This window comes from Sphingomonas ginkgonis, assembly GCF_003970925.1.
GTDB lineage: Bacteria > Pseudomonadota > Alphaproteobacteria > Sphingomonadales > Sphingomonadaceae > Sphingomicrobium > Sphingomicrobium ginkgonis.
The window spans coordinates 1-54,245 of sequence record NZ_RWJF01000001.1; the positions used below are offsets into that span (position 1 = coordinate 1).

62 protein-coding genes and 1 pseudogene (1 of these 63 running past the window's edge) are annotated in these 54,245 nt (G+C 69.9%); 39 read left to right on the forward strand and 24 right to left on the reverse strand.

Annotation, left to right across the window (positions count from 1 at the left end):
* The 9 genes from HMF7854_RS00005 to HMF7854_RS00045 all read left to right on the forward strand — a co-directional run.
* The coding region (locus tag HMF7854_RS00005; protein ID WP_148104682.1) for a cellulase family glycosylhydrolase at window positions 1-2,157 on the forward strand (2,157 nt) is incomplete at its 5' end.
* A gap of 70 nt (window positions 2,158-2,227) precedes the next feature.
* Entirely contained in the window at window positions 2,228-3,970 is a 1,743-nt protein-coding gene (locus HMF7854_RS00010; protein ID WP_239016768.1) for a type I secretion system permease/ATPase, read from the forward strand.
* On the forward strand, window positions 3,967-5,337 hold the full coding sequence (locus HMF7854_RS00015) for an HlyD family type I secretion periplasmic adaptor subunit (protein WP_126717236.1): 1,371 nt from the start codon (window positions 3,967-3,969) through the stop codon (window positions 5,335-5,337). Before HMF7854_RS00010 ends, HMF7854_RS00015 begins: the two co-directional genes overlap by 4 nt.
* 85 nt (window positions 5,338-5,422) lie before the next feature.
* On the forward strand, window positions 5,423-6,094 hold the full coding sequence (locus tag HMF7854_RS00020; RefSeq protein WP_239016769.1) for a lytic transglycosylase domain-containing protein: 672 nt from the start codon (window positions 5,423-5,425) through the stop codon (window positions 6,092-6,094).
* Window positions 6,095-6,174: 80 nt separating this feature from the next.
* On the forward strand, window positions 6,175-6,918 hold the full coding sequence (locus tag HMF7854_RS00025; RefSeq protein WP_126717237.1) for a YebC/PmpR family DNA-binding transcriptional regulator: 744 nt from the start codon (window positions 6,175-6,177) through the stop codon (window positions 6,916-6,918).
* Between the two features lie 115 nt (window positions 6,919-7,033).
* Window positions 7,034-7,522, forward strand: a complete 489-nt coding sequence (ruvC, locus tag HMF7854_RS00030; RefSeq protein WP_126717238.1) for a crossover junction endodeoxyribonuclease RuvC — start codon at window positions 7,034-7,036, stop codon at window positions 7,520-7,522.
* A gap of 13 nt (window positions 7,523-7,535) precedes the next feature.
* Entirely contained in the window at window positions 7,536-8,132 is a 597-nt protein-coding gene (gene ruvA, locus HMF7854_RS00035) for a Holliday junction branch migration protein RuvA (RefSeq protein ID WP_126717239.1), read from the forward strand.
* Window positions 8,129-8,527, forward strand: a complete 399-nt coding sequence (locus HMF7854_RS00040; RefSeq protein WP_126717240.1) for a GFA family protein — start codon at window positions 8,129-8,131, stop codon at window positions 8,525-8,527. The genes ruvA and HMF7854_RS00040 overlap by 4 nt, the downstream gene beginning before the upstream one ends.
* Before the next feature lie 54 nt (window positions 8,528-8,581).
* Window positions 8,582-8,950, forward strand: a complete 369-nt coding sequence (locus HMF7854_RS00045; RefSeq protein ID WP_126717241.1) for a DUF1622 domain-containing protein — start codon at window positions 8,582-8,584, stop codon at window positions 8,948-8,950.
* On the opposite strand, the gene HMF7854_RS00050 is transcribed toward HMF7854_RS00045, so the two are convergent.
* Window positions 8,947-9,540 carry a DedA family protein gene (locus HMF7854_RS00050; RefSeq protein ID WP_126717242.1) on the reverse strand — a complete coding sequence of 198 codons (594 nt, stop codon included), beginning with the start codon at window positions 9,538-9,540 and terminating at the stop codon, window positions 8,947-8,949. The genes HMF7854_RS00045 and HMF7854_RS00050 overlap by 4 nt on opposite strands.
* 82 nt (window positions 9,541-9,622) lie before the next feature.
* Between HMF7854_RS00050 and ruvB the strand changes: the two genes are divergently transcribed.
* The gene (gene ruvB, locus HMF7854_RS00055; RefSeq protein ID WP_126717243.1) at window positions 9,623-10,648 is read left to right on the forward strand and encodes a Holliday junction branch migration DNA helicase RuvB; all 1,026 of its coding nucleotides are present in this window, start codon (window positions 9,623-9,625) and stop codon (window positions 10,646-10,648) included.
* Between the two features lie 153 nt (window positions 10,649-10,801).
* Window positions 10,802-11,983: a DUF3089 domain-containing protein gene (locus HMF7854_RS00060; RefSeq protein ID WP_185829095.1), complete on the forward strand. Its 1,182-nt coding sequence runs from the start codon at window positions 10,802-10,804 to the stop codon at window positions 11,981-11,983.
* On the opposite strand, the gene HMF7854_RS00065 is transcribed toward HMF7854_RS00060, so the two are convergent.
* Together HMF7854_RS00065 and HMF7854_RS00070 are read right to left on the reverse strand one after the other, a co-directional pair.
* A complete protein-coding gene (locus HMF7854_RS00065; protein WP_126717245.1) occupies window positions 11,943-12,149 on the reverse strand; it encodes a helix-turn-helix transcriptional regulator in 207 nt (68 codons plus the stop codon). The genes HMF7854_RS00060 and HMF7854_RS00065 overlap by 41 nt on opposite strands.
* Window positions 12,142-12,588, reverse strand: coding sequence for a hypothetical protein (locus HMF7854_RS00070; RefSeq protein WP_126717246.1), 447 nt, complete (start codon window positions 12,586-12,588; stop codon window positions 12,142-12,144). Before HMF7854_RS00070 ends, HMF7854_RS00065 begins: the two co-directional genes overlap by 8 nt.
* 107 nt (window positions 12,589-12,695) lie before the next feature.
* Here HMF7854_RS00070 and HMF7854_RS00075 point away from each other — a divergent pair, with 107 nt between their 5' ends.
* From HMF7854_RS00075 to pal, 6 genes are read left to right on the forward strand one after another with little or no spacing between them, the layout of a single operon-like run.
* The gene (locus tag HMF7854_RS00075; RefSeq protein WP_126717247.1) at window positions 12,696-13,145 is read left to right on the forward strand and encodes a YbgC/FadM family acyl-CoA thioesterase; all 450 of its coding nucleotides are present in this window, start codon (window positions 12,696-12,698) and stop codon (window positions 13,143-13,145) included.
* A 7-nt stretch (window positions 13,146-13,152) separates the two neighbouring features.
* Complete coding sequence (tolQ, locus tag HMF7854_RS00080) at window positions 13,153-13,839, forward strand: protein TolQ (protein WP_126717248.1); 687 nt, start codon at window positions 13,153-13,155, stop codon at window positions 13,837-13,839.
* A complete protein-coding gene (tolR, locus tag HMF7854_RS00085; RefSeq protein ID WP_126717249.1) occupies window positions 13,839-14,279 on the forward strand; it encodes a protein TolR in 441 nt (146 codons plus the stop codon). Before tolQ ends, tolR begins: the two co-directional genes overlap by 1 nt.
* Window positions 14,276-15,289, forward strand: a complete 1,014-nt coding sequence (locus HMF7854_RS00090) for a cell envelope biogenesis protein TolA (RefSeq protein WP_126717250.1) — start codon at window positions 14,276-14,278, stop codon at window positions 15,287-15,289. Before tolR ends, HMF7854_RS00090 begins: the two co-directional genes overlap by 4 nt.
* On the forward strand, window positions 15,286-16,650 hold the full coding sequence (gene tolB, locus HMF7854_RS00095) for a Tol-Pal system beta propeller repeat protein TolB (protein WP_420822369.1): 1,365 nt from the start codon (window positions 15,286-15,288) through the stop codon (window positions 16,648-16,650). Before HMF7854_RS00090 ends, tolB begins: the two co-directional genes overlap by 4 nt.
* A 12-nt stretch (window positions 16,651-16,662) precedes the next feature.
* A complete protein-coding gene (pal, locus tag HMF7854_RS00100; RefSeq protein WP_126717252.1) occupies window positions 16,663-17,181 on the forward strand; it encodes a peptidoglycan-associated lipoprotein Pal in 519 nt (172 codons plus the stop codon).
* A 125-nt stretch (window positions 17,182-17,306) separates the two neighbouring features.
* Here pal and HMF7854_RS00105 read toward each other — a convergent pair whose 3' ends face one another.
* A complete protein-coding gene (locus HMF7854_RS00105) occupies window positions 17,307-17,609 on the reverse strand; it encodes an SEL1-like repeat protein (protein WP_126717253.1) in 303 nt (100 codons plus the stop codon).
* 66 nt (window positions 17,610-17,675) lie between these two features.
* The gene (gene panC / locus HMF7854_RS00110; RefSeq protein WP_126717254.1) at window positions 17,676-18,536 is read right to left on the reverse strand and encodes a pantoate--beta-alanine ligase; all 861 of its coding nucleotides are present in this window, start codon (window positions 18,534-18,536) and stop codon (window positions 17,676-17,678) included.
* Between the two features lie 64 nt (window positions 18,537-18,600).
* Here panC and HMF7854_RS00115 point away from each other — a divergent pair, with 64 nt between their 5' ends.
* The 3 genes from HMF7854_RS00115 (at window position 18,601) to HMF7854_RS00125 (ending at window position 21,357) form a co-directional block, all read left to right on the forward strand.
* The gene (locus HMF7854_RS00115) at window positions 18,601-19,380 is read left to right on the forward strand and encodes a division plane positioning ATPase MipZ (RefSeq protein ID WP_126717255.1); all 780 of its coding nucleotides are present in this window, start codon (window positions 18,601-18,603) and stop codon (window positions 19,378-19,380) included.
* Window positions 19,381-19,479: 99 nt separating this feature from the next.
* Entirely contained in the window at window positions 19,480-20,859 is a 1,380-nt protein-coding gene (gene pgmG / locus HMF7854_RS00120) for a phosphoglucomutase/phosphomannomutase PgmG (protein WP_126717256.1), read from the forward strand.
* Window positions 20,860-20,982: 123 nt separating this feature from the next.
* Window positions 20,983-21,357 carry a hypothetical protein gene (locus HMF7854_RS00125; protein ID WP_126717257.1) on the forward strand — a complete coding sequence of 125 codons (375 nt, stop codon included), beginning with the start codon at window positions 20,983-20,985 and terminating at the stop codon, window positions 21,355-21,357.
* Window positions 21,358-21,459: 102 nt separating this feature from the next.
* On the opposite strand, the gene HMF7854_RS00130 is transcribed toward HMF7854_RS00125, so the two are convergent.
* A complete protein-coding gene (locus HMF7854_RS00130) occupies window positions 21,460-22,494 on the reverse strand; it encodes an SDR family NAD(P)-dependent oxidoreductase (protein ID WP_126717258.1) in 1,035 nt (344 codons plus the stop codon).
* Window positions 22,475-23,629 (reverse strand): NAD(P)-dependent alcohol dehydrogenase, encoded by a 1,155-nt coding sequence (locus HMF7854_RS00135; protein ID WP_239016770.1) that lies wholly within the window; start codon window positions 23,627-23,629, stop codon window positions 22,475-22,477. The genes HMF7854_RS00130 and HMF7854_RS00135 overlap by 20 nt, the downstream gene beginning before the upstream one ends.
* Window positions 23,630-23,819: 190 nt before the next feature.
* Between HMF7854_RS00135 and HMF7854_RS15605 the strand changes: the two genes are divergently transcribed.
* Both HMF7854_RS15605 and HMF7854_RS00140 read left to right on the forward strand, forming a co-directional pair.
* Window positions 23,820-23,996 carry a hypothetical protein gene (locus tag HMF7854_RS15605; protein WP_185829096.1) on the forward strand — a complete coding sequence of 59 codons (177 nt, stop codon included), beginning with the start codon at window positions 23,820-23,822 and terminating at the stop codon, window positions 23,994-23,996.
* A gap of 55 nt (window positions 23,997-24,051) precedes the next feature.
* Window positions 24,052-24,651, forward strand: a complete 600-nt coding sequence (locus HMF7854_RS00140; RefSeq protein WP_126717260.1) for a hypothetical protein — start codon at window positions 24,052-24,054, stop codon at window positions 24,649-24,651.
* Window positions 24,652-24,997: 346 nt separating this feature from the next.
* Here the strand turns inward: HMF7854_RS00140 and HMF7854_RS00145 are convergent, their stop codons facing one another.
* From HMF7854_RS00145 to HMF7854_RS00155, 3 genes are all read right to left on the reverse strand, one after another.
* On the reverse strand, window positions 24,998-25,534 hold the full coding sequence (locus tag HMF7854_RS00145) for a hypothetical protein (RefSeq protein WP_126717261.1): 537 nt from the start codon (window positions 25,532-25,534) through the stop codon (window positions 24,998-25,000).
* Between the two features lie 149 nt (window positions 25,535-25,683).
* Window positions 25,684-25,893: a hypothetical protein gene (locus tag HMF7854_RS00150; RefSeq protein WP_126717262.1), complete on the reverse strand. Its 210-nt coding sequence runs from the start codon at window positions 25,891-25,893 to the stop codon at window positions 25,684-25,686.
* A 114-nt stretch (window positions 25,894-26,007) separates the two neighbouring features.
* A complete protein-coding gene (locus HMF7854_RS00155) occupies window positions 26,008-27,009 on the reverse strand; it encodes a ligase-associated DNA damage response exonuclease (protein ID WP_126717263.1) in 1,002 nt (333 codons plus the stop codon).
* A 59-nt stretch (window positions 27,010-27,068) separates the two neighbouring features.
* Between HMF7854_RS00155 and HMF7854_RS00160 the strand changes: the two genes are divergently transcribed.
* The 5 genes from HMF7854_RS00160 to pdeM all read left to right on the forward strand — a co-directional run bounded on the left by HMF7854_RS00160 (window position 27,069) and on the right by pdeM (window position 31,317).
* Window positions 27,069-27,266, forward strand: coding sequence for a hypothetical protein (locus tag HMF7854_RS00160; protein WP_126717264.1), 198 nt, complete (start codon window positions 27,069-27,071; stop codon window positions 27,264-27,266).
* Window positions 27,263-29,689, forward strand: coding sequence for a ligase-associated DNA damage response DEXH box helicase (locus tag HMF7854_RS00165; RefSeq protein WP_126719967.1), 2,427 nt, complete (start codon window positions 27,263-27,265; stop codon window positions 29,687-29,689). Before HMF7854_RS00160 ends, HMF7854_RS00165 begins: the two co-directional genes overlap by 4 nt.
* 125 nt (window positions 29,690-29,814) lie before the next feature.
* Window positions 29,815-30,102, forward strand: a complete 288-nt coding sequence (locus tag HMF7854_RS00170; RefSeq protein WP_185829097.1) for a hypothetical protein — start codon at window positions 29,815-29,817, stop codon at window positions 30,100-30,102.
* A gap of 8 nt (window positions 30,103-30,110) precedes the next feature.
* A complete protein-coding gene (locus HMF7854_RS00175; RefSeq protein ID WP_126717265.1) occupies window positions 30,111-30,566 on the forward strand; it encodes a hypothetical protein in 456 nt (151 codons plus the stop codon).
* Window positions 30,567-30,654: 88 nt separating this feature from the next.
* The gene (gene pdeM / locus HMF7854_RS00180) at window positions 30,655-31,317 is read left to right on the forward strand and encodes a ligase-associated DNA damage response endonuclease PdeM (protein ID WP_126717266.1); all 663 of its coding nucleotides are present in this window, start codon (window positions 30,655-30,657) and stop codon (window positions 31,315-31,317) included.
* Here the strand turns inward: pdeM and HMF7854_RS00185 are convergent.
* Window positions 31,314-33,032, reverse strand: a complete 1,719-nt coding sequence (locus tag HMF7854_RS00185) for a chorismate-binding protein (protein ID WP_239016771.1) — start codon at window positions 33,030-33,032, stop codon at window positions 31,314-31,316. The two genes, pdeM and HMF7854_RS00185, sit on opposite strands and share 4 nt — an antisense overlap.
* 66 nt (window positions 33,033-33,098) lie before the next feature.
* Between HMF7854_RS00185 and HMF7854_RS00190 the strand changes: the two genes are divergently transcribed.
* The 7 genes from HMF7854_RS00190 (at window position 33,099) to HMF7854_RS00220 (ending at window position 38,180) form a co-directional block, all read left to right on the forward strand.
* On the forward strand, window positions 33,099-34,364 hold the full coding sequence (locus tag HMF7854_RS00190) for a dipeptidase (RefSeq protein ID WP_126717267.1): 1,266 nt from the start codon (window positions 33,099-33,101) through the stop codon (window positions 34,362-34,364).
* A 5-nt stretch (window positions 34,365-34,369) separates the two neighbouring features.
* Complete coding sequence (locus HMF7854_RS00195) at window positions 34,370-35,047, forward strand: MBL fold metallo-hydrolase (protein ID WP_126717268.1); 678 nt, start codon at window positions 34,370-34,372, stop codon at window positions 35,045-35,047.
* A 112-nt stretch (window positions 35,048-35,159) separates the two neighbouring features.
* Window positions 35,160-35,339, forward strand: coding sequence for a 50S ribosomal protein L32 (gene rpmF, locus HMF7854_RS00200; protein WP_126717269.1), 180 nt, complete (start codon window positions 35,160-35,162; stop codon window positions 35,337-35,339).
* Between the two features lie 22 nt (window positions 35,340-35,361).
* A complete protein-coding gene (gene plsX, locus HMF7854_RS00205; RefSeq protein WP_275401994.1) occupies window positions 35,362-36,414 on the forward strand; it encodes a phosphate acyltransferase PlsX in 1,053 nt (350 codons plus the stop codon).
* On the forward strand, window positions 36,414-37,370 hold the full coding sequence (locus HMF7854_RS00210) for a beta-ketoacyl-ACP synthase III (protein WP_126717270.1): 957 nt from the start codon (window positions 36,414-36,416) through the stop codon (window positions 37,368-37,370). Before plsX ends, HMF7854_RS00210 begins: the two co-directional genes overlap by 1 nt.
* 113 nt (window positions 37,371-37,483) lie before the next feature.
* Window positions 37,484-37,819, forward strand: a complete 336-nt coding sequence (locus HMF7854_RS00215; protein WP_239016772.1) for an integration host factor subunit alpha — start codon at window positions 37,484-37,486, stop codon at window positions 37,817-37,819.
* Window positions 37,820-37,823: 4 nt separating this feature from the next.
* Window positions 37,824-38,180, forward strand: a complete 357-nt coding sequence (locus HMF7854_RS00220; RefSeq protein ID WP_126717271.1) for a MerR family transcriptional regulator — start codon at window positions 37,824-37,826, stop codon at window positions 38,178-38,180.
* A 51-nt stretch (window positions 38,181-38,231) separates the two neighbouring features.
* Here the strand turns inward: HMF7854_RS00220 and HMF7854_RS00225 are convergent, their stop codons facing one another.
* Window positions 38,232-40,943 (reverse strand): ATP-dependent DNA helicase, encoded by a 2,712-nt coding sequence (locus HMF7854_RS00225; protein ID WP_420822355.1) that lies wholly within the window; start codon window positions 40,941-40,943, stop codon window positions 38,232-38,234.
* 221 nt (window positions 40,944-41,164) lie between these two features.
* Between HMF7854_RS00225 and HMF7854_RS00230 the strand changes: the two genes are divergently transcribed.
* Complete coding sequence (locus HMF7854_RS00230) at window positions 41,165-41,983, forward strand: hypothetical protein (RefSeq protein WP_126717272.1); 819 nt, start codon at window positions 41,165-41,167, stop codon at window positions 41,981-41,983.
* A 135-nt stretch (window positions 41,984-42,118) separates the two neighbouring features.
* Complete coding sequence (locus HMF7854_RS00235; RefSeq protein ID WP_126717273.1) at window positions 42,119-42,424, forward strand: hypothetical protein; 306 nt, start codon at window positions 42,119-42,121, stop codon at window positions 42,422-42,424.
* Between the two features lie 211 nt (window positions 42,425-42,635).
* Here the strand turns inward: HMF7854_RS00235 and HMF7854_RS00240 are convergent, their stop codons facing one another.
* From HMF7854_RS00240 to HMF7854_RS00245, 3 genes are all read right to left on the reverse strand, one after another.
* Window positions 42,636-43,814, reverse strand: coding sequence for an acyltransferase family protein (locus HMF7854_RS00240; RefSeq protein WP_126717274.1), 1,179 nt, complete (start codon window positions 43,812-43,814; stop codon window positions 42,636-42,638).
* A gap of 140 nt (window positions 43,815-43,954) precedes the next feature.
* Window positions 43,955-44,122 carry a hypothetical protein gene (locus HMF7854_RS15610; RefSeq protein ID WP_185829098.1) on the reverse strand — a complete coding sequence of 56 codons (168 nt, stop codon included), beginning with the start codon at window positions 44,120-44,122 and terminating at the stop codon, window positions 43,955-43,957.
* A gap of 91 nt (window positions 44,123-44,213) precedes the next feature.
* The gene (locus HMF7854_RS00245) at window positions 44,214-44,732 is read right to left on the reverse strand and encodes a PilZ domain-containing protein (protein WP_126717275.1); all 519 of its coding nucleotides are present in this window, start codon (window positions 44,730-44,732) and stop codon (window positions 44,214-44,216) included.
* 115 nt (window positions 44,733-44,847) lie between these two features.
* On the opposite strand from HMF7854_RS00245, the gene HMF7854_RS00250 reads away from it, so the two are divergent.
* Window positions 44,848-46,434, forward strand: a complete 1,587-nt coding sequence (locus tag HMF7854_RS00250) for a lysine--tRNA ligase (RefSeq protein ID WP_126717276.1) — start codon at window positions 44,848-44,850, stop codon at window positions 46,432-46,434.
* A gap of 98 nt (window positions 46,435-46,532) precedes the next feature.
* On the forward strand, window positions 46,533-46,868 hold the full coding sequence (locus tag HMF7854_RS00255) for a hypothetical protein (protein ID WP_126717277.1): 336 nt from the start codon (window positions 46,533-46,535) through the stop codon (window positions 46,866-46,868).
* Here HMF7854_RS00255 and HMF7854_RS15615 read toward each other — a convergent pair.
* From HMF7854_RS15615 to HMF7854_RS00280, 6 genes are all read right to left on the reverse strand, one after another.
* The gene (locus tag HMF7854_RS15615; RefSeq protein WP_185829099.1) at window positions 46,865-47,008 is read right to left on the reverse strand and encodes a hypothetical protein; all 144 of its coding nucleotides are present in this window, start codon (window positions 47,006-47,008) and stop codon (window positions 46,865-46,867) included. The genes HMF7854_RS00255 and HMF7854_RS15615 overlap by 4 nt on opposite strands.
* 100 nt (window positions 47,009-47,108) lie before the next feature.
* The gene (locus HMF7854_RS00260; protein WP_126717278.1) at window positions 47,109-47,708 is read right to left on the reverse strand and encodes a hypothetical protein; all 600 of its coding nucleotides are present in this window, start codon (window positions 47,706-47,708) and stop codon (window positions 47,109-47,111) included.
* Window positions 47,709-47,777: 69 nt separating this feature from the next.
* Window positions 47,778-48,761: a TerC/Alx family metal homeostasis membrane protein gene (locus tag HMF7854_RS00265; RefSeq protein ID WP_126717279.1), complete on the reverse strand. Its 984-nt coding sequence runs from the start codon at window positions 48,759-48,761 to the stop codon at window positions 47,778-47,780.
* A 162-nt stretch (window positions 48,762-48,923) separates the two neighbouring features.
* A complete protein-coding gene (locus tag HMF7854_RS00270; protein ID WP_126717280.1) occupies window positions 48,924-49,166 on the reverse strand; it encodes a TFIIB-type zinc ribbon-containing protein in 243 nt (80 codons plus the stop codon).
* Between the two features lie 5 nt (window positions 49,167-49,171).
* Window positions 49,172-49,810: a Bax inhibitor-1/YccA family protein gene (locus tag HMF7854_RS00275; RefSeq protein WP_221766460.1), complete on the reverse strand. Its 639-nt coding sequence runs from the start codon at window positions 49,808-49,810 to the stop codon at window positions 49,172-49,174.
* Between the two features lie 93 nt (window positions 49,811-49,903).
* Window positions 49,904-50,080 (reverse strand): YdcH family protein, encoded by a 177-nt coding sequence (locus HMF7854_RS00280; RefSeq protein ID WP_239016773.1) that lies wholly within the window; start codon window positions 50,078-50,080, stop codon window positions 49,904-49,906.
* A gap of 578 nt (window positions 50,081-50,658) precedes the next feature.
* Here HMF7854_RS00280 and HMF7854_RS00285 point away from each other — a divergent pair.
* Window positions 50,659-52,527 (forward strand): ribonucleoside-diphosphate reductase subunit alpha, encoded by a 1,869-nt coding sequence (locus HMF7854_RS00285; protein ID WP_126717282.1) that lies wholly within the window; start codon window positions 50,659-50,661, stop codon window positions 52,525-52,527.
* Window positions 52,528-52,601: 74 nt separating this feature from the next.
* Here the strand turns inward: HMF7854_RS00285 and HMF7854_RS00290 are convergent, their stop codons facing one another.
* The 3 genes and pseudogenes from HMF7854_RS00290 to arsC form a co-directional block, all read right to left on the reverse strand.
* The gene (locus HMF7854_RS00290; protein ID WP_126717283.1) at window positions 52,602-53,117 is read right to left on the reverse strand and encodes a hemerythrin domain-containing protein; all 516 of its coding nucleotides are present in this window, start codon (window positions 53,115-53,117) and stop codon (window positions 52,602-52,604) included.
* 43 nt (window positions 53,118-53,160) lie between these two features.
* Window positions 53,161-53,834: pseudogene (locus HMF7854_RS00295) on the reverse strand (aquaporin).
* Window positions 53,831-54,245 carry the 3' portion of an arsenate reductase (glutaredoxin) gene (gene arsC, locus HMF7854_RS00300; RefSeq protein ID WP_126717284.1) on the reverse strand. 5 nt of this gene lie beyond the right edge of the window, so the window shows 415 of its 420 coding nt (coding positions 6-420); its start codon lies off the right edge, out of view; it ends in the stop codon at window positions 53,831-53,833. The pseudogene HMF7854_RS00295 and the gene arsC overlap by 4 nt, the downstream one beginning before the upstream one ends.

Below are 54,245 nucleotides of genomic sequence, written 5' to 3' on the forward strand. Positions count from 1 at the left end.
ATGATCGGAATCAATCTGTCGGGTGCCGAATTCGGCGGCACCGGAACCCACTACGGGTACGACTATCATTATCCGGATTCCAACGAGATCTCCTACTACGCCTCGCGCGGGGTGCACGAGATCCGGCTTCCGTTCACCTGGGAGCGGATGCAGCCGACGCTCGGCGGCGCGCTCTCGACCGACGAGCTGGGGCGGCTGAAGCAGTTCCTCTCCGACGCCGCGGCGCAGGGCGTGTCGGTGATCATCGACCTCCACAACTACGGTCGCTTCAACGGGCAGACGATCGGGTCGGCGGGAGTCTCGACCCAGCAGTTCGCCGACTTCTGGAGCAAGCTCTCCTCGGCGCTGGCGGGAACGCCCAACCTCGTCGGCTACGACATCATGAACGAGCCGCACGACATGGGTAGCGCGAGCGCCTGGCCGACAGCCGCGCAGGCCGCGGTGAACGCCATCCGCGCCAACGACAAGACCACCGCCATCTATGTCGAGGGCGATGGCTGGTCGAGCGCCGGCAGCTGGCAGCAGGTCAACGGCAACCTCCACATCACCGACCCCTCGAACAAGATCATCTACGAGGCGCACCTCTACTTCGACCACGACAATTCGGGGACCTACTCGGGCAGCTATGACTCCGAGGGCGCCTACCCGACCATTGGCGTCGACCGGCTCAAGCCCTTCGCCGACTGGCTCAAGGCCAACAACGCCCAAGGGTTCATCGGCGAGTTCGGCGCCCCCAGCACCGATCCGCGCTGGCTGACGGTCGTCGACAATTTCCTGAAGTCGATGAACGCCAACGGTATCTCCGGCACCGCCTGGGGCGGCGGCTTCTGGTGGGGCAACAGCTACTCGATGTGGCTGGGCAACAGCAGCAACGGCGACAGCGCCGAGTTCAACCTGCTGAAGAATTATCTGACTTCGGACACGACGACGACCACCACCACCACCACGACACCGCCGCCGCCCCCGCCGCCCCCGCCGCCGCCGCCGGTCGTCACCGAAACGCTGACGACGGGCATCACTGCCACCGGCACCGGCGGCAACGACGTCATGACCGGCAGCATCTACGCCGACCATCTGAACGGCGGCGCCGGCGATGACACGCTGATCGGAAGCCCGGGCGCGGACGTGCTCGACGGCGACACCGGCAACGACACGGTCGACTACAGCGGCTCCACCGCCGGCGTCGACGTCGACCTGCCGCGCGCGGTCCAGCACGGCGGCTACGCCGAGGGCGACTCCCTGCCCGGCATCGACAATGTCATCGGCTCCGCGTTCGACGATATCCTGCGTGGCCGTGACGGCTGGGACAACAAGCTGTTCGGCGGTGCCGGCGACGACATCCTCGACGGCCGCTCAGGCGCCGACACGCTCGACGGCGGCAGCGGGTTCGACACCGCCGACTACAGCAGCAGCAGCGCGGCGGTGAACGTCGACCTGACCCGCGCCACCCAGATCGGCGGCGACGCGCAGGGCGACCAGCTCGTCTCGATCGAGAAGGTGATAGGCAGCGCCTTTGCCGACACGCTGTCCGGCTCGGCCGGCAACGACACGCTGGTCGGCGGCGGCGGCAACGACGTGCTCAACGGGCGCGGCGGGGCGGACGTGCTCGACGGCGGCGACGGCAACGACACGGTGACCTATGCCACCTCGACCGCGGCGGTCGATGTCGATCTCACCCGCGCCACCCAGATCGGCGGCGACGCGCAGGGCGACCAGCTCGTCTCGATCGAGAACATCACCGGGTCCAACTATGCCGACAAGCTGGTGGGCAACGCGGCGGCCAACATCATCAATGGCGGCGCCGGCAACGACGTCATCAACGGCCATGGCGGCGGCGACGTGCTGACCGGCGGCGCGGGCACCGACCGCTTCGTCTTTTCCACCGCCGCCGAAGCCAACGGCACCCGCATCACCGACTACACCAAGGGCGAGAAGATCGATCTCAGCGGGATCGATGCCAACGTCTTCGCCAGCGGTGACCAGGCCTTCAAGCTGATCGGCTCCAACGCCTTCAGCGGCGCGGCCGGGCAGCTCCGGGTCTGGACCAGCGGCGGGATGACCTACATCGCCGGCGACACCAACGGCGACAAGCTGGCCGACTTCACCATCACGCTCAACGGCACTCCCAGCGTCGGGGCCAGCGGGCTGGTGCTCTAAGGGCAGCGGGCGGCCGCCGGGACCCTGCCGGCGGCCGCTTTCTCCCGTCTCCTCTTCTCGGGAAACCATTGTGATCGAGTCTCTTCGTTCGAGCCCCACCGTCGCGCTGGTGCTTCGCACCTGCCGCCGCCCGCTCGCCTACGCGGCCTTCTTCAGCGCGCTCCTGAACCTGCTCTTCCTGGCGCCGATGATCTACATGCTCCAGGTCTACGACCGGGTCATTCCCAGCCAGGGCAAGACGACACTGCTGCTCCTGAGCGCGATCCTGCTGTTCGCGCTCGGCACGCTGGCGCTGCTGGAAGCGGTCCGGGCGCGGCTCTTCCTGCGCGCGAGCAACCGGCTCAACGAGCGCTTCGCCGCGCCGCTGATGCGCGCCACGCTGCTCCGCGACGGGTCTGCCCGGCCGGCGCCGCACCACGCGCTGCGCGACCTCGACACGCTGCGCCAGTCGCTCACCAGCCCGGCCAGCGCCGCGCTGCTCGACCTGCCCTGGCTGCCGATCTACCTGGCGATCGGCTTCCTCATCAACTTCTGGATCGGCGTCCTCGCCGCCGCCGGCTCGCTGCTCATCTTCGCGCTTGCGTGGCGCAGCGAGCAGCTGCTCCGCCGCCCGCTGATGGCCGCCAATCTCGCCGCCAACCGCTCCTACCAGGTCTATGAACAGACCGTCGCCTCGGCCGACCTCGTCAAGGCGATCGGCGCGGGCGAGACGATGATCCGCGGCCATCTCCACAACCGCGTCGACATGCTCGAGCAGCAGGGCAAGGCGTCGCTCCTCTCGGCACGGCTGACCGCCGAGTCCCGCTTCGTCCGGCTCGCCCTTCAGTCGCTCGCGCTCGGGCTCGGCGCGCTGCTCGCGATCAGCGGCCAGATCAGCCCCGGCGCGGTGTTCGCCTCGATGTTCGTGGTCGGCCGCGCGCTCGCCCCGATCGACGCGCTGGTCGGCCACTGGCGCACCCTGGTCCAGGCCCGCGGCGCCATCATCACCCTCGACGAGGTGCTCGGCGAGGCTCGCCCCGCGACCACCCGCACCCGCCTCCCCGACCCCGTCGGCAAGCTGGAGGTCGAGGACCTGCAGGTGACCGGCGACGAGGGCGAGGAGATCCTCGCCGGCCTCGGCTTCACGATCGAGCCGGGCGAGATGGTCGCGGTGCTCGGCCCGAGCGGCGCCGGCAAGTCCACGCTGGTCCGCGCCCTGGCCGGCGCGATCGCGGTCGAGGGCGGCACCATCCGCTTCGACGACGCCGAGCTGCGCGACTGGGATCCCGCCCAGCTCGCCCGCCATCTCGGCTTCATGCCGCAGGAGACGCTGCTCTTCCCCGGCACGATCAAGGACAATATCTCGCGCTTCGAGCGGTTCTCGGGCGCGTCGCTGGCCACCCTCGACGAGGACATCGTCGATGCCGCCAAGCGCGCCGGCGCGCACGAGCTGATCCTGCGCCTGCCCGGCGGCTACGACCATGTCGTGCGCCCCGGCTCGCGCTCGCTCTCGGCCGGGCAGATGCAGCGCGTCACCCTCGCCCGGGCGCTCTACCGCCGCCCGCGCTACGTGCTGCTCGACGAGCCCAATGCCAATCTCGACAATGAGGGCGATGCCCAGCTGACCGAGACCCTGCGCCAGCTCAAGTCGGAGGGGACGACGGTGATCATCGTCGCCCATCGCCTCAGCATGCTCAACCTCGTCGACAAGCTCCTCTACGTCCAGAACGGCCGGCTGGCCTATGCCGGCGGCCGCGACGACGTGCTCCAGCAGCTCAACCCCCCTCGCTCTGCGGCGGACCGGATGGTCGCCGGACGGAGGATCGCCTCGTGACCAGTATCTCGCTTCGCTCCCCTCGCCTGCTCGCCCCGTCCTCGGTGCCGTTCGTGCCGCCGAGCTCGGCGGACAGCTCGGCCGAGATCCGCCTCGGGCTCATCGTGGCCTTCCTCTTCTTCGTCCTGTTCCTCGGCTGGGCGGCGGTTGCGCCGCTCGACGCCGCGGCGCAGGCCGGCGGCCGGCTCGCCGTCTCGGGCCAGCGCCAGACCGTCCAGCACGAGACCGGCGGCGTGGTCAGCCAGATCCTCGTTCGCGAGGGCCAGCATGTCGCGCAGGGCCAGGTGCTGATCCGACTCGCCGGCGACGAGGCCCGCGCCGCCGAGCGCTCGCTCTCGCTCCAGGCCATCTCGCTGCTCGCCCAGCGCGAGCGGCTCCGCGCCGAGCAGGCCGGACTGACGACGATCGCCCGTCCCGCCGAGTTCGCCAGCCTCCCGCTCGAGGACCAGCCCGCCGCCAACGAGGCGATGCGGATCCAGTCGGTCCAGCTCGCCAGCCGCCGCAGCGTGCTCCAGTCGCAGCAGGGTGCCAGCCGGGCTCGAGTCTCCGAGGCCGGCAGCCAGGCCAGCGGCTACCGCAGCCAGTTCGCCGGGATCGACGAGCAGATCCGCCTCCTCAACCAGGAGCTGGCCGGCTTCTACAAGCTGGAATCCTCGGGCTTCGTCTCCAAGAACCGGATCCGCGAGATGGAGCGGACCCGCGCCGAGCTGATCGCCCAGAAGGGCCAGCTGACCGCCAGCATCGAGCAGTCGCACGGCCAGGCTTCCGAATCCCGGCTGCAAGGCCTCGAGGCGCAGAGCAGCTTCATGGAGAAGACCTCCGCCGACCTGCGCGACGTCGAGGCCAGCCTCAGCGACGTCATGCCCAAGCTGCAGGCGGCGCGGCAGCAGCTCGCCCGCGTCGAGATCCGCGCGCCGGCCTCGGGCGCGGTGGTCGGCCTGGCGGTCTTCACGCCCGGCGGGGTTGTCTCGCCCGGGCAGAAGCTGCTCGACGTCGTGCCCGACCGTGCGCCGCTGATCGTCGAGACCCGCATCCCGGTCAGCGACGGCGACGACGTCCGCAACGGCCAGGCCGCCTACCTCCGCTTCGACACGCTCCACGACCGCAGCATCGGCACGCTCGCCGGCTATGTGTCGCGGGTGTCGGCCGACGCCTTCACCGACGAGAAGACCGGCGCTTCCTTCTACACCGCGGAAGTGGTGGTGCCGCTCGCCGAGCTGCAGAAGATCGAGCAGTCGCCGGAGCGCCACAACCTGCGCGCGGGCATCCCGGTCAGCGTCCAGCTGCCGATGCGCAAGCGCACCGCGCTCCAGTATCTGTTCGAGCCGATCACCGGCGCGCTGTCGGGCTCGATGCACGAGAAGTAGGACCGCCCGTCGGCCGCGGGGAAAGCAATGCTTAACCCTCGCGGCCGATAAGCGAGCTGAGCTTCTCAACGGGCGGGGACAGGACATGGCACATCTTCGCGCGGCGCTGGCCGCGGCCCTCATCAGCACGGCGCTCGGCGCCGGCGCCGCGGCGGCCCAGTCGACCGATCCGGCGGGCGGCCCGATGGTTCTCGTCCGCGACTATAGCGGCGAGGTCCACTGGCAGGCGGGCACCGCCGATCCCGCGGCGATGAGCGCCGCCCCCGCCGCGATGATGGCGCCGGTCGATGGCGGCCCCAACCTCCGCTCGGTCGGCTACGACTGGAAGGTCGCCCCCGTCGGGGTGCCCGCCGCGTGGGAGCCGATCCTCCACAAGGCTGCCAAGGCCGCCGACGTCAGCCCCGCGCTGCTCGCCTCGCTGGTCTGGCAGGAGAGCCGCTGGAATGCCCGCGCGCTCTCGCCCAAAGGTGCCCGCGGCCTCACCCAGCTGATGCCCGAGACCGCGCGCGAGCTCGGCTGCGATCCGGCCGACCCCGCCGCCAATCTCTACGCCGGCGCCCGCTACCTCCGTCGCCAGCTCGACGCGTTCGGCGGCGACGTCGAGATGGCGCTCGCCGCCTACAACGCCGGCGCCGGCCGGGTCCGCCGCGCGGGCGGCATCCCCGCCATTCGCGAGACCCAGAACTATGTCGCCGCGATCGTCGAGCGGAGCGGCGCGGTAAAGCTCGCCTCGACCCTGATGACCGCCGCCAACTGACCGTCCCGCCGGGCGCGGTTGAGAAGAACCGCGCCGGCGACTAGAAGCGCCGGCGAAACGCTTCACACATCGGGACCCCAATGGCCGGCCATTCCAAGTTCAAGAACATCATGCATCGCAAGGGCGCGCAGGACAAAAAGCGCTCGGCGATGTTCTCCAAGCTGAGCCGCGAGATCACCGTCGCGGCCAAGATGGGCCTGCCCGACCCGGAGATGAACGCGCGCCTGCGCGCCGCCGTGCTCGCCGCCAAGGCGCAGTCGATGCCCAAGGACAATATCCAGCGCTCGATCGACAAGGCCTCCTCGGGCGACGCCGAGAATTACGAGGAGATCCGCTACGAGGGCTTCGGTCCCGGCGGGGTCAGCCTGATCGTCGAGGCGCTTTCCGACAACCGCAATCGCACCGCCACCAACGTCCGCACCGCCTTCTCCAAGAACGGCGGCAACCTCGGCGCGAGCGGCAGCGTCAGTCACGGCTTCGAGCGGATGGGCCTGATCGAATATGCCGCGACCGCGGGCGATGCCGACAAGGTGCTCGAGGCGGCGATCGACGCCGGCGCCGACGACGTCCAGTCGGACGAGGACGGCCACCAGATCTGGACCAGCATCGACCAGCTCCACCCGGTCGCTCGCGCCCTCGAGGGAGCGCTGGGCGAGGCCGAGGCAGTCAAGCTCGCCTGGAAGCCCGGCACCGAAGTCACCGTCACCGGCGACGACGCCGCGACGCTCCTCAAGCTGATCGACGTCCTCGAGGACGACGACGACGTCCAGACCGTCTGGGGCAACTACGACGTCCCGGCCGAGGAACTGGAGAAGCTGGGTTGATCTCGCTCCTCCCCACGTTTTCGTGGGGAGGGGGACCACCCGCAGGGTGGTGGAGGGGCCCCTCCGTCTCGCTTCGCGAGCCACCTCCCCTGCAAAAGCAGGGGAGGAGCAGGCGTTGATCATCCTCGGCCTCGACCCCTCCCTCTCTTCCACCGGCTGGGGCTTGATCCGCGCCGAGGGAAACCGTCTCGCCCACCTCGGCAACGGTCAGCTGAAAACCGCCCCGTCCGAGCCCCTCCCCACCCGCCTGTCCCACCTCGCCACCCAGCTCGAGACCCTCCTCGCCGACCACGCTCCCGAAGCCGCTGCCGCCGAGGAGATCTTCGTCAACAAGAACCCGCAGTCGACGCTCAAGCTCGCCCAGGCGCGCGGGGTCGTGCTGATGGTCGCGGCGCGGGCCGCCCTCCACGTCGGCGAATATGCCCCGACCCTGGTCAAGAAGGCGGTGGTCGGCACCGGCACCGCGTCCAAGGACCAGGTCCACGCGATGGTCTCGCGCCTGCTCCCCGGCGCAAAGATCGCGGGCCCCGACGCCGCCGATGCGCTCGCCGTGGCCATTACCCACGCCCACCATCTGGCGAGTGGACGTCGCGGGGTCGCCTGAATAGGGTAAGGCGATGATCGCCCGCCTCGCCGGAACCCTGATCGAAGCCGGCGCGGACGGCGCGGTCGTCGATGTGCAAGGCGTCGGCTACGCCGTCCTCGCCAGTAGCCGCACCCTCGCCGCGCTCCCGCCCGCCGGGGGCAGCGTCGTCCTCCTCACCGAGCTCCAGGTCCGCGAGGACGCCTGGACCCTGTTCGCCTTCGGCTCGGCGGCCGAGCGCGACAGCTTCCGCGCGCTGACCGGGGTGCAGGGCGTCGGCGGCCGGGTCGCGCTCGCCATCCTCTCGGTCCTCGACCCCGACGAGCTCGCCCGCGCCGTCTCGGCCGGCGACAAGGCGATGATCGCCCGTGCCAACGGGGTCGGCCCCAAGCTCGCCGGACGGATCGCGATGGAGCTGCAGGGCAAGCTCGGCTCGCCCGCGCTCGGCGCCGCGCTCGGCCCCGCCGCCGCCCGCAACGGCGCCGCCGCCGACGCCCTCTCCGCGCTCGCCAACCTCGGCTTCAAGCCCGCCGAGGCGAGCGCCGCCGTGTCCGCCGCCAGCGACGAACTCGGCGCGAGCGCCACCCTCGACGCGCTCGTCCGCCTCGCGCTCCGGAAAGCCGCCAAATGATCGAGCGCCGCGCTTCCTGCCGCTGCGGCCAGCTCACCGCCACCGTCACCGGCGAGCCCGTCCGCACTTCGGTCTGCCACTGCCTCCACTGCAAGAAGCGCTCTGGCAGCGCCTTCGCCACCCAGGCCCGCTGGCCGCTCGACCGGGTCGTCGTCAGCGGCGCCGAGCGGAGCTGGACCAAGCACAACGATAGCGGCACCAGCGCCACCTTCCGCTTCTGCCCCGAGTGCGGCTCCGATATCGCCTACGTGCTGAGCTCGGACCCCGAGGTGCTCGCAATGCCCGTCGGGGCGTTCGACGACCCGTTCTTCGCCCAGCCGGTCTATTCGGTGTTCGAGGACCGCAAGCACCCCTGGGTCGCGATCCTCGGCGAGCAGGTCGACCACCTCGACTGACGGTCGCCATCGCGCCATTGCAACAAGTCGCCGGGGCGGCGCGTCTCCCCGTCCATGGACGACAGCGTCACCCAGCTCATCCACCTCGTTACCCGAATCGTCGAGATCACCGGCGTGTCGATCATCGCAGTCGGCGCCTTCGCGACCCTCGTCCTGTTCCTCGGTCGCCTGGCCGGCCGCCACGATCGCGACGCGGCGATCGCTGCCTTCCGCTCCAGCCTCGGCCGCTCGATCCTGCTCGGGCTCGAATTTCTCGTCGCCGCCGACATCATCAACACCGTCGCGGTGACCCCGACTTTGGTCAGCGTCGCGGTGCTCGCCGGGATCGTGCTCATCCGGACCTTCCTCAGCTTCAGCCTCGAGCTGGAGATCGAGGGCCGCTGGCCGTGGCAGCGCCGCAGCGGCGAGGAACGCCAGGTCTAGCTCACGCGCTCCTCGCGGCGGGTGCGCAGCCAGGCGAGGATCATCGCCACCACCAGGATGCCGACGATCAGCGCGGCGACCTGCGCGCTCTCGTGCCGAAGCCAGCGCGGGACGTGGAGGAAGCGCCCGAACCAGTAGGTGCCGAAGCTCCACACCCCAGCCCACAGCAGCGCGCCGACCGCGTTCGCCGCGGTGAAGTAGCGCCAGTCCATCCCCGCCGCGCCGGCGCTGATGCCGTTGAGCTGCCGCAGCAGCGGGATGAAGCGGGCGATCACCACGATCGGCGCGCCGTGCCGCCGGACCCGCTCGTGGACATGGTCGATCCGGTCCTGCGCGATGCCCAGCCGGGCGGCGAGGCGGTTGACCAGCCGCGGCCCGCCGAAATGGCCGATCGCGAAGCCGACATTGTCGCCGAGGCAGGCCGCGACCGCAGCCACGACGAACACCGCGACGATCGGCAGCTGCCCCTTCGACGCCAGCCCCGCCGCGCCGATCAGCAGGCTCTCGCCTGGCAGCGGGATGCCGAAGCTCTCGCCGAAGATGGCGAGGAACAGGCCGGCGAGCCCGAACTGGTGGAGCAGGTGGTGCACCGCTCCTCAACGAAACCCCTGTGCGACGGGTCCGCACCTGTGCAACATGGCCCGATGTTCACGCCGGTGCCCGCCCCGACCCATGGCTGCTGATCCCGAACGGCTGACCACGCCGGAGCGGACGGCGGAGGACGCCGACGCCGCGCTCCGCCCCAAGAGCCTCGAGGAATTCATCGGCCAGAAGGCCGCGCGCGAGAATTTGCGCGTGTTCGTCATGGCCGCGAAGAGCCGCGGCGAGGCGCTCGACCATGTCCTGCTCCACGGCCCGCCCGGGCTCGGCAAGACCACGCTCGCGCAGATCGTCGCGCGCGAGATGGGGGTCGGCTTTCGCGCCACCTCCGGTCCGGTGATCGCCAAGTCGGGCGACCTCGCCGCGCTGCTCACCAATCTCGAGGACGGCGACGTCCTCTTCATCGACGAGATCCACCGCCTCAACCCCGCGGTCGAGGAGGTGCTCTACCCGGCGATGGAGGACCGCGCGCTCGACCTGATGATCGGCGAGGGCCCATCCGCCCGCTCGGTCCGGATCGAGCTGCCGCGCTTCACCCTGGTCGGCGCGACCACCCGTCAGGGCCTGCTCACCCAGCCGCTGCGCGACCGCTTCGGCATCCCCGTCCGGCTCATCTTCTACACCGTCGACGAGCTCGAGCATGTCGTCACCCGCGCCGCCCGGTTGCTCGCCGCGCCGATCACCCCCGACGGCGCGCACGAGATCGCGCGCCGCAGCCGCGGCACCCCGCGGATCGCCGGACGCCTCCTTCGCCGGGTTCGCGACTTCGCCCATGCCGCGGGGGTGGACGCCATCGATCAGGCGCTCGCCGACCGCGCCCTCACCCGGCTCGAGATCGACGGCCTCGGGCTCGACGCGATGGACCGCCGCTATCTCCACATGATCGCCGATCTCTACGGCGGCGGCCCGGTCGGGGTGGAGACGCTCGCCGCCGGCCTCAGCGAACCGCGCGACACGCTCGAGGACGTGATCGAGCCCTATCTCATCCAGCTGGGCCTGGTCGCCCGCACCGCGCGCGGCCGCTGCCTCAACGGCAAGGGCTGGCTCCACCTCGGCCTCAACCCGCCGCAAGGCAGCCAAACCGGCCTGTTCGAATAGGCGCAACTCCTTCACCCCTACCGTCATGCTGAACTCGTTTCAGCACCCACCCCGCAACACACCCGATGCCCCCGCAAGTTCAGGATGACGCAAGGCGGCGGCCGCTCTACCACTTCGCTGTGCCGGGAAGATGAAGGGGAGAAGAAAGCGACCATGTCCGTGCGCCACCTGACCGCCGCGCTCGCCCTCGTCGCCGCTGGTCCCGCGCTCGCCCAGGCGCCCCAGCCGGCCCAGCGCCCGGTCCCGACCGACTATTCGACCCCAACCCACTGGATCTGCCTGCCCGGTCGCAAGGACGTCTGCTCGACCCCGCTCGCGACCACCCCGCTGACCGCCGCCGGCTATGGCCCGAGCGCGCCCAGCCCGGTCGCCGCCAACCCCCCGGTCGACTGTTTCTACGTCTACCCGACGGTCAGCCGCGATCCCGGCATGAACAGCGATCTTTCCGTCTCCGACAATGAGGAACGCTACGCCGTCCAGTCGCAATTCGCGCGCTTCTCGGGCGTGTGCCGGCCTTTCGCGCCCGCCTATCGCCAGATGACGCTCGGCGCCGTCGCTGCGGTCGCCGCCGGGACCGACGTCAAGCCCTACGCGATGATCGCCTACGCCGACGTCGCTGCCGCCTTCCGCACCTATCTCCAGCGCTACAACCAGGGCCGCCCCTTCGTGCTCGTCGGGCACAGCCAGGGCTCGCTGATGCTTCAGTACCTCATCGTCCACGAGATCGAGGGCAGGCCCGTCCAGAAGCAGCTGCTGCTCGCGCTGATTCCCGGCTTCAACGTCTATGTCCCGCAGGGTCGGCGGATGGGCGGCACCTTCCGCTCGGTCCCGCTGTGCGGCCGCCCGGGCGAGACCGGCTGCGTCGTTGCCTATTCCAGCTTCCGCGAGAAGAACGAGCCGCCTGCCGGCGCCATGTTCGGCACCACCGACCAGCCCGGCATGACGGTCGGCTGCGTCAACCCGGCGAGCCCCGGCTCGACCGACTGGCAGCGCCTGTCGAGCGACTGGTACGCCCGCGCGGGCAACCCCGTCCCGGGCGGCCCGATCAGCTGGTCCTCGACCGGCACCCCGCCGACTCCCTGGCTCAGCACCTCCGGGCTGGTCTCCGGCCGCTGCGTCCAGCAGGGCGGGCGCGGCTTTCTCTCGATCCGCACCAACAGCCGGCCGGGCGAGAAATGGACCGACCATGTCGGCGGCGAGGTCGGCGCGCTCGGCTTCTTCCTGCCCGGCTGGGGAATGCACCTCAACGACGTCAACTTCGCGCAAGGGGATCTCGTCCGCCTCGTCGCGAGCGTCACTCCTCGATCCGGAACAGCGTCTCGACCGACACGCTGAGCGCCCGCGCCAGCTTGAGCGCGAGCAGCGCCGAGGGCACGAACACTCCGTTCTCGACCGTGTTCACCGTCTTGCGCGTGACCCCCACCCGCTCCGCCAGTTCGGCCTGGGTGAGGCCGAGTTCGCCGCGCAGCTCCTTCAGCCGGTTGGCCAGCCGCTCAGCCATCCCGAAGCGCGCGCCGCTCGAGCGCCCCGAAGCTCAGCAGCCCGGCGGCGATCCCGATCGTCAGCACGACATGCACCGCCTCGCGCCCCGACACCGGCTGAAACAGCGTCACGAAGTAGATGGTGATCGCACCCAGCATTGCCGCCACGAAGGCATTGGCGAGCGCCTGCCGCCGGTTGGCGCGGGTCACCTCGTCCTCCATCAGCGCCTGCACCGCCCGCCCGTGGAACAGCGCGCCGAAGCGACCGCTGACCAGCGCAAACAGGAGGATGCCGGACAGGACCAGCCAGGCCGCGATCCGCACATGATCGACCGGCCGCCCCGTGTCGCCGTTCACGAAGCTGCCCTGCTGCGCGATCAGCAGGATGGCGAGCACGGGCATCATCCGCGCCCGGCGCTGGTTCAAACGCTCCGCCTTCTCGCTGGTGGTCGTGACCATCTTGAGATCCCCTCTGTGTAACCTGTAGGTGACAAGTAACGCGAAGGTTACACGAGAGTCAAGCGGGGTTGCCCCACCCGCCTTCGAATGGTTAAGGCCCCCCGCACATGCCCAGCCTCGACCAGCCCTATCGCGGCGGCTTCGTCGGCCCCGAGCATCGCTTCGCCCTGACCGTCTACTTCGAGGACACGGACACGGCGGGGATCGTCTACTACGCCAATTATCTGAAGTTCATGGAGCGCGCCCGCTCCGACATGCTGCGCGCCGCCGGGATCGACCAGCGCGCGGCGATGGAGGGCGGGGACGGCGTGTATGCCGTCGCCGAGGCGCACATCCGCTACCACCGCCCGGCCCGGCTCGGCGACGACCTGCTGCTCGTCTCGACGGTCGGTCCGGTCCGCGCCGCCAGCACCGTCATTCATCAGCGAGTCATGCGCGGGACCGAACTGTTGGCCCAGGCGACGGTGACGGCGGCCTTCATCACTCTCGATGGACGTCCGACCCGCCAGCCCAGGGAATGGGTCGAGCGGTTCAGGTCCATCGCCAGCCAGAACTAGGAACTCGATGCCTCCCGTCACTGCCAGTCCCGACCTCATGAGTCCGCTGACCCTCTTCCTCCACGCCGACGTGGTGGTGAAGATCGTCATGCTCGGCCTGCTCGCCGCCAGCGTCTGGACCTGGGGGATCATCATCACCCACTCGCTCCGGCTGCGCCAGATCAACCGCCAGACCGGCGCCTACGAGAACGACTTCTGGGCGGCCAAGGACATCGACGATTTCCATGCCCGCCGCGGCAAGGAGAAGCTGCCGAGCGCCGCGATCCTCACCGCCGGAATCGACGAGTGGCGCCGCTCGACCCGCAATCGCAACATGGACCTGTCGGGCGCGCGCGAACGGCTGTCGGGGGCGATGAGCGCGGCGATCGCCGACGAGCTCGACCGGCTCGCCGACCGCCTCAACATCCTTGCCACAGTCGGTTCGGTCGCCCCCTTCGTCGGCCTGTTCGGCACCGTCTGGGGGATCATGCGCAGCTTCACCGGGATCGCCGCTGCCAACAACACCAGTCTCGCCGTGGTGGCGCCCGGCATCGCCGAGGCGCTGTTCGCCACCGCCATCGGCCTGTTCGCCGCCATCCCCGCGGTGATCGCCTACAACCGGCTGACCCACGGGCTCGACCGGCTCGAGGCGCGGCTCGGGCGCTTCGCCGACCGCTTCCACGCCACGCTGAGCCGCGAGCTCGAGGCCGCCTGATGGCGATGGGGGTCCACGGCCGGCGCGGCCGCGGCGGCCGCCGCGCGCCGATGGCGGAGATCAACGTCACCCCGCTGGTCGACGTCATGCTGGTGCTGCTGATCATCTTCATGGTCACCGCCCCGCTGCTCGCCACCGGCGTGCCGGTCGACCTGCCGCAGAGCCGAGCCGCGCCGCTCGACCAGCAGGCCAAGCCGACCCAGGTCAGCCTCGACGCGCAAGGGCGGATCTTCATCGACGACGCTCCCGTCGCCGAGGCCGCGCTGCCCCAGCGCCTCGCCGACCTCGCCGCAGCGCCCGCCCCGCCCGAGGGCCGCCGGGTCTATCTCCGCGCAGACCGCAGCCTCGACTATGGCCGGGTGATGCGGGTGATGGGCGAACTGAACCGCGCCGGCCTCAACCATGTCGCGCTGGTCTCGACCGGCGAGGACCAACCGTGAAGCTCGACCGGGCGGAACTCGGCGGCACCGGCGTCGCGATCGCGCTTCACCTCGCGCTGATCGCCGCTCTGTCGACGAGCCTCGCCCATGTTCTGCCGGTCAGGGAGCCGCCGCCGATCGAGGTCGAGTTCGCGAGCGACGTCGCCCCAACGCCGGCGGCCCCTGCGCCCGCCGCCGCCCCGGCCCCGAGCCAGGCGCCCGAGCAGGGCGAGGCACCGCCGGAGGAAGCGGCGCCGCCACCGCCGCCCGCGCCGGCCCCGGTCGTCCAGCCGGCGCCCCCGCCTCCGCCGCGCCCGGTGCCCGTCGCGCGACCGGTTCCCACGCCGCCGCCGCCGCCGGTCGCCCGTCCGGCGCCGACGCCGCGCCCGGCCCCGCGGCCGACCCCCGTCGCCCGCCCTGCTCCGGTCCAGCGTCCCGCTCCCCAGCCACGCCCCGCGCCGCCCCAGCAGCGTCCTTCGCCCCCGCCGCAGCGCGCGGCTCCTGCCCGGCTCCAGGCCCGGCCGGCGCCATCCCCTGCCAGACCCTCGCCCGCGCCGGCCCGCCCCGCGCCCCGGGTGTCGCGGCTCGGGACCGATTTCCTGAAGGGGATCGGCCCCGACTCCCCGCCGGCGCGCTCGGCCCCGTCCGCGCGTCCGGCGCCGTCCGCCGCGCCAGCCGCGGCCGCCGCCCCGAGCTTCTCCGCCAGCGCGGTCGCCGGGGTGGTCCAGGCGATCCGCCGCCGGGTCCAGCCCTGCGCCGACCGCCAGGTGAACCCCGGCCCCGGCGCCAACAAGATCAAGGTCCGGCTCCATCTCCGGCTCAGCCGCTCGGGCGGCCTGCTCGGCGCGCCGCAGGTGGTCGGCACCAGCGGGGTCGACGAGGACAACGACAAATATGAGGAGCGGGTGAAGGATCTCGCCGTCGCCGCCTTCACCGGCTGCGCCCCGCTCTCCGGCCTGCCCGCCGACCTCTACAAGACCGAGGACGGGCGCGGCTGGGGCGATTTCATCATGGTCTACAGCCTGCCCTGAGGAGAGCTATGCGTCACTTCGCCCTTCCCCTTCTGCTCCTCGCCAGCGCCGCCGCCGCGCAGGACCAGCCGGCCCCCGCCCCCGCCGCCCCGCCGCCCGCACAGGGGCCGCTCGAGGTGGACGTCACCGGCGGCCAGAACGGCGCGCAGGTGATCGCCGTTCCCGCCATGCCGACCCCGGCCGACACCCAGACCCCCGCCGGCAGCACCTCGACGCTCGGGCAGCAGGTCGCCGGGATCATCGCCTCCGACCTCCGCTCGACCGGGCTGTTCACCCCGCTCGGTCCCAACGGGATCGGCCGCTACAGCTTCGCCCAGTCGACCGCGCCCGACTATCCGACCTGGCGCTCGGCCGGCGCCGGGCAGCTGGTCGCGGGCAGCGTCCGCGCCGAGGGCGGCAACCTCGTCGTCGCCTGCAACCTCCAAGACGTCGGCGCCGGCCGCGAGCTGGTCCACCAGGACTTCACCGTCGCCGCGACCGACTGGCGCCGCGCCGGGCACAAGTGCGCCGACGCCATCTACTCGCGCCTGTCGGGCGAGCGCGCGTTCCTCGATACCCGGGTCGTCTATGTCGCCGAGACCGGGCCCCGCAACCGCCTGACCAAGCGCATCGCGATCATGGACAGCGACGGGTCCAATCACCGCTTCCTGACCGAGGGCGACGCCACCGTCACCACCCCGCGCTTCTCGCCCGACGGGACGCGGCTGGCCTATATGAGCTTCCAGGGTCGCCGCCCGCGCGTCTGGGTGCTCGACATCGCCAGCGGGACCAAGCGGCTGCTGATCCCGGGGATCGCGATGACCTCCGCCCCGCGCTTCTCGCCCGACGGCAAGCAGATCGCCTTCGCGATGAGCCGCAACGGGACCACCGACATCTATATCGCGCCGGCGGCGGGTGGCGGCACTCCGACCCGCCTGACCAGCGCGCCGGGGATCAACACCGCGCCCAGCTTCTCGCCCGACGGCAGCCGGATCGCCTTCGAGAGCGACCGCTCCGGCTCGCAGCAGATCTACGTCATGAACGCCGACGGCTCGGACCAGCGCCGGATCAGCTTCGGCGGCGGGTCGCACGGCCAGCCGGTGTGGAGCCCGCGCGGCAACCAGATCGCCTTCACCCGCGTCGGCGCCTTCCGCATCGGCGTGATGAGCGCCAGCGGCGGGGGCGAGAAGATCCTGACCGACGGCTGGCAGGACGAAAGCCCGAGCTGGGCACCCAACGGCCAGTTCATCATGTTCAACCGCACCAGCCAGGGCAGCGGCGCGACCGCGCTCTACGCGGTGTCGGTCAACGGCGGCCCCGCCCGGCGGCTGCCCACCCCGCGCGACGGCTCGGACCCGAGCTGGTCGCCGCTCCAGGACTGAAGAGGAGAAGACATGCGCAAGTTCCTGACCCTGACCGCCATCGCGCTGGCGCTCGGCGCCGCCGGCTGCGCCCGCAAGCGCGGCGGCGTCAACAGCACGCCGCCGGTCGCCGAGGCGCCGGGCACCGCCGCGGCCAATCCCGACGACGCGGGCGAGCTCACCGAGCTGCCGGCGATGCAGGCCGCGCTACGCGCCGCCGCCGGTTCGGACACCATCTACTTCAATACCGACAAGTCGGAGATCGACGCGCCGTCGCAGGCGACGCTCGCCGCGCAGGCCAAGTGGATGCTCGCCAACCCGGCGGTCCGCGCCTCCGTCGAGGGCCATGCCGACGAGCGCGGCACCCGCGAGTATAATCAGGCGCTGGGCGAGCGCCGCGCGCAGGCGGCCAAGCTCTACCTGATGAGCAAGGGAGTCCCCGAGGCGCGCCTGCTGACCGTCAGCTGGGGCAAGGAGCGACCGGTCGCGGTCGGCTCGACCGAACAGGCTTGGGCCCAGAACCGCCGCGCAGTCACGGTGGTCGTGAAGTAGAAGCTCATTCCTCCCCTGCATTTTTGCAGCGGAGGGAGACCATGCGCAGCATGGCGGAGGGGCCCCTCCACCACTCAGCTACGCTGAGCGGTCCCCCTCCCCGAGCAAGCTCGGGGAGGAACTGATCAAGCCGCGTAGCGCCCGTGCTGGCTCATCCCGAGCCAGGCGCGGGCCTGGCGCTGCGCCTCGGCGATCTCGCGCGCGGTCATCTCGACCGCGATCTCGGCGCGGCACTGCTGGCCGCGAGTGCAGCCGTTGAGCGCCGCGAGGTTGAACCACTTGTGCGCCTCGATGAGGTCGACCGCCTGGCCGCCGCGCCCGGTCGAGTAGGTCACCCCCAGCTCGAACAGCGCATCGACGTCGCCGCGCTCGGCGTCGGCAAGGCGGCTGCGGACAAGAAACTCGGCGGCTTTGTGCGAGATGGCCATGGTCTTCTGCTCCCCTGTTGAGGAGGAAATGACCCTTCATAAGCTGATAAATGGTTAACGCGTGGATTAACCCTGATCCGGTACGGACCGTTCGACCGGGAGGTTGTCGATCAGCCGCGTCGTCCCTAACCGAGCCGCGGCGATCAGCCGCATCCGTCCGCGCGCCTCGGCCAGCGGTTCCAGGCTCTCGGCATCGACCAGCGCGACATAGTCGATCGGGTCGAACCCCGCCGCCCACAGCCGCGCCGCCGCCGTCTCGAGGCTCGCCGCCACCGGCGCCCCGCCGGCGATCGCCGCCGCGGCCTCGCGCAGCGCCTCGGGCAAGGCGAGCGCACGCCGCCGCTCCTCAGCCGACAGATAGGCGTTGCGCGACGATAGGGCGAGCCCGTCCGAGTCCCGCACCGTCGCCACGCCTGCCACCTCGATCGGCAGCGCGAGGTCGGCGACCAGCCGGCGGATCACCGCCAGCTGCTGGAAGTCCTTCTCCCCGAACAGCGCGACGTCGGGCCGAACCGCGAGCAGCAGCTTCGCCACCACCGTCGCAACCCCGTCGAAATGGCCCGGGCGCGCCGCCCCGTCCCACCGCTCGCTGACCCCGGCGACCCGGATCGTCGTCGCGAAGCCGGGCGGGTAGAGCTGCGCCGCGGTCGGCAGCCACAGCAGGTCGCACCCCGCCGCGCGGAGCAGCGCGGCGTCGGCCTCCTCCTGCCGGGGGTAGCGGTCGAGGTCCTCGCCGGCGCCGAACTGCAGCGGGTTGACGAAGATCGTCGCCGCCACCTTGTCGGCGCGCCGCCGCCCCTCGCGCACCAGGGTCAGGTGCCCCTCGTGCAGCGCGCCCATGGTGGGCACCAGCGCGATCCGCTCGCCCTTCCCCCGAAGCGACCAGAGCGCGGGCTCCAGCGCACTGATTTCACGGATGATTTGCACCCGAATCCCCTAGCGGTTAAACCCCGGCGAACCGTGCTGTTCACGGCTCGGGGGGAGAAGTTCATTGGCCCACTTCATCGTCTTCGCCAACGAGAAAGGCGGGACCGGCAAGTCGACGACCGCGGTCCACACCGCCGTCGCGCTGGCGGCCGCGGGGCAGCGCGTCGCCGCGCTCGACCTCGACCATCGCCAGCGCACGCTCACCCGCTATCTCGAGAACCGCGCCGCGACCATGCGCCGGACGGAGACCGACCTGCCCCAGCCGCTGTTCGAGGTGCTCGACGAGCAGACCCCGGAGGCGCTCGGCGAAGCGATCGAGCGGCTCGCGCAGCAGGCCGACGTGATCGTCATCGACACACCCGGCCGCGACGACGCGGTGGCGCGCGCCGCGATCGTCCGCGCCGACACGCTGGTCACGCCGATGAACGACAGTTTCGTCGACCTCGACCTCATCGGCCAGGTCCATCCCGAGAACTTCAAGATCACCCGTCCGAGCTTCTATGCCGAGCTGATCTGGAATAGCCGCACCCAGCGCGCCAAGTCGACCGGCAAGAGCGTCGACTGGGTGGTGTTGCGCAACCGCCTCCAGCACATCCAGTCGCACAACCTCCAGCGGGTCGGCGCGGCGATGGACGAGCTCGCCCGCCGGGTCGGCTTCCGGGTCATCCCCGGGCTCGGCGAGCGCGTCATCTACCGCGAGCTCTTCCCCAAGGGGCTGACCCTGCTCGACCTCAAGCATATCGGCGATGCCGGCCTCGCCCACATCGCGGCTCGGCAGGAGCTGCGCGAGATGGTCGCCGGGCTCGGAATCCCGGGCGAGGAGAAGACCGCCAAGGTCGCCTGAGTGGCGTCCCGCGGGACCGGGCGCGTCCCGGTTTGACCTGATCGACGAGCGTCGCCAATAGCGATGAACAAACCGCCGCATCGGGAGTTCGGGCGCGTAATGACTCACCAATTCGAAAGCACCATCCTCCGCGAATATGATATTCGCGGGATCGTCGGCCACACGCTCCACGAGGCGGACGCCTATGCCATCGGGCGGACGCTCGGCTCCATGGCGCGCGACGAGGGCGTCACCACGCTCGCGGTCGGCCGCGATGGCCGGACCCACTCGGAACGGCTCGAGGCCGAGCTGGTCCGCGGCCTGACCGAGACCGGGATCGACGTCGTCCGCACCGGCATGGGCCCCTCGCCGATGCTCTACTTCGCCACCCACACGCTCGACGTCGGCGGCGGCATCCAGGTCACCGGCAGCCACAACCCGGCCGACTACAACGGCTTCAAGATGCTGCTCTCCGGCCGCTCGGTGTTCGGCGAGGAAATCCAGGGTCTCGGCCGCCGCGCCGGCGAGGGCCGCTGGCACGACGGCCAGGGCAAGGTCACGCAAGTCGACATCCTCGACCGCTACGTCGACCGGCTGGTCGAGGGTTTCCGCGGCAAGGCGATGCGCGTCGGCTGGGACGCCGGCAACGGCGCCGCCGGGCCCGCGCTGGAGAAGCTGGTCAAGAAGCTCCCGGGCGAGCATCACACCATCTACACCGACGTCGACGGCAACTTCCCCAACCACCATCCCGATCCCACGGTCGAGAAGAACCTCGAGGATCTGAAGAAGCTCGTCGCGGAGAAAAATCTCGATCTCGGCATCGCCTTTGATGGCGACGGCGACCGGATCGGCGCGGTCGATGCCAAGGGCCGGGTGATCTGGGGCGACCAGTTGCTCGCGATCCTCGCCGAGCCGGTGCTCAAGGACGAGCCGGGCGCCACCATCATCGCCGACGTCAAGGCCAGCCAGGCGCTGTTCGACCGCATCGGCGAGCTCGGCGGCCAGCCGCTGATGTGGAAGACCGGCCACAGCCTCATCAAGTCCAAGATGAAGGAAACCAAGGCCCCGCTCGCCGGCGAGATGAGCGGCCACATCTTCTTCAAGCATCGCTGGTTCGGCTTCGACGACGCGCTCTACGCCTCGGTCCGCCTCTTGGAGGCGGTGAGCGAGAGCGGCCAGTCGCTGACCGAGCTGCGCGATGCCATGCCCGACAATCGCGCCACCCCCGAGATGCGCTTCCCGGTCGACGAGAGCCGCAAGTTCGCGGTGGTGACCGAGGTGCTCGACCGCCTCAAGGGCGACGGAGTCCGCGTCGACGCGACCGACGGCGCTCGGGTGATGACCGACGACGGCTGGTGGCTGCTGCGCGCCTCCAACACCCAGGACGTGCTCGTCGCCCGCGCCGAGGCGCGCGACGACGCGGGCCTCGAGCGGCTGCTCACCGCGATCGACCAGCAGCTCGCCCACTCGGGCGTCGAGCGCACCGAGGACAGCCACTAGGACCCACGGCAACGGCCGGCCGCGCGGCGACTCCCCTCGCCCGCGGCCGTTCCCGGCTGCCGTCCGCTGGACTGTCGACCGGCAAATCCCCATGCTGTGCGCTCACAGGTGTGGGATCAGTTCATGTCCAGTCTCTTGCGTTTCATGCTGCTCGGCATCGGCATCGCCGCTCTGTCGGGACCCGCCCAGCCCAAATGGCTGTTCGATCACGGCGCCGGCCGCGACCTCCGCTGCTTCGTCCTCTATGCCGCGGGAGCCGGCACGGTGACGGAAGACGGCAAGAAGCAGGCCGCCGGCCTCGGCCTCCTCTACTTTCGCGGCAAGCTCGCCGGCGAGGCCCCCAACCTCGACCTCCCCTTGATGGTCCGGCGCGAGTTCGCCGCGATCCGCAGGAACAAGCAGGTCAAGGACATCGCCAAGTCCTGCGACACCGAGTTCTACTCGCGCGGCAACGAACTCGACCAGATCGGCCGCGAGCTGAAGAACAGCGAACGCTGATCGTCGCGCGCCCCTCCCGTGACGGGGGGGGGTCGGACGCCTCGGTGGACAGCAGCGAAAAGACCGGATCCGCTGCCGGCGCGCAACCGCGACGGCGGGAGATTACTGCGGCCGGTCTCCCGCGCCACCCCGAAGGCGCGCCGCGTCCTCCGCCTGCGCGCGGCACTTGACCCCGCCTTCCTCGGTGCGCCCGGCCGCCATCGGCGCATGGACCGCCCCAGTGGTCGCCGGCAGCGCCGCGCCCTTCCTCATCTCGCGCAGCTGGATGTCCGCCGCGACATGTTCGGTGAGGTCCGGCAGAAACCCGTGCGCGCTGGTCGCCGCCTGCGCCTTCCACCCCACCGGCAGCTCTTCGCGCGGGTGGAGCGAGACCCACATCAGCGCGTCGACGATCTTGGACGGGTGATCCATCAGGATCATCCGCCCGGTGTGCCCGCTGTAATTGGCCGCATGGTCGAAGAAGGGCGTGTCGGCGGCATAGGGCATGACGGTCGCGACCCGGATTGTCCCCCCCTTGCCGGCCTGTCGCAGCTCCTGGTTGATCGCGCGGCCGAGGCTCAGCACCCCCGCCTTGGTCGCGGCGTAGCTCGCATGATAGGCGATCGGGATCACGCTCTCGACCGAGCCCATGTTGACCAGCGTGCCCTGCCCCTGCGCGACGAACTGGCGCAGCGCGACCCGGCTGCCGTAGACCACGCCCTTCAAGTTGGTGTCGATCAGCCGCGACTGGTCGGCCGCCGGGATGTCCCAGAAGCGCCCGATCGCGCCCACCCCGGCGATGTTCATCCACACGTCGATCCGTCCGAACCGCTGCATCGCGGCGCGGCCGAGCGCCTCCATCGCCGCCGGGTCGCCGGCGTCGGTCGGCACCACCAGCGCCTGTCCGCCCGAGGCGCGGATCCGGCCGGCGATCTCCTCCAGCAGGTCGCCCCGCCGCGCCGCCAGCACGACATTGGCGTGGTTCTGCCCGAGCCGCAGCGCCGCGCCCTGGCCGAAGCCGCTCGAGGCGCCGACGATGACGAAGGTCCGCCCGCCGAGCTGGCGATACTCGGCGGGTCGGAGCCGGGCGTCGACCGCGCAGCCGGACAGCAGCGCGCCCGCCAGCAGGATCGCGGCTCTAGGCCTCGACCAGCACATCCGCCGGCTCGGTCGCCTTCGGCTGCGTGGCGCGGTTCACGACCTCGCCGCGCACCGGCGTGTCGATCTCCTTCGCGTCGGCATCCTTCTGCAGCGTCGCCATGTCGATCACGCTGCGGAAATGGACTTCCTCGTCCTTGGCCCGGTCGAACGCCTCGTCGATGTCCTCCATCGCGATCAGCTCGATCCGCGGCCGGACGCCGGTGCGGGCGCAGAAATCGAGCACCTCCTGCGTATCGCCGATCCCGCCGATCGCCGATCCGGCGATCACCAGCCGCTTCATCACCACGTTGGACATCTGGATGTCCTCGAACTCGATGAGGTTGCCGACGATCACCATCTTCCCGTCGGCCTTCATCAGCTCGACATAGGGGTTGAAGTCGTGCGGATAGGGAATGGTCGAGATGAGGAAGTCGAGGCTTTCCTTCGCGCCTTCCAGCGCCGCGTCGTCGTCCATTGCGATCGTCTGCGAGGCGCCGAGCTCCTTCGCCAGCGGCTCCTTCTCCGCGTCGGTGGTCAGCGCCACCACCTCGGCGCCGAGCGCCCTGGCGATCTGGATCGCCATGTGCCCGAGCCCGCCGATCCCGGCCACGCCGACCCGCTGCCCGGCCTTCACCCCCCAGTGCTTCATCGGCTGGTAGGTGGTGATCCCGGCGCATAGGATCGGCGCCGCCTCGGCGTCGCTGATTGCCTCCGGGATCGACAGCACGAACTCCTCGCGGACGATGATCGCGCTCGAATAGCCACCGTAGCTGTTGGTCCCGTCGGGCTTGATCGGCCCGTTGTAGGTCATCGTCGCGCCCTTGGGGCCCGAGCAATATTGCTCCTCGCCGCGGCGGCAGGCGTCGCACTCGCGGCAGCTGTTGATCATGCAGCCGACCCCGACCCGGTCGCCGGCCTTGAAGCGGCTGACGCCCTCGCCGACCTCGGTCACCCGGCCGACGATCTCGTGGCCCGGCACGCAGGGGTAAACGCTGTTGTCCCAGTCGTTCTTCACCTGGTGGAAGTCGCTGTGGCAGACGCCGCAATGCGAGATGTCGATCGCCACCTCGCCCGCGCGGACCGGCTCGCGGTCGAACTGGACGGGTTTCATCGACCCGCCCTCCTTGAGGGCGGCATAGCCATGGACGTGCACGTGAGCGCTCCTGCGTTTCATTGAACTACGCAAAGGACGAATTGCAGGCGGGCGCGGTTCCGGCGCGAGCGAACCAGAATTCCGCCGTTCCGCGCCGAGCGGAGCCCTGCAAGGGTTCAGGAGACCGGCAGCCTCCTCAAGCCCGTTGAAGACCCGTTGCGGCCACCCGTTTCCCGGATATCATTCCTGTGTGGACGACCTCAGCGGATTCGTCATGGCGGTCCTGGACCTGGCGTCGGACAAGGTCGAGGATCGATACGGCGCCAAGGTGGCATGGTGGTTTACACTCGCCGCTAGTCTGGTCGCCATGGCGATGATCGTTGGCCTGATCTTTCTGCTGGTCTGGATCTTGCCTGCGCGCCGATGAGTCAGGAAGACGTCTGCTTTCGACCCATTGCGGACATTAGGCGCGGATGCGACAGTTGCTGCTGATGGTCAGCCTCGCTTTGCTATTGTCCCTTGGCGCTCTTGCTCCTCCCTCATCGGGGGACGCGCTCAAACAGCCTATCGAGTTGGTGAAGCCGGAGGTTGCTGCGGCGCGGGTTGCGGCTTGCGGTTTCAAGAGCGTTCGTCCGAAGTTTGACGACACGCAACAAGAGGACGTGGTCGAGGTCTCGAAGGTCGCTTCCGCTTCAAAAGAGCAGTTAGAGTGCGTAGCGCGCGCATCGTTGCAGACGCATTACTACGTTACGTTACCCGCACCCGTGGAACAGACATACCAGACGCTCTATTGGCAGATGTCGCGCGAGCGCGACAAGGCCGATGCGAAGGCTTGGTTGGACAAACGAGGTCTGCTCGCTCGCCTGCCTCTTTATGACCCCAAGCGTTCTGATGAGGCCACGTTCGCACGCACACTCGAAAAGCTGTGTGGGCCAAGGGCCACTGGGTCTCTGAAGACGATGGAGGAACACTCCGCTGGCAACCTCGACGAAGAAACGCTCTGGTGTCTGGTGAACGCCGCTTCCGCTTCGGGCTACCCCCTCGGTTTCATAGGGAACGAGGCATATAAGCGCGAGCGCTAATGTCCGCTTTCCACCCATTGCGGACGTTCGGCTTACGCCCATGGCGGCCTTTATCGAAGCCTCGAAAATGCCATCGGTCGGTGGAGGACTCGGGAAATGTTCATAGGCGGTAAGTCGAAGCCCTTGTGGCTAGCTGCCTCCATTCTCTTTTGCGGTTCGCTCTTTCTCCTCCCGCTACGTAATCCAGATGTCGCTCACGGGATGATCATCGCCGCCATGGTGCTTCTTGTAACCGCGCCACTGAATGGTCTTCGCGCAGAGAAGCACTGAAGGTCCGCCTCCCGCCCAAAAGCACCGCAAGCACTCACGGGCGTTCTCATCTCCGCCTGGTCCTGCTCCCGGCCGGTTACTCCTGCGAATAGGTGTTCACGACCTCGTGCGCCAGGCGGTCATATTCGGCGAGGTGGCGCTTGCCGACGGCACCGTTGCCGTTGCGCGCGGCGTAGAAATATTGCTCGTACGCGGCGAAGGCCCGCTTGCAGCCGGTGTTCCGCTCGGGGATCTTCGTGCCCGTGGTGATCGTGTAGGTACGCCAGTTCTCCCACTGGTAGCCGGCACAGGTGGCGGTGCGCATCAGCCATTCGAACGTCGAGCCATGCACCTGCTCGAGGTGGGCGATGATGTCGCCGGCGGGGGCCGGCTTGGCCGCCGGGGCCGTGAAGCTCGACTTGCCGTTCTCGCGTTCCATCTCGTCCGCGTTGCGAAGCATCTCGGCGATGTCCTCGGGCGGAAGCTGGCCGCGCATCCGTTCGGCCGTCTCGCGGATCTGGCGGATGACCTGGTCCATCTGCGGGTTCCGCTCGGCGGCCGCCGCCGGCGAGAAGGAGAGGATCGCAGTCACGGCCGCGATTCGAAGGAGGATGTTCCCGTTCATTTCATGCATGCTCGATTGAAGGTGCGACCGACACTTCCGGGCAAACGAGACACGCCGTTCAGCAACAAGGAAGGACCAAGACACGGCGCCGCAGTCAAGAGGCTCGTGGCCCGAACTTCCGGATCGCCCCGCCAGGCGACGGGGGACCCCGGTCGAGCCTAGCGCGCGGCGAGCCAGGCGTCGCTGCAGATCAGGATCAATTCGCGCCTGGCGGCCGGCGTCGCGAGGTGCAGCTCGACCGCTTGCCGGTCTTCCTCCGGCAGCTTGCGAATGATCTCCGCAACGCTTCGGCACTGACCTGAACGGGCGAGCTGGAAGGCACGTTCGACGGCCGCGGGTCTCCTCATCACCCGACGATAGGCGATCATCGAGCCCCGTGCGAGCGTCCGTCGGCGTTGCGCCCTCCGACCCAGAGCCTGCACGTCGCCGAACGCAGACCCGCCCGGGTAGATCGACCGCCAAAGCACTTGAATTCCAAGCAGCTAATCCTCGTCCTCGTCCTCGTAACCGACCAGGTTCAGCTCGCGCGCCTTGATCTGGTGGAGCATGCACCAGTGCTTGAGCGCCTCCTCGCGCCCGTGGGTGATCCACACCTCGCTCGGCGCCACCTCGCGGATCGTGTGGGTCAGCTCGTCCCAGTCGGCATGGTCCGAGATGATCAGCGGCAGCTCGACATTCTTCTGCCGCGCCCGCTGCCGCACCCGCATCCAGCCCGACGCCATCGCCGTGATCGGGTCGGGCAGCCGCCGCGACCAGCGGTCGTTGAGCGCGCTCGGCGGGCAGATGATGATGTGCCCGCGCATCTCGTCCTTCTTCGCGCCCGTCGCCGGCCGCATCTCGCCCAGCGGCACGCCGAGCTCCTCGTAGAGCCGGAACAATCGCTCCATCGCGCCATGATAGTAGATCGGGTCCTCGTGCCCGCGCCGCCTGACCTCAGCAACCACCCGCTGCGCCTTGCCCAGCGCATAGGCGCCGACCAGCACGCAGCGGTCGGGATTGTCGTGCAGCCGCTGCAGCAGCCGGTCAATCTCCCCGCTCGCGTCGGGGTGGCGGAACACCGGCAGGCCGAAGGTCGCCTCGGTGATGAAGATGTCGCACGGCACCGGCTCGAACGGCGCGCAGGTCGGGTCGGCACGCCGCTTGTAGTCGCCCGACACCACCACCCGCTCGCCCTGGTGCTCGAGGATGATCTGCGCCGAGCCCAGCACATGGCCTGCCGGCACGAAGCTGACGTCCACCTCGCCCACCCGCACCGTCTCGCCATAGGCGACGGGGCACTCGGTCTGCTCGCCGTAGCGCGTGTTCATGATCGCCAGCGTCTCGGGCGTCGCCCACACCCGGCCGTGACCGCCGCGGGCGTGATCAGCATGGCCGTGGGTGACGAGCGCACGCTGCTTGGGCTGCGACGGATCGACCCAGGCGTCGGCGGGCGGTACGTAGATGCCCTCGGGGCGGGGATCGATCCAGGAACCGAGGCGGGGCATCGCGCACTTAAGGGTCGAACGGGCCGGCAGGTTCCCCGGCCGCCCGAGGGAGTGACGTGATGAACGGCAACGAGAACTGGTACTGGAACATCATCTACATCGGCGCGCTCGCCATGTTCGCGGTGCTGCTGTGGGTCGTGTTCCGCTCGAAGAGCCGCGGCGCCGAGATGAACGACGACCAGACCAACCGCGCGACCAAGGACCTCTACCGGGCCGAGCACGACGCCCACAAGGACGAGCCCGGCAGCGGCCTCTGACGGACGGCCTTTCCCTTCCGCCGGTCGTCGCCGACTGGTTCGCCGCCAAGGGCTGGGCGCCCCGCCGCCACCAGCTGGAGATGCTGCAGCGCGCCCGCGCGGGGCGAAGCGCGCTGCTGGTCGCGGCGACCGGCGCGGGCAAGACGCTCGCCGGCTTCCTGCCGACCATCTGCGAGCTGGCCGAGGCGCCGGAAGAGGGCCTCCACACCCTCTACGTCTCGCCGCTGAAGGCGCTCGCGGTCGACGTCCAGCGCAACCTCCTCACCCCGATCGAGGAGATGGGGCTCGACATCCGCGTCGAGACCCGCACCGGCGACACCCCGTCCGACCGCAAGGCCCGCCAGCGCGCCCGCCCGCCGCAGGTGCTTCTGACCACCCCCGAGAGCCTTTCGCTGCTGCTGTCCTACCCCGACAGCTTCACCATGTTCGAGAAGCTCGAGCGGATCGTCGTCGACGAGATCCACGCCTTCGCCCGCGAGAAGCGCGGCGACCTTCTCTCGCTCTCGCTGGCCCGGCTGCAGGCGATCCGTCCCGGGCTCCAGCGGGTCGGCCTCTCGGCCACCGTCAGCGACCCCGACGCCTATCGCGCCTGGCTCGCCCCCGATGCCGACGAGGAGCTGGTCGACCTCGTCATCGGCGATCCCGGGGCGGAGCCCGAGCTGTCGATCCTGATCCCCGAGGGCCGCGTCCCCTGGTCCGGCCACTCCGGCCGCTACGCCGCTAAGCAGGTGATGGAGCTGGTCCAGCAGCACCGCACCACGCTCATCTTCTGCAACACCCGGAGCCTCGCCGAGCTGATCTTCCAGGACCTGTGGAACGTCAACGCCGATGCGCTGCCGATCGGAATCCACCACGGCAGCCTCGCGCTCGAGGCGCGGCGCAAGGTCGAGGCGGCGATGGCCGACGGGCGGCTGCGGGCGCTGGTCTGCACCTCCTCGCTGGACCTCGGGATTGACTGGGGCGAGGTCGAGCTGGTGATCCAGATGGGCGCGCCCAAGGGCTCGTCGCGCCTGCTCCAGCGGATCGGCCGCGCCAACCACCGCCTCGACGAGCCCTCCAATGGGATGATCGTGCCGGGCAACCGCTTCGAATATCTCGAGGCCCGCGCCGCGCTGGACGCGGTCGACGCGCGCGAGCTCGACCCCGAGATCTTCCGCCCCGGAACGCTCGACACGCTTGCCCAGCACATCCTCGCCTGCGCCTGCGCCGCGCCGTTCGAGCAGGCCGAGCTGCTCGCCGAGCTCCGCTCCGCCGCGCCCTATGCCGGGCTGACCGAAGAGGTCTACGACCATGTCCTCCAGTATATCGCCACCGGCGGCTATGCGCTGAAGGCCTATGACAAGTTCCGCCGGCTGACCGAGGAGCCTCCCGGCTCCGGCCACTGGCGGATCACCAAGCCGCAGGTCGCCGCGCAGCACCGTCTCAATGCCGGGATCATCGTCGACAATCCGATGCAGGACGTCCGCTTCAAGAACGGCCGCCTGCTCGGCAAGGTCGAGGAAGGCTATGCCTCGACCCTCTCGGTCGGCGACCATATCTTCTTCGCCGGCCTCTCCCTCGAAGTCGAGCGGTTCAAGGACAGCGACATCATCGTCCGCGCCTCGGCCAAGGAGGCCCGGCTCGTCACCTACGGCGGGCAGCGGATGAGCATGACCACCCACCTCGCCGACCGCGTCCGCGGCTTCCTCGCGACCCCCGCGGAATGGCCGCGCTTTCCCGACGACGTCCGCGAATGGCTGGAGGTGCAGCAGCGCCGCTCCAGGCTCCCCGAACCCGACCAGCTGCTGGTCGAGACCTTCCCGTTCGAGAAGCGCCACTACATGGTGATGTACAGCTTCGAGGGCTGGAACGCGCACCAGTCGCTCGGCATGCTGATCACCAAGCGCATGGAGAAGGCGGGGCTGAAGCCCCTGGGCTTCGTCGCCAACGACTATGCGCTCGCGGTCTACGGGCTGGAGAAGATCGCCGACCCCGCGCCCCTGCTTTCGCCGGACATTCTCGAGGCCGAATTCGTCGAGTGGGTCGAGCAGTCGATGCTCTTGAAGCGCGCCTTCCGCGAGGTGGCGGTGATCGGCGGCCTCGTCGAGCGCCAGCACCCGGGCAAGAAGAAAACCGGCAAGCAGGTCAGCTTCTCGACCGACCTCATCTACGACGTGCTGCGCAAGTACGAGCCCGAGCACCTCCTGCTCCGCGCCGCCTGGGACGACGCCCGCGCCCGGATGACCGAGCTCGGCCGCCTCGCCCGGCTGGTCGAGCGGGCGCAGGCGCAGATGGTCCATGTCGACGTCAACCGCGTCACTCCCATGGCCGTCCCGCTGATGGTCGTGATCGGCCGCGAGGCCCTCCCCGCCGGCTCCGAGGCCGAGGATTCGCTGCTGATCGAGGCCGAGGCACTCGCCGCGGAAGCGATGCGGCTGGACTGAAGCCCGCCGCCCCCGTCATGCTGAACTCGTTTCAGCACCCATCCATCGACGAGAGCCGGCACCGGAAGTCGGGTGCTGAACCAAGTTCAGCATGACGAAAGAAAAACCGAAGCTATGGTGCCCTCATGCGCGTCCTGCCTGTCCTTGCCCTCGCCCTCGTCCCGACCCTCTCCGGCTGCATCGTCAGCACCGTCGCCTCGACCGCGGTCGATGTCGTCTCCGTGCCGGTCAAGGTGGTCGGCGCCGGCGTCAACGCCGTCGTTCCCAACCAGCGCAAGGCCGACGAGAAGCGCGGCCGCGAGCTTCGCAAGGAAGAGGAGCGCCGGGGCCGCGAGGCGCGCGAGGCGGCGTATCGCTGCCGCAAGGGCCGTCCGCTGCCCACCGACGATTGCCAAGCCGCGCCGCCGCGCTAAGCGGGAGCGTGCGCTACTTCCTCGACACCGAGTTCAACGGCTTCGGCGGCGCCCTGCTCAGCCTCGCGCTGGTCCCCGAGCATGGCGACGAGGAGCTGTACCTGACCTTCGCGGTCGATGACCCCCTCCATCCCTGGGTCGAGCGGCACGTCATCCCCTATCTCGACCATGTCCCGGCCCGCTTCTCCTGCCCGCGCACCAGCCTCGCGCACGGGGGCCTGGCAGTCGCCAACTTCCTCGCCGCCGACACCGACATCGAGATCGTCGCCGACTGGCCCGAGGACCTCGCGCTGTTCTGCCGCCTGCTGCTGACCGGCCCGGGCGACATGGTGGCCATCTCCGGGCTCCGGCTCCAGCTCATCCGCCTCCCCGGGTTCAGCGTCGCCGCCAACAGCCAGGTGCCGCACAACGCGCTCCACGACGCCCGTTCGCTGCGCGACCATGTCCTTGCCAACAATTATTGAGCGGTCCGCCCGGGACGCTTCTCCAGCCGCCGAATATCGCCATAAAGGCGCTTCACAAGTCGCTGAGGAAGCGGCTAAACATCCGGTCATGGTTCCCCTTTCGTTCGCCGGTCAAGAATTCCTCGCCGATCCTCAGGGCGCGCTGTTCTGGCCGGCCGAATGCGCGCTTCTGGTTGCCGACCTCCACCTTGAGAAGGCGAGCTGGTTCGCCCGGCTCGGCCAGTTCCTGCCGCCCTACGACAGCATGGCGACGCTCACCGCGCTGGCCGAGCTGGTCGACCGCGTCATGCCGACCCGGCTCTATTGCCTGGGCGACAGCTTCCACGACAAGTTCGGCTGCGACCGGCTCCCCCCGGCGGCGCGCGAGCTGCTGACCGGGCTCACCGCGCGGCTCGATTGGGTGTGGATCATCGGCAACCACGACCCGGGCTTCGCCGACCATTGCGGCGGCCGGATCGTCGAGGAAGCCTATGTCCGCGGGCTGGTGCTGCGCCACGAGGCGGACCCGTGCGATCCCCGGCCCGAGCTCAGCGGCCATTACCACCCCAAGCTCCGGCTGACGCTGCGCGGCAAGAACGTCGCCCGCCGTTGCTACGTCGCCAGCGACAGCAAGCTGATCCTGCCCGCCTTCGGCTCGCTGACCGGCGGACTCGACGCCCACCATCCCGAGATCGTCCGCAAGCTCGGCGCGGGCAGCACGGCGCTGGTGCCGGTCGCCGACCGGCTGCTCCGCTTCCCGCTCCCCGCCTAGGCGGGCGGGGCGAGCCGCGCGGGGACCAGCCCGCGCACGATGTTCCCGACGAAGAAGCCGTCGCGCAGGTCCTCCGGCCGGAGGTCCGCCTCGGTCGCCCGGCCGCTGTCGACCAGGCTCGCGCGAAGCACGCCGGGCAGCACCCCGCGGGCAAGCGGCGGCGTCAGCAACCGCCCCTCCTTCTCGACGAAGACCGAGGTGAAGCTTCCCTCGGTCACCCGCCCCTCGGGGTCGGTGAAGATGGTCTCGAACGCGTCGGACGCGCGCGCCTCCTCGTAGAAGTCGCGCGCGGTGGTCTTGTACTGCAGCCGCCAGTCGTCGGTCGGGATCGGCAGCGGCTTGACCGCCACCGCGACCGGGTCGCGCTCGGGCTCGGGCAGGGTGCGGACCTCGACCGCCATCTGCCCGGTCGGCGAGAGGAGCAGCCGGGCGAGGCTGACCACCTTGCGCCCGAAGGTCGCCGCCTGCAGCTCGTTGCGCACCGCGTGGCGGTCGAAGCGGAAGTCCAGCGCCTCCGCCGCCTTGCTCAGCCGGTCGAGGTGGCGGTCCAGCTCGACGATCCCGATCTGGGGATCGAACCGCATGGTCTCGATGAGGTCGACGGGCGGGTTGGGCCGGGTCACGAACGCTCCCTTGGCAAGGCACTCGGCCCACTCATCGCTGGCTTGGCTGTCGACCACAAGCCCCGATCCGAGCCCGAGCGTGGCCAATTTCTGCCCATTCCGGCGCTCGAGGGTGCGGATCAGCACGTTGAAGCTGGCGTCGCCGCCGGGCTCGATCCAGCCCATCGAGCCGGTATAGGCGCCGCGCGGCGAGGGCTCGAGCTCGCGCAGCGCCCGGATCGCCGCCACCTTCGGCGCCCCGGTCACCGACCCGCATGGGAAGATCGTCCGCAGCACCTCGACCGCGTCCACCCCGTCGCGCAGCGTGGCGGTGACCCGGCTCACCATCTGCCGCAGCGTCGGATAGGTCTCGACCGCGAACAGCTCGGGCACCGCGACGCTCCCCGCCACCGCCACCCGCGCGAGGTCGTTGCGCAGCAGGTCGACGATCATGAGGTTCTCGGCGCGCTGCTTGGGGTCGCCGCTCAGCGCCTCGGGCGGCTGCGACAGCGGCGCCGTGCCCTTCATCGGCCGCGCCTCGATCGTCCGGCCGCGGATGGTGAAGAACTGCTCGGGGCTGAGCGAGAGCAGCAGGTCGCCGTCCTCGCGCGCGAGGATCCCGCCCCACGCCGCATGGGCCGCGCTCCGCAGCCCGGCGTAGAGCGACAGCGGCGAGCCGAACAGGGCGACGTCGCAGCCGAAGGTCAGGTTGGCCTGGTAGAAGTCGCCGGCGAACAGATGCTCGCGCACCCGCCCCGCCGCCGCGGCATATTCCTCCTCGGTCCAGCGCGGGCGCGGGCGCCCGGCGTGCCCGCTTCCCGCCGCCGGGAGCCAGCGCTCGGGCTCGACCCGCTCATAACCGTCGAACAGTCCGAACCAGGCGAGCGGCCCCGCGCCCTGCCGGTGCCCGGCGGCGAGCGTCGGCTCGAACGCGTCGCCCGCCTCGTAGGCGAGGTAGCCCGCGGCGTGGCGACCCGCGCCGAGCCCCGCGCGCAGCCTCTCGAGCGCCGGTCCGACCTCGTCGAGCCGGTCCGCGCGCACGATCTCGACCGGCCGCGCATAGAGCCGCGCGTGTCCGTGCCGCGCGTCGTCGAACAGGATGAACGCCCCCACGGCGACCGCATTGACGCAGCCGGCCGCCCCCGACAAGCTCGCAGCTTCACGGTGGGGGGAACGACGATGCGTCACTGGCTTCTCGCGCTGACGCTCGCCGCCACGACTGCTCCCGTGGCCGCGCAGCCGATCCCGCCCGCGGTCCAGGCGCGGATCGACCGCATCCTTCGCCGCACCCAGCTGATCGACGGCCACAACGACATCGCCGAGCAGCTCGCCGAATCGCACGGCTCGAGCGTCGCCGGCCTCGCGTCGGGGACCGACCGCTGGCCTGACCACCCGCTGATGACCGACATGGCGCGGCTCCACGCCGGCCGGCTCGGCGGCCAGTTCTGGTCGGTCTACATCGATGGCACCTACACCGGCGACGAGGCGATCCGCCGCACGCTCGAACAGATCGACATCGTCGAGCGGATGATCGCCGCCTACCCGGCCGACCTCGAGCAGGCCTTCACCGCCGCCGACATCGTCCGCATCCATCGCCGCGGCAAGGTCGCCTCGCTGATCGGGGTCGAGGGCGGCCGGCAGATCGGCGGCTCGCTCGCCGCGCTCCGCCTCTACTACCGGCTCGGCGCGCGCTACATGACGCTGACCCACAACCAGACTACCGAATGGGCCGACAGCGCGACCGACGAGCCGCGCTTCCACGGCCTCTCCCCGTTCGGCCTCGCCGTCGTCCGCGAGATGAACCGGCTTGGCATGCTGGTGGACCTCAGCCACGTCTCGCCCGAGGTGATGCGGCAGGCGATTGCCGCCAGCCGCGCCCCGGTCATCTTCTCCCATTCCTCCGCCCGAGCGCTCAACGACCATGTCCGCAACGTCCCCGACGACGTGCTCCGCCTGCTACCCGCCAACGGCGGTGTGGTGATGGTGAACTGGGTGCCCGGCTTCATCTCCCCCGCCCGCATGGCGCACGACGCTGCCCGCGCCGCGGAGGAGGCCCGACTCAAGGTCTACAACCGCGCCAGCAAGGCCGGGGTCGAGGCCGGGCTCAAGGCGTGGGACGCGGCGCACCCCGCTCCGCCGGTCGACGTCCGCACCGTCGCCGACCACATCGAGCAGGTCGCGCGGGTCGCCGGCCACGACCATGTCGGGATCGGTGCCGACCTCGACGGGATCGATGCCACCCCGACCGGTCTAACCGGGGTCCAGTCCTACCCGCTGCTGTTCGCCGAACTGATCCGCCGCGGCTGGAGCGACGCCGATCTCGCGAAGCTCGCCGGCGGCAATGTCCTGCGCGCCCTGCGCGGCGCCGAGGCGACCGCCCGCGCGATGACGGACGTGCCGCCGGCGATGGACCGCTTGCCAGTCGAGGTCCCCACGCCCAAGTGACCGGCATGTCCGATCCCACCCCGCCCCTACAGGCGACCATCATTCCCGTCACCCCGCTCCAGCAGAACTGCACGCTTCTCTGGTGCACGAAGACGATGCGCGGCGCCTTCGTCGATCCCGGCGGCGACCTCCCCCGGCTCAAGGCCGCCGCGGCGCAGGCCGGGGTCACGGTCGAGAAGATCCTCCTCACCCACGGCCATATCGACCATTGCGGTCAGGCCGGGATGCTCGCGGAAGACCTCGGCGTGCCGATCGAGGGGCCGCAGGAGGAGGACCGCTTCTGGATCGCCCGGCTCGAGGAGGACGGCCGCAGCTACGGCATCGACGCCCGCCCGTTCGAGCCCGACCGCTGGCTCGAGGACGGCGACACGGTGAGCGTGGGCGAGCTGGTCTTCGCGGTCAGCCACACCCCCGGCCACACCCCGGGACACATCGTCTTCCACCATTCCGAATCGAACCTCGCGCTGGTCGGCGACGTGCTGTTCCAGGGCTCGATCGGCCGCACCGACTTCCCCCGCAGCGACCACCAGGCGCTGCTCGACTCGATCGTTGGCAAGCTCTGGCCGATGGGCGGCGAGACGATGTTCATCCCCGGTCACGGGCCGATGTCGACCTTCGCCCGCGAGCGCCAGTCGAACGGCTTCGTCGCCGACCGCGTGCTCGGCACCCCGGCCGGGGCTTGAGAGGTTGCACCGACGCACTTTTTCGCTATAGGGCAGCCCGGTCGCGGCGATCCCCCCAGCCAATCCGGGCGTGGGTCGTCGCCTTCATTTTTTCAGTGAGACAGGTGCCGCAATGGCCGTTCCGAAGAGAAAAACCTCGCCCTCGCGGCGCAACATGCGGCGCAGCCACCATGCGCTGACCCCGGCGAGCTTCCAGGAGTGCTCGAACTGCGGTGAGCTCAAGCTCCCGCACAATCTGTGCACGGCCTGCGGTCACTACAACGGCCGCGAGATCGTCTCGACCGAAGCCTGACGGCAGCGCGGGGAGCGCGCGCGTGGCCGAGCAGCCCAGCCCGCGGATCGCGATCGACGCCATGGGAGGTGACGAAGGGCCGGCGGCCATCGTCACGGGGATCGCGCGCGCCGCGCGCGCCGACAAGTCCCTCCGCTTCCTCGTCGTCGGCGATGAGCCGGTGCTCCGCGCCGAGCTCGCCAAGCACCCCAAGCTCGACGGGGTCGCGGCCATTCAGCATGCCCCCGACGCCATCGCCGGCGGGGAAAAGCCGAGCCAGGCGATCCGCCGCGCCCGCACCACCTCGATGGGGCTGGCGATCAATGCGGTGAAGGAAGGCCGTGCCGACGCCGCGCTGTCGGCCGGCAACACCGGCGCGCTGATGGCGATGGCCAAGCTCGCGCTCCGCACCATGCCCGGCATCGACCGTCCGGCGCTCGCCGCCCTGCTGCCGACGCTCGGCGACAAGGACCTGGTCATGCTCGACCTCGGCGCCAACACCGAGTGCGACGTCCAGAACCTCGTCCAGTTCGCAGTGATGGGCTCGGCCTATGCCCGCACCGGGCTCGGGATCAGCCAGCCGCGGGTCAAGCTGCTCAACATCGGCACCGAGGAGCTCAAGGGCACCGACGAATTGAAGGAAGCCGCCGCGTTGCTGCGCGAGGCGAGCTTCCTCCCGCTCAAGTTCGAGGGCTTCATCGAGGGCGACCAGCTGGCCCGCTCGCAGTGCGACGTCGTCGTCACCGACGGCTTCTCCGGCAACATTGCGCTCAAGACCGCCGAAGGCACCGCGCGCTTCGTCACCGATCTCCTTCGCCGCGCCTTCACCAGCTCGCTGCGCTCCAAGGCGGGCTTCGCCCTGTCCAAGCCCGCGCTCCACATGCTCAAGGTCCATCTCGACCCCAACAACCACAATGGCGCCGTCTTCCTCGGCCTCAACGGGCTGGTGGTGAAGAGCCACGGCGGCGCCAATGCCAAGGGCATCGCCAACGCCGTCCAGCTGTCGGCGCTGATGGTCCGCAACAACATCACCCAGCGGATCGCCGAGGACCTCGACAATTTCCGCGCCCACGCTTTCGCCGAGTCCGCCAAATAATGATTCGTTCGGTTATCAAGGGCACCGGCTCCGCCCTGCCCCGGCGCAGCGTATCCAATGCCGAGATGGCGCAGATGGTCGACACTTCGGACGAGTGGATCGTCGAGCGAACCGGCATCCGCAACCGCTACTTCGCGGGCGAGGGCGAGACCACCGCCAGCCTCGCCGCCGATGCCGCCCGCCAGGCGCTCGCCGAGGCCGGCCTGTCGCCGCAGGACGTCGGGCTGATCGTCCTCGCTACCGCTACCCCCGACCAGACCTTCCCCTCCTCCGCGACCAAGGTCCAGGCCAGCCTCGGCATCAGCGACTGCATCGCCTTCGACGTGCAGGCGGTGTGCAGCGGCTTCCTCTACGCGCTGACCGTCGCCGATTCGATGCTCCGCGGCGGCAACGCCAGGGCGGCGCTGGTGATCGGCGCCGAGACCTTCAGCCGGATCCTCGACTTCGAGGATCGCACCACCTGCGTCCTGTTCGGTGACGGCGCCGGCGCGCTCGTCCTCCAGGCCGAGGAAAGCGAGGCCGGGATCCTCGCCACCAGCCTCCACGCCGACGGCCGCCATAACGAGATGCTCTACGTCGACGGCGGCCCCTCGACCACGGGCACCGTCGGCAAGCTGAGGATGAAGGGCCGCGAGGTCTTCCGCCACGCCGTCGTCAACCTCGCCGAGGTGCTGTCCCGGGTGCTCCGCGAGGCCGGGCTCGAGCCCGCCGACGTCGACTGGGTGGTCCCGCACCAGGCCAATGCCCGCATCCTCGACGCCACCGCGCGCAAGCTCGGGCTGGCCGCGGAGAAGGTCGTCGTCACCGTCGACCGGCACGCCAATACCTCGGCCGCCTCGGTCCCGCTGGCGCTCGACACCGCGGTCCGCGACGGCCGGATCCGGCGCGGCGACCTGCTGGTTCTCGAGGCGATGGGCGGCGGATTTACCTGGGGCGCCGCCGCGATCCGTTACTGACGACTGAATCTACTCCAAAATTCTGGCATAAGTCGAATTGCCGACAAAGGCTTAATCGGTTAACTTGCCACGGCGCTTGGGGAAGCGTGAGGGAAACAGGGGCGGAGAATATTATGGCCGATGCGGGTGTTCCGCGGAGCGGGAGCAATCTCGAGATGCATGGGGGAACGCTGACCCGTGCCGATCTCGGCGACGTCGTCCACCGGCGTCTGGGACTGAGCCGGGCGGAGAGCGCCGGGCTGGTCGAGCGGCTGCTCTACCACATGTGCCACGCCCTCTCGGAGGGCGAGAACGTCAAGATCTCGGGCTTCGGCAGCTTCATCCTGCGCGACAAGGGCGAGCGGGTCGGCCGCAATCCCAAGACCGGGATCGAGGTGCCGATCGCCCCCCGCCGCGTCATGACCTTCCGCGCCAGTCAGATGATGCGCGACAGGATCGCGCGCGGGTAGCCGCGTGGTCGGCGTCGGCAAGGACCCGCAGGCTTTCCGGACCATCGGGGAGCTGGCGGAGGAACTCGGCGTCGCCCAGCACATCCTGCGCTACTGGGAGACGAAGTTCCCGCTGCGTCCGCTGCAGCGCGCCGGCAATCGCCGCTACTATCGCCCCGCCGACATCGAGCTCGCGCGCCGCATCCACCGCCTGCTGAACGAGCAGGGCTACACCATCCGCGGCGTTCAGAAGCTGCTCAAGGACGGCGGGGCCGAGCCCGAGGCGTCGCCCGCCGCGATCGAGCCGGCGGTCGCTCCCGGCACCAGCACCGACGACCTCCGCGCCATCCGCGCCGCGCTCGCCGAAGCGCTCGATTCCTAAGCTTCGAATGCCCGCTCCTTTCAGGGAGTGGGAGGGTGACCCCGGCCCGAGCTAAGGCCCCACCGCCTCCCGCGCCGCCACCTCCTCGCCGACACTACCCCCGCGGAAGCCCCGCACCCGCGCGATCGCCTCGTCCAGCGGCACCCGCGACACCCGCACTCCCGCCGGGAAGGCCGAGAGCAGCCGCGACGGCATCGCCGCCGACAGGATCACGAACTGGCCGCGGTCGCCGTGCCGGCGGATAAGCCGGCCGAACGCCTGCGCCAGCCGCGCCTTGATCACCCGGTCGTCATAGGCCGAGCCGCCGCCCGCCATCCGCCGCGCCGCGTGCAGCACGGTCGGGCGCGGCCACGGCACCCGCTCCATCACCACCAGCCGCAGCGACTCGCCCGGCACGTCGACCCCGTCGCGCAGCGCGTCGGTCCCGAGCAGGCTGGCGCGCGGATCGTCGCGGAACATGTCGACCAGCGTTCCGGTGTCGATCGGGTCGACATGCTGGGCGAGCAGCGGCAGCCCCTCCCGCGCCAGCCGGTCCGCGATCCGGCTGTGCACCGCGCGCAGCCGCGAGATGGCGGTGAACAGCCCGAGCGTCCCGCCCCCCGCCGCCTCGATCAGCCGCGCATAGGCGCCGCTGAGCGCCGGCAGGTCCCCCTGCTTGACGTCGGTGACGACCAGCACCTCGGACGAGCCGCCATAGTCGAACGGGCTCTCCGCGGCGAAATGCTCGACCGGCACCTGGAGGTGGCTCGCCCCGGTCCGCCCCTCGGCGCCGCTCCAGCCCTCCTCGCCCCCCCGCAGCGTCGCCGAGGTGACCAGCACCCCGCTCGCCGGGGCCAGCACCGCCTGGGCCAGCGGGCGAGTCGGGTCGAGCCAGCGGCGGTGGATCGCCACGTCATATTCGCGCCCCTCGACCCGATCGACCGCCAGCCAGTCGACGAAATCGGGATCGCCGCTCCCCGCCACCCGCGCCAGCAGCGCGATCCACGCCGCCAGCGCGCCGCCGCGCCAGGTCAGCCCGGCGATCGCTCCCTCGACCCGCGCGCGGGCTTGCGCGTCGAGCCAGTCGGGCGCTTCCTCGAGCACCGCCTCCAGCCGTCGCCCGAGCGCCGCCAGCGGCCGCTGCAATCCTTCGAGCGCCTCCATCGCCGCGACCGACGCCGACACCAGCGCCGCGTCCGGCTCGGCCAGCTCGGTCTCCAGCCCATACCCCGCGTCCTGCGCCTTGGCCCTGGCGTAAACCGTGCCGCGCACCTCGGCGAGCAGATGCTCGAGCGACCCAAACGGGTCGTTCTCCGCCAGCCGTTGCAGCCAGCCGTCGCTCGGCAGATGCCGCGCCGCGTCGACCGCCGCGTCGAGCGCTTCGGCCCCCGGCTCGTCGTAGCTGCAGACGTCCATCAGTCGCGCCGCCAAGCCTCGCCGCCGCCCGCGCGAGCTCTTCTCCGGGCCGACGATCCAGCGCCTCAGCTCGATCATCTCCTGCCCGCCGAGCACCACCGCGAAGGTCGAATCCGACGCGTCGAACAGGTGGTGACCCTCGTCGAACAGGATCCGCTCGGGCGGCCGCTGCATCCGCGCCCGCGCCGCGTTGACCATCACCAGCGCATGATTGGCGATCACCAGGTCGGCGTCCCGGCTCGCCCGCTCGGCGCGCTCGATGAAGCAGCGGCGGTAATGCGGGCAGCCGGCATAGACGCACTCGCCGCGGCGGTCGGTCAGCGCGGTCGCCCCGGCGCGGCGGAACAGGCTCGGCAGCCAGCCCGGCAAATCGCCGCCGACCATGTCGCCGTCCTTGCTGAACGCCGCCCAGCGCCCGACCAGCTGCGCGAGGATCGCCGCGCGGCCGGAGAAACTCCCCTGCAGCGCGTCCTCGAGGTTCAGGAGGCAGAGATAATTCTCCCGCCCCTTGCGCACGACGATCCGGCTCTTGCGCTCCTCCGCGTCGGGGAACAGCCGCGCCCCTTCCGCGTCGAGCTGCCGCTGCAGCGCCTTGGTATAGGTCGACACCCACACCGCGCCGCCCGCTTCCGCCGCCCACAGCGAGGCGGGCGCGAGATAGGCGAGCGTCTTGCCGATCCCCGTCCCCGCTTCCGCCAGCATCATTTTCGGCCCGTCGCGAAGCCGCGCCCCGAACACGCTGGTCGCCGCCGCCGCCATCGCCTGCTGCCCCTCGCGCGCCTCGGCACCCTGGCCGGTCAGAAGCCCGAGCCGCTGCTTCGCCTCCTCCTCGCCGATCCGAACGCTACGCGGGGGTGGCCGGTCGGCGCTCTTTTCCCATTGCGGCAGCCGCGACCACAGCATCCGCTCGCCGCGCTCGGGCCGCACCAGCGTCATCCCGACCAGCGGCGCCCAGCCCCAACCAAGCCGGTGCAGCGTCGCGTTGCTGGTCCACGCCCCCTCGCGCTCGGCCCAGTCCCGGTTTGTCATCCCCTCAAGCAGCGCGCGCGCGATCCGCACCAGCAGCGCCGCCCCCTCCGCCTCGCCCGCCGGAGCCGCCAGCCCCACCGCGCGCGCCATCCCCGCCACGGTCGGCACCGCGAAGCGCGCCGGGTGGACGAAGGCGAACAGCTCGAGCAGGTCGAGCCCGGACAGCTCCGGATAGCCCAGCCGCTGCCCCACCAGCGGCGCGTTCAGGATGATGTGCGGGGTTTCCGCCGCCCGCGCGATCGCCTCGCCCCGAGCCACCGCGCGGACCTCGCCCAACCCGTCGACGAGCCAGATCCCGGCATGGGTGGCGTGGAGGGCGGGAAGTGGCGGCAGGGTCACCCGCCGGAAATGGGCTGCCCGGAACGAATTGGCAACGGCGATCCTGCGGCCGCTCGGCAATCGCCGGCCGGCGCCCCGCCTTGCCGCCAGGCGACGCGTTCCCCCGCGTCTCCTTTTTGAACGCTCGAGCCCCAGCCGCGTTGGCGTGCTTGACAAGGCAAGACCGCGTGCATCATCCCGGGTTTAACTCCGGGTAAACACCAGCGTTAGGGAACACCGCCGTGAAGGATCTCATCGGACGGACCAGCAAGGCGCTCGGCGTCGACGACCAGGTCATGCCGCTGGTCGAGAAGATGCGGGCCTTCCGCGACCGCAAGAAGGTGCAGGAGGCGCACCGCTCGGTCGAGCAGGCGTGGGTCGACCCGCGCATCCGCTTCCCCGCCTACGCCTCGATGGACCGGTTCATCGACGTCGACCGCCTCCGCGCGCTCGAGCCCGTGCTGCGCGAAAAGCTCGCCCCGCGCCAGCAGGACGACGGCAAGTTCTGGACCGGCCCCTACACGCTCGACCTGCTCGACAACCGCATGGCCGGCTCGCGCCTCGTCGAACTGTCGAAGAACAGGCGCGGGACCAGCTCGGAATATGCCGACCTCGACAAGGCCGAGCTGTGGGAAGTGTCCGAGCACGCCGCCGCCTTCCCCGAGGTGATGGACTTCATCGCCACCATGCCGTTCAAGTCGGTCGGCCGGATGCTCATCATGTACGACTTCAACGGTAAGCGCGTGCCGGCGCACCGCGACCATGACCGGACCGAGCAGGTCCACGACTTCATCTGGTTCCGCCCCAACCTCAAGAAGCCCTTTTTCGTGATGGACAGGCAGAGCGGCGAGAAGAAATATTTCGAGGGCTACAGCGCCTGGTTCGACACGGTGAACCAGTTCCACGGCGCCGACGCGGTCGAGGGATTCTCGATCAGCCTACGGGTCGACGGCGTCTTCACCGACGAGCTGCGCGCGCTGATCCCCGTCCCCGACCGGAATCTCGCCTCCACCTCCGCCCTGTGGGCCTGCACCGGCGACCGGGCGGCGACCAGCCACTGAGGCCTCGGCAGCCGTCCTGGCGCCAGCCGAACCGCGGCACCTTTCCTGAGCGGCAGCAGGCGCGCGAAGCGCTACGACCATAATTGGCTGCGGCTTCGGATGGATAGCGGACGTCGACCTGACTACGAGAACTGAATGGCACGCAACTTCTGGCAACAGCTCGGCGATCACCTCGGCGTCCAGGTCATCTCACCATTTGTATTCCAGGGAGGCCTAGGTCCAGTGGAGTTCACAGCACTGCTGACACAGTTCGGTGCTCCTCGGGGGATGGTGGTCGATGGTGACCTCGGCGTTATCGACGCCCACACTGACGCGCTTTTGAACGCGGGCTACGGATACTCATGTTGCGAGGGCGGCGACTACAATGAGGCGGAACCGTCCCTAGACATGCTCCGCGACTGGGAATGGTCTAGTGAAACAGCAAAGCCAGTTTGGCTCTAGATGAATGCCCACAATAGGCGGTAGCCGGACATAGCGACCGGCAAGGAGACCGACCGGTTGAAGGGGCAACCGCTGGCGGTCGAGCAGCGCGCGGCCGATCCGCCACTGCGGCATGTCGGTCAGACCGGGATTAGCTGAAGCAACCCCGCTCCCCGGTTGAAAGAGGGAAGGAAACGAAGCGCTGGGGCGGGAGGCCGGGCCACACCACCCGTCATGCTGAACTGGTTTCAGCACCCACTTCGCTGCCACGGCGTGCCAGCAGGCGGGCGCTCAGCATCCGCCGCACCGGGATGTCGTAGAGCCGGAGGCTGGCGTAAGCGAGCGCCACTGAGGCGACGAACACTCCGGCGCCGACCAGCGCACCCTCCGCACCGGGCACCTTCCGGTCCACGACCCAGCCGGTGTAGATGTAAATCAGCGGATAATGTGTGATGTAGAGCGGGTAGGAGAGATCGCCGAAGAAGCGGGCGACCCGGATCGACGCGCCCTCCTCGCGCTTCTCGCCCGCGCCGATCGCCACGATCAGCGGGAACAGAAGAATAATGCAGCCCGCCTCGTACAGCCCGTTAAGCCAGAGATGTTCGGTCCCGCCGATCCGTGGCAGCGAGAGGGAGACGACCAGCAGCAGGCTGCACAGGAGGAAGGCGTGGCGGACCACGATGCGGGTTCCCAGCCGCATCAGCAGCACTCCGGCGAAGAAGGGAAACAGGACTCGCGACAGGCCGATCTGGATCCCGCTCGCATCCAGCGCCCAGCCGCCGATCAGGTCGCCGCGGGCTCCGAACACCGCCAGGCCGACAAGCGCCGCGCCCCCGACCGCGACCAGGATGCCCAGCCCGCGGTTGGAGAGCTTCCGGACCCCCACGGCATAGAGGATGTTCGCGACATATTCGTAGAACAGCGACCACGCCGGCCCGTTGAGCGGATAGATTTCGTCCCAGCCGCGGATATCGGCCGACTTGGGCAGCGGGATCATCAGCGCGCCGAGCAGCATGACGAGCAGCACCTGTCCCGTCGAGGCTCCCGCTACCTTGGGAAAGACCGAGAAGTCCTGGAACCAGAACAACGCCGCGCCGATCAGGCTGCCGAGGACGATCATCGGCTGCAGACGGATCAGGCGACGCTTGTAGAAGCCCCACTGCGTCATCCGCCCCCACCGGTCGTCGTAGGCGTAGGCGATCACGAACCCCGACAGGAGGAAGAAGAAGTCGACCGCGAGATAGCCGTGGTTGATGATCTGCTTCTGGGGGTCGTTGTCGGCATAGGCCTCGAACAGGTGGAACACGACCACCAGAAGCGAGGCGACGCCGCGGAGCCCGTCGAGCACGACATAATGGCTCTTCCCCGGCGCTACCGCCGAGGTCGAGGTTGCTGCCGACGAATCATCCATGGTGCGAGCGCCCCTGCCTTACCCCTCCTCCCATGGCAGTCGCGGGCGCATCCGCCCAGTGGCGATCGCAGCGGGCGCGTCGACGAACGCGCAGGATGTCGGAAAGAGCGCCGTCGGACAGGCGGTCGGGCGTGGGCCGATCAGCCCGATTCCCTGACCCGCTCGCGCTGCCACAGCAGCATTGCCAGGATGCCGCACAGGACACCGGCGAGGCTCAGGCCGATGGGGATCCAGCGGTTGATGTGCGCCGAATCGACGATCAGGCTGGCGAGGACGAAACCGAGGCAGGCGAGTTGCGCTGCAGGCACGCGGGACATTGGCGACCCTCCGTCTGAGGACCGCGAGCTTACGGGGAAGCCGGCCTTCCTGTCCATCCGGGCGCCCGGCCTGGCGCGCCGGCTAGAACAGCCAGGCCAGTCCCAGCCCGATCAGCGTCCAGGCGCCGACCGCCAGCCCGGTCACCAGCATCACGCTGGCGCGCAGCGGGATCCGGTCGTCGGCGGCGGCGGGCTCGGCCTGCGCGGCGGCGATCCGCTGGCGCACCGAGTCGAACGTCTCGCCATCGACGATCGCCCGCTCGAACGGGCTCTGCAGCACCGCCGCGCTGATCGCGGCCGAGGTGATGCTCTGGCGGAACTCGCAGCCGAAGAAGCGGCCGCTGCTCCACACCACCCGCGCCTCGCTCGGGCCGCGTTCGGGGATGTCGACGACCAGCGTCTCGCCGATCGTCAGCTCGCGCGCGGTCTCGATCAGCAGTCCGGTCGGCGACAGGTCGCGGATGAGGATCTCCGTCTCGTCGTCGGAGAGGACCGAGCCCAGCCGGAGCGGACGCCGCTCCGCCGTGCGCCGGCTGCCGCCCTTCGCCGCCGAGGGGCTTTCGACCTCGGGGGTCGAGCCGGCACGCTTGGAAGCACTCATGAAGCCAGCGATGAACGGAAAATCTTAACGATCCGTTGAAGCTGGCCCCGATCCGGCGATCCCGATCGCGCGCCGCCCCTTGCCTTCGCACCTGCGAACAGACATTCGGGCGGGGATGACCGACGACGCGCTCCGCTCCGCCGCCCTCACCTCCAAGGCCTGGCCGTTCGAGGAAGCGCGCAAGCTCATGAAGCGCTGGCCCGACGGCAAGCCCGGCGGCGAGCCGATGGTCTTTGAGACCGGCTACGGCCCCTCGGGCCTCCCCCACATCGGCACTTTCACCGAGGTGCTCCGCACCACCTGGGTCCGCCGCGCCTACGAGACCCTGACCGGCGGCGCGCCCACGCGCCTGATCGCCTTCAGCGACGACATGGACGGGCTGCGCAAGGTCCCCGACAACGTCCCCAACCCCGCGCTGTTGCAGGAAGCGCTCGGCAAGCCGCTGACGAAGGTCCCCGACCCGTTCGGCTGTCACGAGAGCTTCGCGCATCACAACAACGCGCTGCTCCGCTCCTTCCTCGACCGCTTCGGCTTCGATTATGAGTTTCTCTCGGCCAGCGACTGCTATTCGTCCGGCCGCTTCGACCCGACGCTCCGCTCCGTCCTCGCGCACTTCGACGAGATCATGGGCGTCATGCTCCCGACCCTGCGCGAGGAGCGGCGGCAGACCTATTCGCCCGTCCTCCCCGTCTCGCCCTCGACCGGCCGCGTCCTCCAGGTCCCGGTCCGCGTCGTCGACGCGGCGGCCGGCACCATCGCCTTCACCGACGAGGACGGCAGCGAAGTTACCCAGTCGGCGCTCGGCGGCATGGCCAAGCTCCAGTGGAAGGTCGACTGGGCGATGCGCTGGGTCGCGCTTGGCGTCGATTACGAGATGGCGGGCAAGGACCTCATCGACAGCGTCGTCCAGTCGGGCAAGATCGCCCGGGTGCTTGGGCAACGCCCGCCCGAGGGCTTCAACTACGAGATGTTCCTCGACGAGAAGGGCGAGAAGATCAGCAAGTCCAAGGGCAATGGCCTCGGGCTCGAGGACTGGCTGACCTACGGCAGCGAGGATAGCCTCGCCTTCTATCTCTACCGCGAGCCAAAGAAGGCCAAGAGCCTCCACCTCGGCCTCATTCCGCGCGCGGTCGACGACTATTGGCAGTTCCGCGAGAAGTGGCCCGACCAGCCGCCCGAGCAGAAGCTCGGCAATCCGGTCCACCACATCCACGAGGGGAAGGTCCCCGCCTCGACCCTGCCGCTCAGCTTCGGGCTGCTGCTCAACCTCACCAGCCTGCCCGGAGTCGCCGACAAGGACACCGCCTGGAAGTTCGTCCGCCGCTACCAGCCCGACCTTTCGCCCGAAGCGAACCCGGAGCTCGACGAGCTGATCGGCCTCGCCGTCAACTACGCCCGCGACTTCGTCGTCCCGACGCTGAAGCGCCGCCGGCCAGTCGGAATGGAAATCGAGGCGCTCAACGAACTCGACGGCATGCTCGCCGTGCTGCCCGCCGACGCCAGCGCCGACGAGATCCAGAACCAGGTGTTCGAGATCGGCAAGCGCCAGCCCTTCGAGTCGCTCCGCCACTGGTTTCAGGCGCTCTACGAAACGCTGCTCGGCTCGCCGCAGGGTCCCCGCATGGGCAGCTTCATCGCGCTCTACGGCATCGACAACAGCCGCCACCTGATCGCCCAGGCCCTCGCCAGCGCGGAAGGCTGACGCGGGCCGCGCGGCCTGTCGCCGGAATGCATCAGGGCGGCGACCAGTCGCTTGAGCGGCTTTGCTTTTCCGCGCCGACGCCCCCACCTTCGGGAGCGATGAGCAAACGGAAAGACGTGGTCCCGCCGGAGCCGCGGGCCGAGCGTGCCTGGACTCGCGTGGAGGATTATACCGACCCCCGCGCGAGCTTCCGGCGCTATGCGTCGCGCGCGCGCCGGCGGGTCACGCCCGGTCGCGAACCGGCCGCTCCGCGCTTCAGCCTCGGCACCCTGCCGTTCGTCGTCCTCATCGTGCTGCTGGCGGTGCTCGCCGTCGGCATCTTCGTGTCCGCCATCCCGACCCGCGAAACCTTCCGCGCGCCCGAGCCGCGGCGCGAGCAGGGCACCGCGCCGCCGGGCTGGCTGCGCCGCGCCGGGATCACGCCCGACCGCTAGTCCTTCTTCGCCGCCGCGCCCTTCTTGCCGAGGATCGACTGCGCCTTGCACGAGGTACGGGGGTTCTTCTTGCCTTCCTTGTCGGCCGCCGCATTGGCGCGCTTGGCGGCGTGGCTGCCATGGCCCTTGGTCTCGGACATCGACGCGTTCCTCCTCGAAGCGAGCCATTTGAACGGCCCGCGCACGAAAAAGGGGCCGGCGCGGGCCGACCCCTCTCTCTCCTTCGCTCCAGCGAAAGGCTTAGCGGCAGTTCACCTGGCCGCGGTCGACCGACGAGCCGAGCGCCGCGCCGGCCGCGCCGCCGATGATCGTGCGCAGGGTCGACGAACCGCCGATCGGCAGGATGTTGCCGAGCACGCCGCCGGCCACGCCGCCGACGATCAGCCCGGTCGTGCCGTCCGAGCGGCGGCAGTAGTACTGGCCGTTCTGGCCGCGATAGACGCGGTCGTCGTAGCTCAGCTGGCGCTGCTGGTAGTTCTGGCCGTCGCGGTAGTAGCGGTCGGCATAATAGCCGCCGTAGGCGGGATCGGCCCGGTTGTAGTCGTAGTTGCGATAATTCTGCCAGTTGCCGCCGTCGCGGTAGCCGTTCGAGGCGTAGCCGTCGCGGTAGCCGTTCGACGAATAGCGGTTGGCGAAGCGGCGGCACTGGTTGAGGTCGCGGAAGCGCGCCCCGTCATAGCCGCGCGAACGCAGGTCCTGGTTGCACTGGCGGACCTGCTCGCGATAGCCGTAGTCGTTGCCATAGGGGGCATAGCCGTACTGCTGGGCGGCGGCCGGCGCGCTGGCGGCCATCGGGATGGCGACGGCGGCGGCGGCGGCCGCGAGAATGAACTTGGACATGGTGACTCCTCGATTTGCGTATCGGGTGGGTAACGAGCCGGGGCGCACGAATGTTGCGTGAACGGCAAACTACCCGCCGTTCAGCGGGCGGAAAGCCGCGGTTTCCTGCCGTTCCCGACGCAGCGAGAGCAGCACTCCGCCGGCCAGGATCGCGACCGTCACGCCGAGCGAGAGCAAGGGCGGCACCTTGTCGATGCCGAGCGCCTCGGCCGCGACGATCTTGCCGCCGATGAACAGGAGGATCAGCGCCAGCGCCGGCTTCAGCAGGGTGAAGCGGTCGACCGCCGCGGCCAGCGCGAAGTAGAGTGCGCGAAGCCCCAGCACCGCCATGATGTTGGAGGTGTAGACGATGAAGGGGTCGGTGCTGATCGCGAAGATCGCCGGGACGCTGTCGACCGCGAAGACGAGGTCGGCGAGGTTGACCAGCACCAGCGCGAGGAACAGCGGGGTCGCCGCCCAGCGCGCCGCCGTGCCGGTGCGGACGAAGAAGCGCTCGCCGTGGAGCTCGGGCGTGACCCGCAGCCGCCGTGCCAGCCAGGCGACCTTCGGGTCCTGCGCGAGGTCGTGCGGCTTGTCCGCGGCGAACAGCATCTTCGCGCCGGTCAGGATGAGGAAGGCGGCGAACAGCAGCAGCACCCATTCCGCCTCGGCGACGAGCGCCGCGCCGGCCCCGATCATCAGCCCGCGCAGGAGGATCGCGCCGACGATCCCCCACACCAGCGCCCGCTGCTGAAAGCGCGGCGGGATGGCGAGGAAGCCGAAGATCAGCGAGATGACGAAGACATTGTCGATCGACAGCGCCTTCTCGACGAAATAGCCGGTGTACCAGGCGAGCCCGTCGGCGGCGCCCTTGCTCGCCCACACCCAGCCGCCGAAGGCGAGCGCGACGGCGACGTAGAAGGCGGACAGGCGCAGGCTGCGGGCGACCCCCATCGCCTGCTCGCGGCGGTTGAGCACGCCGAGGTCGAAGGCGGTGAGCGCCGCGACCAGCGCGAGGAAGGCGAGCCAGAACCAGGCCGGGGTACCCAGCCAGGAGGCGGTTGAAAGGTCCATCGGTGCAAATCCTCTGCCGTCGGCCCGCCCGGCCAGGGCGCAGGCGGGCACGCGCCGTCCGACATCACGCGGCGCCGCTCGTCGCGGCCTCGCGCCAGAGGGGCCCGGACGGCCATGGTGAAGGTCGGCGCCGCCGGCCCGGTCGCGGGCCGGCGGTCGCCTCTAGTCGAACAGCTCCTCGAGGAAGCTCTTGCGGCGCTTGTGGTGGCGCGGCGACGGGCCCAAGGGCGAGGGCGCCGCGGCGACCGGCACCGCGGCCGCCGGGGCGGTCGCCGCGCTTCGCTCGATGATCTTGTCGAGCTCGCCGCGATCGAGCCACACCCCCCGGCAGGAGGGACAATAGTCGATCTCGATCCCCTGCCGCTCGCTCATGCTGAGCGGCTCCGAACAGCTCGGGCAGCGCATCGTCGTCACTCCTCCCGCTGGCCCATGAAGCTCAGCAGCAGCTGGAACAGGTTGATGAGGTTGAGGTAAAGCGACAGCGCGCTGAACAGCGCCAGTTTCTCGGTCTCGCCGCTGCCGGCGTAGGCGAGATACTCGCCCTTCGCCCGCTGGGTATCCCACGCGGTCAGCCCGGTGAATACCACCACGCCGATCAGGCTCACCGCCAGCTGCAGCGCGCTCGACCCGACCAGCAGGTTGATGAGGCTGGCGACGATGATCCCGAGCAGGCCCATCATCAGGAAGCTGCCCATGCGGGTGAGGTCGCGGTTGGTGGTGTAGCCCCACAGGCTCATGCCGAGGAACATCACCGCCGCGCTGGCGAAGGCGAGCGCGATGCTCTGCCCGGTGAAGACCAGGAACAGGCTCGCCATGCTGACGCCCATCACCGCCGCGAAGCCGTAGAAGGCGGCGCGGACCTGTCCGCTGCTCATCCGCTCGAAGCGGAAGCTCATGAACATGACGAAGGCGAGCGGGGCGAACATCGCCACCCACTTGAGCGGGGTGCCGAAGATCAGCGCGGCGAGCGGCGGGGTCGCCGCGACGCCGAGCGCGACGGCGGCGGTGACCAGCAGCCCGACGCCCATGTGCCGGTAGATCGACAGCATGTGGCGGCGGAGCCCGGCGTCGACGCCAACGCCGGCCCCGCGGCCGAGGGGCGCGGGGCCGCGGAGGGCGGGGTCATGAAGCGGGTTCATGGCTCAGGCACTCCTCGGCTGGAGGCTGGTGCGGTGGATCAGGTCCTTGACCCTGAGCTTCAGCTTCTTGAGCCGGGCGACCTGGAACGGGTCCTGCCAGCGCCGCCGCTGCTCGCTGCGGAGGGCGGCGTCGATCCGCTGGTGAACCTCCGTCAGCCGGTAGATTCGCGGGTTCATCATCGTGTCTCCTCGTCAAACCAAAGGGTTCGATCGGAGATCCGGTGGCCTGATGAGGGAGGGAAAGGACCCGCCAGACGCACCGGAATCTCCGATGCGGTCCGACATCACGTGGCAGGGCTCCCGTCTGGGAAGCCGCGCCGCGCCAGAGGGGCCCGGTCCGCCTCCAATATCTGGTGCAGCTCTGCTCGCGCTTCAACCCCGATGCGACGAACCGTTATGCTGGCCGCCTGCCTGTCCCGTGGCGGGATTTCCCCTCGGGGGCGCCGCGGGAAGCGTGGCTCGCGGCTCACGCCTCGTCGCAAAATCCACTCTTAACCCGCATTTACCCGCTTGCGTCTCTCGCTACCTATGGCACTATATGTCGTAGCAGGTCGGGGGACGCTCTCTACACATTGTGTCTGAACCGGGGAGCACCATATTCCCGGGATGAGCTTCCTCATGCCCTGTGGATATCGGGGATGGGCGCCAGAAAAGGCGCGCGGCCCGCTCGAAAAGGACTAGGCTCGGGCCGTTCACCCGAGTCGAACGTTTAGGGAACGACGGGCCGCCCACGGGGGCCCTGAAGGACGGAGAGGCGTATGGATTTCGCAAGCGGCAACAACGTTCCGAGCGACGATACGGCGATCGCCGGCTCGTCCAAGGCGATCGATTCGCGCCGGTTCGAGGTCACCACCGACGCCTCGCGCGACGCGCTCCTTACCGACTTCGGCAAGGAAACCCTGAAGGACCGCTACCTGCTTCCCGGCGAATCCTACCAGGACCTGTTCGCCCGCGTCGCCGCCGCCTACGCCGACGACGCCGGGCATGCCCAGCGCATCTACGACTATATCTCCAGGCTCTGGTTCATGCCGGCCACCCCGGTCCTGTCCAACGGCGGCACCGGCCGCGGGCTGCCGATCAGCTGCTACCTCAACAGCGTGTCCGACAGCCTCGACGGCATCGTCGGCACCTGGAACGAGAATGTCTGGCTCGCCTCCAAGGGGGGCGGCATCGGCACCTACTGGGGCCACGTCCGCGGCATCGGCGAGCCGGTCGGCCTCAACGGCAAGACCAGCGGGATCATCCCCTTCGTCCGGGTGATGGATTCGCTGACCCTCGCCATCAGCCAGGGTTCGCTCCGCCGCGGCTCGGCCGCCTGCTACCTCGACATCTCGCATCCCGAGATCGAGGAGTTCCTCGAGATCCGCAAACCCTCGGGCGACTTCAACCGCAAGGCGCTCAACCTGCACCACGGCGTGCTGATCACCGACGAGTTCATGGAAGCGGTCCGCGACGGCTCCGAGTTCGCGCTGCGCAGCCCCAAGGACCAGTCGGTCCGCGGCACGGTCGACGCCCGCTCGCTGTTCCAGAAGCTGGTCGAGACCCGGCTGGCGACCGGCGAGCCCTACATCATCTTCATCGACCAGGTGAACCGGTCGATGCCCAAGCATCACCGCGACCTCGGGCTCAAGGTCACCACCTCGAACCTCTGCTCGGAGATCACGCTGCCGACCGGCCGCGACCATTTGGGCGCCGACCGCACCGCGGTCTGCTGCCTCTCCTCCCTGAACCTCGAGACGTGGGACCAGTGGAACGGCGACAAGGCGTTCATCGAGGACGTCATGCGCTTCCTCGACAATGTCCTGTCCGACTATATCGCCCGCGCGCCGGACGAGATGGCCCGCGCCAAGTATAGCGCCGAGCGGGAACGCTCGGTCGGCCTCGGCGTGATGGGCTTCCACAGCTTCCTCCAGGCCCGCGGCCTCCCCTTCGAGGGCGCGATGGCCAAGTCGTGGAACCTGCGCATCTTCAAGCACATCAAGGCGCAGGTCGACGAAGCCTCGATGCAGCTGGCGGTCGAGCGCGGGCCCTGCCCCGACGCCGCCGACATGGGGGTGATGGAGCGTTTCTCGTGCAAGATGGCGATCGCGCCGACCGCGTCGATCTCGATCATCTGCGGCGGCACCTCGGCCTGCATCGAGCCGATCCCGGCCAACATCTACACCCACAAGACGCTGTCGGGCAGCTTCTCGATCCGCAATCCCTATCTGGAAAAGCTGCTGATCGAGAAGTCGAAGAACAGCGAGCAGGTGTGGAACTCGATCCTCGAGCAGGGCGGCTCGGTCCAGCACCTCGACTTCCTCAGCCAGGAGGAGAAGGACAGCTACAAGACCAGCTTCGAAATCGACCAGCGCTGGCTGATCGAGCTCGCCGCCGACCGCACGCCCTACATCGACCAGGCCACCTCGCTGAACCTGTTCATCCCGGCCGACGTCGACAAGTGGGACCTGATGATGCTCCACTTCCGCGCCTGGGAGCTGGGCATCAAGTCGCTCTACTATCTCCGCTCCAAGTCGGTGCAGCGCGCCGGCTTCGCGGGCGGGGTGGAGGCGGACAACACCGTCGAGGCGCCCAAGTACGAGCTGGCGTCCTCCACCGACTATGACGAATGCCTCGCCTGCCAGTGATCCCCTGGATCAGCGGCGCGAACATTTCCGCGAGACCATGAACTGAGGCCCGGCGCGAGACCCCGCTCCGGGCCTTAGCCGTTCCGCTTCACATAGGCGTCCGGGTCGCGGTCGTGCGGCGTGACCCCGCGCCCGGTCAGGTGCGCGGAGCCGAAGGCGATGAAGTCCACCCCCAGCCGGTGGCGCAGCTCGCGATCCGCGTCGCGGCGGAAGTCGGTCAGCCCCTGCCGTTCCTCCTCCGCCAGATGGTCGCTGTTGGCCTTGTTGGCGGCCGCCACCGCCTCGATCCACTCGGCCGAGCCCGGCTCGTGCTCGTCGACCGCCGCAGCGGCGTCGCGGATCTCGTTATGGTCCTTGATCGCGTCGCGGGTTTCGTCCTCGGGGGTCTCCCCGTCGGCGCCCTTCCCCAGCTTCAGCAGCGCGGGATAGAAGAGCCGCTCCTCGGCCAGCGCATGGACGTCGAGCAGCACGCGCAGCCGCTGCCACACCGCCTTCAATCCTTCCGGATTGCCGCTCCCCATTTCCTCGATCAGCCCGAACAGCCGCCGCTGCTCCTGGTGGTCGTCGGCAATCAGCTGCACAATGTCCATGGTTAGTCTCCTCCCCGCCGAACGCGGGCCGGAGCGCAAGGGTTCACGCCGCCGGTCGGTCGAACAGCAGCCGCGCCGCCGCCGCGCCGAGCGCCGCGCCGCCGAGCTGGGCGACGATGAACATCGGGACGTCGCGCGGGGCGATCCCGGCGAAGCTGTCGGTGAGGCTCCAGGCGACGGTGATCGCCGGGTTGGCGAAGCTGGTCGAGGAGGTGAACCAATAGGCCGCGGCGATGTAGAGCGCGACGGCCGCCGGCACCGCGGCGGGGCGCTGCCGGACCGTGCCGAGGATGGTGAGGACCAGCCCGAAGGTCGCGAGCAGCTCGCCCAGCCACTGCCCGGTGCCGCTCCGCGCCTTGGCCGACAGCTGCAGCAGCGGCAGCTCGAACATCAGGTGCGCCGCCAGCGCGCCGAGCGTCCCGAGCGCCAGCTGCGCGGCGACATAGGCCGCCGCCTCGCCCCCCCCAACTCCCGCCGCGCCGCCGCGACCAGGCTTACCGCCGGGTTGAAATGCGCGCCCGAGATCGGCCCCAGCATGGTGATCAGCACGAACAGCATCGCCGCGGTCGCCGCCGTGTTGCCGAGCAGCGCGACCGCGTCGATCCCGCCCGCGAGCCGCTCGGCCATGATCCCCGAGCCGATCACGCAGGCGAACAGCAGGAAGCTGCCCAGCCCCTCGGCGGCGAGCCGGCGGGCGAGACCCGGCGCCGCGCTCACCCCGGTCGCCGCCCGTCCGCGCCGACCACCGCCTCGCCGTCCTCCTTGGCAAAGGCGCCCTGCTGCGCCGGCAGGAGGTCGAGCACCCGCTCCGACGGGCGGCACAGCCGGACGCCCAGCGGGGAGACGACCAGCGGCCGGTTGATCAGCGCCGGGCTCGCGGCCATCGCGTCGAGCAGCGCCTCGCCGCTCGCTCCCGGGTCGTCAAGCCCGCGCTCGGCCGCGTCGGTGCCCTTGGTCCGCAGCAGCTCGCGCGGGGTCAGCCCGGCGCGCTCGACGAGGCTCGCCAGCAGGGCGCGGCTCGGCGGCGTCTTGAGATATTCCACGACATGCGGCTCGACGCCCGCGTTGCGAATCATCGCCAGTGTGTTGCGCGAGGTCCCGCAGTCCGGGTTGTGGAAGATGATGACG

Bases quoted from the DNA above. Each gene is read 5' to 3' on its own strand.
- HMF7854_RS00240 (WP_126717274.1), bottom strand. From the start codon at position 43,814: ATGGATGATTCGTCGGCAGCAACCTCGACCTCGGCGGTAGCGCCGGGG.
- HMF7854_RS00060 (WP_185829095.1), top strand. From the start codon at position 10,802: ATGTCCGTGCGCCACCTGACCGCCGCGCTCGCCCTCGTCGCCGCTGGT.
- pdeM (WP_126717266.1), top strand. From the start codon at position 30,655: ATGGTTCCCCTTTCGTTCGCCGGTCAAGAATTCCTCGCCGATCCTCAG.
- HMF7854_RS00270 (WP_126717280.1), bottom strand. From the start codon at position 49,166: ATGCGCTGCCCGAGCTGTTCGGAGCCGCTCAGCATGAGCGAGCGGCAG.
- HMF7854_RS00250 (WP_126717276.1), top strand. From the start codon at position 44,848: ATGACCGACGACGCGCTCCGCTCCGCCGCCCTCACCTCCAAGGCCTGG.
- HMF7854_RS00235 (WP_126717273.1), top strand. From the start codon at position 42,119: ATGGCACGCAACTTCTGGCAACAGCTCGGCGATCACCTCGGCGTCCAG.
- pgmG (WP_126717256.1), top strand. From the start codon at position 19,480: ATGACTCACCAATTCGAAAGCACCATCCTCCGCGAATATGATATTCGC.
- HMF7854_RS00150 (WP_126717262.1), bottom strand. From the start codon at position 25,893: ATGATCGCCTATCGTCGGGTGATGAGGAGACCCGCGGCCGTCGAACGT.
- HMF7854_RS00020 (WP_239016769.1), top strand. From the start codon at position 5,423: ATGGCACATCTTCGCGCGGCGCTGGCCGCGGCCCTCATCAGCACGGCG.
- HMF7854_RS00195 (WP_126717268.1), top strand. From the start codon at position 34,370: ATGTCCGATCCCACCCCGCCCCTACAGGCGACCATCATTCCCGTCACC.
- tolQ (WP_126717248.1), top strand. From the start codon at position 13,153: ATGCCTCCCGTCACTGCCAGTCCCGACCTCATGAGTCCGCTGACCCTC.
- HMF7854_RS00280 (WP_239016773.1), bottom strand. From the start codon at position 50,080: ATGATGAACCCGCGAATCTACCGGCTGACGGAGGTTCACCAGCGGATC.
- pal (WP_126717252.1), top strand. From the start codon at position 16,663: ATGCGCAAGTTCCTGACCCTGACCGCCATCGCGCTGGCGCTCGGCGCC.
- HMF7854_RS00025 (WP_126717237.1), top strand. From the start codon at position 6,175: ATGGCCGGCCATTCCAAGTTCAAGAACATCATGCATCGCAAGGGCGCG.
- HMF7854_RS00125 (WP_126717257.1), top strand. From the start codon at position 20,983: ATGTCCAGTCTCTTGCGTTTCATGCTGCTCGGCATCGGCATCGCCGCT.
- HMF7854_RS00210 (WP_126717270.1), top strand. From the start codon at position 36,414: ATGATTCGTTCGGTTATCAAGGGCACCGGCTCCGCCCTGCCCCGGCGC.
- HMF7854_RS00075 (WP_126717247.1), top strand. From the start codon at position 12,696: ATGCCCAGCCTCGACCAGCCCTATCGCGGCGGCTTCGTCGGCCCCGAG.
- HMF7854_RS00215 (WP_239016772.1), top strand. From the start codon at position 37,484: ATGGCCGATGCGGGTGTTCCGCGGAGCGGGAGCAATCTCGAGATGCAT.
- HMF7854_RS15615 (WP_185829099.1), bottom strand. From the start codon at position 47,008: ATGTCCGAGACCAAGGGCCATGGCAGCCACGCCGCCAAGCGCGCCAAT.
- HMF7854_RS00170 (WP_185829097.1), top strand. From the start codon at position 29,815: ATGCGCGTCCTGCCTGTCCTTGCCCTCGCCCTCGTCCCGACCCTCTCC.
- HMF7854_RS00040 (WP_126717240.1), top strand. From the start codon at position 8,129: ATGATCGAGCGCCGCGCTTCCTGCCGCTGCGGCCAGCTCACCGCCACC.
- HMF7854_RS00155 (WP_126717263.1), bottom strand. From the start codon at position 27,009: ATGCCCCGCCTCGGTTCCTGGATCGATCCCCGCCCCGAGGGCATCTAC.
- HMF7854_RS00275 (WP_221766460.1), bottom strand. From the start codon at position 49,810: ATGCTGTCGATCTACCGGCACATGGGCGTCGGGCTGCTGGTCACCGCC.
- HMF7854_RS00260 (WP_126717278.1), bottom strand. From the start codon at position 47,708: ATGTCCAAGTTCATTCTCGCGGCCGCCGCCGCCGCCGTCGCCATCCCG.
- HMF7854_RS00255 (WP_126717277.1), top strand. From the start codon at position 46,533: ATGAGCAAACGGAAAGACGTGGTCCCGCCGGAGCCGCGGGCCGAGCGT.
- HMF7854_RS00045 (WP_126717241.1), top strand. From the start codon at position 8,582: ATGGACGACAGCGTCACCCAGCTCATCCACCTCGTTACCCGAATCGTC.
- rpmF (WP_126717269.1), top strand. From the start codon at position 35,160: ATGGCCGTTCCGAAGAGAAAAACCTCGCCCTCGCGGCGCAACATGCGG.
- HMF7854_RS00145 (WP_126717261.1), bottom strand. From the start codon at position 25,534: ATGCATGAAATGAACGGGAACATCCTCCTTCGAATCGCGGCCGTGACT.
- HMF7854_RS00105 (WP_126717253.1), bottom strand. From the start codon at position 17,609: ATGGCCATCTCGCACAAAGCCGCCGAGTTTCTTGTCCGCAGCCGCCTT.
- ruvB (WP_126717243.1), top strand. From the start codon at position 9,623: ATGGCTGCTGATCCCGAACGGCTGACCACGCCGGAGCGGACGGCGGAG.
- HMF7854_RS00190 (WP_126717267.1), top strand. From the start codon at position 33,099: ATGCGTCACTGGCTTCTCGCGCTGACGCTCGCCGCCACGACTGCTCCC.
- HMF7854_RS00070 (WP_126717246.1), bottom strand. From the start codon at position 12,588: ATGGTCACGACCACCAGCGAGAAGGCGGAGCGTTTGAACCAGCGCCGG.
- HMF7854_RS00160 (WP_126717264.1), top strand. From the start codon at position 27,069: ATGAACGGCAACGAGAACTGGTACTGGAACATCATCTACATCGGCGCG.
- HMF7854_RS00065 (WP_126717245.1), bottom strand. From the start codon at position 12,149: ATGGCTGAGCGGCTGGCCAACCGGCTGAAGGAGCTGCGCGGCGAACTC.
- HMF7854_RS00265 (WP_126717279.1), bottom strand. From the start codon at position 48,761: ATGGACCTTTCAACCGCCTCCTGGCTGGGTACCCCGGCCTGGTTCTGG.
- ruvA (WP_126717239.1), top strand. From the start codon at position 7,536: ATGATCGCCCGCCTCGCCGGAACCCTGATCGAAGCCGGCGCGGACGGC.
- HMF7854_RS00285 (WP_126717282.1), top strand. From the start codon at position 50,659: ATGGATTTCGCAAGCGGCAACAACGTTCCGAGCGACGATACGGCGATC.
- HMF7854_RS00130 (WP_126717258.1), bottom strand. From the start codon at position 22,494: ATGTGCTGGTCGAGGCCTAGAGCCGCGATCCTGCTGGCGGGCGCGCTG.
- HMF7854_RS00290 (WP_126717283.1), bottom strand. From the start codon at position 53,117: ATGGACATTGTGCAGCTGATTGCCGACGACCACCAGGAGCAGCGGCGG.
- tolR (WP_126717249.1), top strand. From the start codon at position 13,839: ATGGCGATGGGGGTCCACGGCCGGCGCGGCCGCGGCGGCCGCCGCGCG.
- HMF7854_RS00245 (WP_126717275.1), bottom strand. From the start codon at position 44,732: ATGAGTGCTTCCAAGCGTGCCGGCTCGACCCCCGAGGTCGAAAGCCCC.